The organism is Bradyrhizobium sp. BR 10261 (genome assembly GCF_019455395.1).
Taxonomy (GTDB): domain Bacteria; phylum Pseudomonadota; class Alphaproteobacteria; order Rhizobiales; family Xanthobacteraceae; genus Bradyrhizobium; species Bradyrhizobium manausense.
The window spans coordinates 1-54,104 of sequence record NZ_JACOFQ010000036.1 but is presented as its reverse complement, the minus strand read 5'-3'; the positions used below and the strand labels follow the sequence as shown (position 1 = coordinate 54,104).

The following is a 54,104-nucleotide window of genomic DNA, read 5'->3' as shown; positions in this document are numbered from 1 at the left end:
GCGCGCTGGCAATGGCGTCGTGATCGACGACGGGCTGGTGCTCACGATCGGCTATCTCATCACCGAGGCGGAATCCGTCTGGCTTCATCGCGGCGACGGACACGTGGTGGAGGGACATGTGCTCGGCTTCGACGCCGTCACCGGCTTCGGCCTGGTGCAGGCGCTCGGACGGCTCGACATCGAGCCGCTGCCGCTCGGCTCCTCGGCGGACGTCAGGCTCGGCGACCGCGTCGTGGTCGGCGGCGCCGGAGGGCGGACGCGCTCGGTCGCGAGCCAGATCGTCGCCAAGCAGGAATTCGCCGGATATTGGGAGTATCTGCTCGACGAGGCCTTGTTCACCTATCCCGCCCATCCGAATTGGGGCGGCACGGGATTGATCAACGAGCGCGGCGAATTGATCGGCATCGGCTCGCTCCAGCTCGATCGTGAGCGCGACGGCAAGGCCGAGCACGTCAACATGGTCGTACCGATCGACCTGTTGAAACCGATCCTCGACGACCTGCGCAAGTTTGGCCGCGTCAACAAGCCAGCGCGGCCATGGCTCGGGCTCTATTCGACCGAAATCGACAACCGCGTCGTGGTGATCGGGATCTCCGCCAATGGTCCGGCTGCTCACGCCGAGCTCAAGACCGGTGACGTGATCCTGGCCGTGGATGGCGAGAAGGTCACGAGCCAGACGAGCTTCTACAAGAAGATGTGGTCGCTCGGCCCTGCCGGCGTCGACGTGCCTCTCACCGTGCATCATCAGGGCAGCGCGCATCATGAGGGCGTCACTTTCGACGTTACGGTGACGTCGACTGATCGCTTCAAGCTTCTGAAGGCGCCGAAGCTGCACTAGTCCAGCCAAAGGAAGCAGCAATGACGGAGGCCGTCGTTGACGACATCGTGGCCGTGCTGCCGCCGCTGCTCAACGCGCTGGAAGCGCTCGGCTACTTCGCCCGGCATTTGCATCCGCCGGCCTTCGGCTCGGTCATGAACGCGATCGGCGCGCCCGACGATGCGCTGCAAGGCGCGCACGCTGCGATCGGAGAATGGCCGGAGCAGTTTGCCGGGCGTCGCGAGCGGCTCGATCTCGCCTGCAACGAGACGCTATCAGCCTTTGCCGGCATCCGTGACGTCGAGCGCGGCAATGGCGATCTCGTCTCCGTCTTCCGCGCGCTGCGCCATCTGCCGCGCGCGCAAGAGGCGCTTTATCCGCTGTCAGTGCAATTCCCGCCAGTGAGCAATTTCTTCCTCAACACCGCCAAGCGGGAGAATGAGGAGCTGTTGTCGCGGCTGGAGGTCGGCGCGAGCGAGCGCACCGGCATCTTCCATGATCACAACGAGCCCGGCAGCCGTGGCGGCTTCTCGGTCTATGTACCCGAATATTACACGCCGGACCGCGCTTGGCCGCTGGTGATGGCGCTGCATGGCGGCAGCGGCAATGGTCGCGGCTTCCTGTGGAGCTGGCTGCGCGATGCGCGCAGCTTGGGCGCGATCCTGGTGGCGCCGACGGCGACGGGGCAGACCTGGGCGCTGATGGGCGACGACACCGACACGCCCAACCTGATGCGCATCCTCGAAACCGTACGCAGCCGCTGGACCATCGACGCCTCACGCATGTTGCTGTCAGGCATGAGCGACGGCGGCACCTTCTGCTATGTCAGCGGGCTTGACGGCGCCTCGCCCTTCACCCATCTCGCGCCGGTGTCGGCGACTTTCCATCCGCTGATGGCGGAGATGGCCGACGCTACGCGGCTTCAGGCCCTGCCTGTCTTTATCACTCACGGCAAGCTCGACTGGATGTTTCCGGTGCAGACCGCGCGGCAAACGCAAGCAGCCCTCACGGCCGCGGGCGCCAAGGTCACCTACCGTGAGATCGATGATCTCAGTCACACCTATCCGCGCGAGATCAACGCGGAGCTGCTGCAATGGCTGAACGGGGCGTGAACGAGCCGTCCTTACCCGCGCCCTACTCTCGCGGAACCATTCACTCCGGGCCGACGTTATCGGCCCGACACACCGGAGGGTTCTCCATGCAGACTTTTTTCGGAATGATCCTGGGCGCGCTGCTGCTTGCTTGCAGCGTCTATGTCTATGATTCCATGCAGACGTCGTCAGTCGCCAATGGTGAGGTCGCGATCACCAATCGCACCATCGTGAACTGGGACGTTGCGAAGGCCGATTGGGACCTGCTGCGCGATCGCGCGCACAAGGACTGGGTCAAGATCTCGTCGAAGTAATTCGATCAACCTGATATGAACAAGGCGCCGTCGCGGATCCGCGGCGGCGCCTTTGTCTTGGCTGCGACCAGCACGGCGATATTCAGTTCATCTTGGCTTTGCGGGCGTCGGCGATGACCTGCTCGAATTCGTTCATGCTGAGCACGCCGGGGACGCGATACTTGCCGACGATAAAGGACGGCGTGCCGTTGAAGCCGAAAGCTTCGGCCTGCTCGTTGTTGTGCTTGAGGATCGCGTCGATGTCCTTGGCGTGCGCAGTGAGGTCGCCCTTGAGACGATCCATGTCGACGCCGACCGAGGCGAGCAGCTCGTTGATGCGCGATTCGGTCAGGCGCGAGCTGACGCCCATCATGGCGTCATGGGCCTTGTGATACTTGTCCTGGTATTTCGCGGCGAGTGCGGTACGGGCGGCCGTCACCGAGACCGGCCCGAGGATCGGCCAGTCCTTCAAGACCAGCCTGACCTTGCCGTCGTCCTGGACGACCTGGCGCAGCTCCGGTTCGAGCTTGCGGCAATAGGGGCAATTGTAGTCGGACCATTCGATGATGCTGATGTTGCCATCGGGATTGCCGGCAACGGGAACGTCGGGATCGCGCAGCACCTTGGCTTCCGTCAGCACCTCGTCATCCCCGGCGGCCGCGCGCGCCAAGGTCATCCCGCCAGCCGCAAGGGCGCCCGCGCCCATCAGCGTCAGCGCCGTTCGACGCGTCGGCATAAGTCCCCTATTCCGATATCCAGCCATATCTTGTCCCGTTTCGGTCCCATCGCAGCAAATACGCCTCGGGACCGGGAGTTGTTACAGACCATATAGAGTGTTGCGGAGGCGATGTCATCGCAGCAGCAGAGTCACCACCAAAGGGACCAGAAACGAGGTCACCAGAGCGTTCAGGCTCATGGCGATACCGGAGAACACGCCGGCGATCTCGTCGACCTGGAACGCTCGAGCAGTCCCGATGCCGTGCGCGGCAAGTCCGGCGGCAAAGCCGCGGGCGCGAAAATCGGTCACACCGGTACGATTCATCAGCGGCGTGACGATCATGGCACCCATGATCCCCGTCAGGATCACCGCAACCGCCGTCAGTGATGGGTCCGCATGCAGGGATTCCGCGATGCCCATGGCAACGCCCGCCGTGACCGATTTCGGCGCCAACGACAGCACCACATCGCGCGGCAGGCCAGCGAGCTCCGCCAGCAGCGCGACAGACACCACGGCCGTCACCGAGCCCGCCACCAGCGCCACCAGCATCGGCACGATGGATGAGACCACGCGCCTGCGATTCTCGTAGAGGGGCACGGCGAGCGCGACGGTGGCGGGCCCGAGCAGGAAGTGCACGAACTGCGCGCCGGCGAAATAGGTGGTGTAGGAAGTGCCCGTTACGAGCAGGAACGCTCCGATGATCCACATTGCATGGAGCACGGGATTGGCGAATGGATGGCGCCGCGTCGCCAGCGACACGGCATCCGTGGTGGCATAGACCAGCAGCGTCACCGTCAGCCAGAGCAGCGGTGATTGCGACAGATAGACCCAGAGCGAGAACGGATTGTCCTTCATGGGACGTCCTGCTGTCGCAACAGACGGCTGACCAGGCGGAAGGTCAGGACGGTCACCAGCAAAGTCACCACCACCGAGGCTGCAAGGATCACAATGATGGCAACGCCATGAGAGGCGAGCAGATCGAGCTTCTGCACGACGCCGACGGCGGCGGGCACGAACAGCAGCGAGAGATGCGCCAGCAGCCCCTTGCTCGCGGTCTCCACGCCGTCGTTCCGCAATGGCCCACGCGCGAGCAGTGCAAACCGGTCGCGGGCGAGCAGCAGGATCAGAAGCAGGAGCAGGCCGAGCACAGGCCCGGGCAGCGGCAGGCCGAGGCCGCGGACCACGGCCTCGCCGATCAATTGGCAGAGCAGGATGAGGCTGAGACTCGCGAGCATGACGCATCAGGGGATGCGCTGCAGCGCTTGTCAATTGCCGCTAGGCGTGGGATGGGCGCGGCTCCTGCGAAGCGGTTGCGCGGGGCAGCATTGCCATCAGCGTGCCGGTCATGGTCGCGATCAGTGTGGTCTTGTCCTCGTGTTCGGCAAAAGCCTCGGCTTCGCAGAAGGTAAGCGTACGGCCGGGCTTGACGACCTCGGCCTTGAAGACAAAACGTTCGCCACGGGCAGGTGCGAGCAGCGTGGTCTTGAACTCGACCGTGAGGATATCGGCCTCTGATGGCATCAGCGTGAAGGCGGCGACGCCGCAGGCATTGTCGAGCCCCGCGGTGATGATGCCGGCATGGACAAAGCCGTTCTGCTGCGTGAAGGCGGCCGAATGCAGCATGGCGAGCTCGACCTCGCCTGGCGCGAGGCGGACGATCACGATGCCGAGCGTGTGCATCGCCGGCTGCCGCTCGAACATCGCGATGGCCGCCGCGCGATAGCCGGGGTTCTTCGGCTCGAACGCAGCCATGGCTCAGGCCTCGACCGGTTCGACAAGATGTCTCAGAGCGAGCTCGCGGATCACAGCCTCGAATGGCACCGATTTGCGCTGGCTGCGGTCCATGTGCACACCGATGATCTCGCAAGTTGCGGCGAGTTCGCCGGTCTCGGCATTGGTCAAGTCGTGCCGAAAGCGGATCGACTTGTCGCGAACTTCGAGCAGATGGCTGCGGATCTCGACGATGTCGCCGGCGAGCAACTCGCGCTTGTAGGTGATGTTCTGCTGCACCGCTGCCATGCCGCGGCCGGAGATGCGCAGATAGCTCGGCGTCAGCCCGAGCCGGGCGAACAGATTCCAATTGGCCTCGTCGAACTTGCCGACATACCACATGATGTTCATGTGGCCGACATGATCGCAGTGCCAGGGATAGACCGTGCCGCGATAGGTTGCCTCCTGCTCCATCCTCATTCCCCGCCCTTGCCGTGTCTTGATTTTGATACGCTAGCGTATCAAGCGCCGAACGCGTTAGCAATACGGCACCGTATCAAGAACCGGTGAGGGCTTCATTTATGAACGACGGCAAGGGCGACGTCTGGGTCGAGGCAGGATTCAAGGAGCTTGCCCGTGCAGGCGTCGAGGGTGTCAGGGTCGAGGTGCTCGCCAAGAATCTCGGCGTCACCAAAGGCGGCTTCTACCGCCGCTTCGCCGACCGCGCCGCGCTGCTGGAGGCCATGCTGGTGCACTGGCGCGAAGGCCGCTCGGCCTCGATCGCGCAGCAGACCAGCCTTGACGGCGAAGCACCCCGCGAGCGGCTGAAGACGGTGATCCAACTCTACTCCGAGCGGCTCAATCCGGAAGGCATGGCGATCGAGCTCGCGATCAGGCAATGGGCGCGTTCAGACGAGAGCGCCGCGGCGGCGGTCGCAAGTGTCGATGCGGCGCGGCTGAAGCACGTCGCCGAACTCTATCGCGCGACCGGCCTTGAAGCCGAAGAAGCTGAAGCACAGGCCTTCCTGTTCTACTGCTTCATCTTCGGCCAGAGCCTGTTGTTCGTCGAGCGCGGCCCGCGCAAGCGATCGCAGCTCGTGGCGAAGTCGGCCGAAAAACTGCTGGACTGAAACAAGAGGCCGGAGTCTGGCTCCGGCCTCGACGTGATCTCGAAGCCTCAGGCGGCGCCTTTCAGCTTCTTGTTGCATTCGCTGTAATAGCCGCCGCCCTTTGCGATCCACTTCATGCCGCCATTGCCGTTGGTGGCCTTGTTGGCATTGTACTGGTCGACACAGGTGTGAAGGCGCGCCTTGCCGGCGGTCTCCTTGGCGTATTTCGGATCGACGGCGTTCGGGAAGATCGCGGGACCGGCCGGCAGGGTTGGCGCCGGAGCAACTGCGGGCGCAGCTTCCTTCTTCGCCGTCGTTGTCGCCGCCGGGGCGGACGGAGGTGCGGCGGGGGCAGCTGCGGTCGGCGCAGCCGCAGGCGTCGCGTCGGCGCCGCACTGGGCCTTGCGGAAGTCATTCCACTTCATGGTCCCGAGCGAGCCGTCCTTTTTGGCGGCTTGGTACTTCGCGCTGCACTCCTGCGCGGTCAATGCCTGGGCCGGCGCACTCGCCACCAGCGCGGCAACGCCCGTTGCCGCAATGGCACACAACAATTTAGCTTGAATGGTCATCCTTGGTCTCCCTCAGGGAAGCAAAACGAGGATTGCTATCCTAGCGTGTCGGCGACTTCGGACAAGAAAGCGATGGTGGTCTGGGCCAAAATATAGTGGCCGCGCCGTTCGGGTTATTCATGTGGCGTTCAGCAACGCGGGTCGACGTTCGCGGCCTCCGCAACTCTCGCAAGAAGAGCCACATCATGACCCTTGCCTCCCGCCTTGCCGTCGTCGCGATCGCCTCCCTGTTCGCCACCGGCACCGCCTTTGCCCAGACCGCGGCGCCGGTTGCCAAAACCGAACCTGCTAACACCACTGACAAGAAGGCGCCAAAGGAGCACTCGGCCGAGTCGCTGGAATGCTCCAAGCAGGCGGATGCCAAGGGCCTGCATGGCAAGGAGCGCAAGAAATTCCGCTCCGAATGCATCAAGACCGCGAAGGCCGGTGGCGCTGCCGCGCCAGCGCCGGCCGCTGACAAGAAGTAATTCCGTCACAATCCTCGCCTCGCCTTTGGCGAGAGGCGCACGCATTGCGGCATGACGAGCCTGCAATTGTGCCCCTCTCGCCGATTTGCGATAAGGCGGCGTGAAGCAAATCACCGCCTCCCTTCCGTTCGAATGGCCGAGCCGTGCCAAGGTTTTAGGCACCGCGGAGACACTTATCATCGGCGCGGCCGGTGGTTTGATGTTCCTCGCCCTGGGCTTGCCGGGCGGGTTGATCTCGGGATCGATGATCGCGGTCGGAATCGCCGCGATTGCCGGACGTCAGCTCTCGGTCCCACCGCTCCTGACCCAGACCGTGCTGGTGCTGCTCGGAATTTCGCTGGGCTCGGTCGTATCGCGCCATCTGATCCAGCAGGTCAGCGCCTATCCGCTGACCATCGGGCTTCTGGCGCTCGCCACCTTCTGCTCGACCTTCGGCTCCAGCTATTACCTGCAGCGCGTCCATGGCTGGGACCGCACCTCGGCCTTCCTGGCCGGCAGCCCCGGTGCGCTCTCGCAGATCACCATCCTGGCGGTTGAGCGCGGGGCCGATTTGCCTGGTATCGCGGTGGTGCAGACCATGCGCGTGATCATCCTGACGGCGGCGCTGCCGATGGTGCTGGCGATCGCTGGCGTCGCCCCCTCGGTCTCGCAATCTCTGACGACCGCGATCGCCTCGCCGCTTGATCTTCTGGAACTGGTTGCCGCTTCGCTGGCGGCGTCACTCGTGCTGCGGCTGATGAAATTTCCGGCGAGCTGGATGTTCGGCGCCATGATCGCCTCCAGCGTGCTGCACGGCGCGGGTTGGGTCGACGGCGGCCTGCCGAACTGGGTGCGCGGCGTGTCGCTGGTCGGCATCGGCGCGCTGATCGGCAGCCGCTTTGCCCGGATGCGCATCAAGACGCTGGCCGGCCACATCAACGCCGCGCTCGGCTCGTTTGCGGTGGCCATCGCTGTCTCCGCCATCTTCGTCGGCATCGTCGCACTCACCACGCAGGTTAAATTCTCGGACGTCGTCGTCGCCTACGCGCCCGGCGCGATGGATGCGATGCTGGCGCTGGCGTTGACGTTGCACATCGATCCGATCTTTGTCGGCGCCCATCACCTGTCGCGCTTCGTGTTCGTGACGATCGCGACGCCTGGCATCGTGCACCTGTTCGGCCGCACCCAGGACGACGTGGACGACTAGCCGCCCTCCGCAGCCGCTTGTCCCTTCAGCGCAGCAATTTCCGCCTCGAGCTCCGCAATCCTCTGGTCCCTCGCGGCTAGCGCCACCGCCACATCCGGGGCGTCGAACTTTTGCGGAATGTGCTGGGGGCAGTTGGTGTCCCAGGCCGCGATCTTGAAGAGAATCACCTGCTCGGGCCGGGCGCGATAGCCCTTCGGCATCAGCGCATCCGTCAGCGCATCGTCATCCTCGACAACGCGCGCCTCGCCCCAGATCTTCACGCGACGGCGATGGGCATAGTCCATCACGAAAATGTAGGCCTTGGGGTTCTCGGAGAGATTTCCTTGAGTCAGATATTGCTGATTGCCGGCATAGTCGGCGAAAGCAAGCGTCTGCTTGTCCAACACCTTCAGAAATCCCTTCGGGCCGCCGCGATGCTGGATGTAGGGCTGGCCGTCCGCGGATGCCGTGGCAAAGTAGAAGCTGTTGGCCTCAGCGAGGAAGGCCTCGAGGTTCTCGTCGACCTCGGTGCGCCAGCCGCGCTGCTCGACGCGGTCATAGGCCTCGCGCGAGCCCTTGCGTGCCTGGATCGCCTTCACGGCGGGGGTGAAGGCGACGTCGCTGGCATAGGTATGAACTGCGGTCATCGGAATATCTCCTGAAAATTCCGGCGCATGTCTGCGTCTTTCGCCACCCAAGATGAACCTTCTGCCGCCTAAAACAATCAGGCGAGTTGACACTTCATCATTGCGATATATTCAATAATGTCCATGGACCGCCTTGATGCCATGCGCGTCTTCGTCACCGTCGCCGACCTGCGCGGCTTTGCGCCGGCGGCGCGCAAGCTACGGCTATCGCCTTCGGCCGTGACGCGGCTGATCGCAGCGCTGGAGGAGTATCTTGGCGCTCGGCTGCTGCAACGGACCACGCGACAGGTGCGGCTAACCGATGTCGGCAGGCGCTATCTGGAGCGCGCCCGACGGATCCTCGCCGACGTCGAGGAGGCCGATGGCGCGGCGCGAGAAGAGCGCAACCGGCCGAGCGGGCGGCTGGTGGTCTCGGCCCCGGTGGGTTTCGGCCGGCTCCATGTCGGGCCTGTCATGACCGACTATCTCAAGCGCTATCCCGAGGTCGCGGCCGAGCTCAGGCTGTCTGACAATCTCGTCAACCTTGTCGAGGACGCCGTCGATGCCGCGGTGCGGATCGGTCATCTCGCCGATTCCTCGCTGGTCGCGCGTCAGGTCGGCGAGATGCGGCGGATCACGGTGGCAACGCCAGGCTATCTCAAGCGCCACGGCGAGCCGAGGACGCCGCAGGCGCTGGCTGAGCACCAGACGATCCAATTTGGTCCGTCCGCAACTTGGCACTTCATGCAGGAGGGCCGGGGCATCGAGGTGACGCCATCTCCGCGCTTCATCAGCAACAGTGCCGACGCCGCCCTGCAATATGCCGAAGCCGGCGGCGGCATCACGCGCGTGCTGGCCTATCAGGCCGCCGAGGGCCTGAAGCGCGGACGCCTGAAGGTCTTGCTGGCGAAATACGAGCAGCCGGCGTTGCCGATCCACATCGTCTACCCGACCTCGCGGCTGCTCTCGGCCAAGGTGCGGGCGTTCATCGATCTCGTGGTGGAGACGACGGATTGGAATTTTGGCTAGGCTTCGGCACCACGCGGAACGTGCCGCTGGCCCGCGCGATCACGACGCCGTCGGCCTTGACCAGGCTCTGCGCGAAACAGATCGTCTTGCCGGTCTTGATCACGTCGCTCTCGATCGAGCACCATTGGCCGGTCTCGGCCGAGCCGACGAAATCGATCGACAGCGAGATTGTTACGAATGAGGTGGTCCAGTTCGTCAGCTGGGCGCAGCTGTAGCCCATCGCGTTGTCGGCGAGCGCGGCGATAAGGCCGCCGTGGATCAAGCCACGCCCGTTGGTGTGCGGCCTTGCCAGCCGCAGGCCGATGATGACGGCACGGTCGGTCTTCCTCGCGTAGAGCGGCTCCCACGGTTCGGTCATCGGACTCTTGCGGGCGAGCGGCTCGAAGCCTTCGGGGATGTCGATGGAGGTCATGCGCGTCTCGCGTGGTAGATTGACAGCATTGAACGCGATGGACGTGACGAACGCATCAATTACAAAGTTTTAAACGGGATTTGCGCAGGTGTTTGAAAAACGGTAGCGCCGCAATGGCGGAGCCGTAGGGTGGGTTAGCCGTAGGCGTAACCCGCCACTTCTGTCTCCGCGGAAATCAAAGAGGTGGGTTACGCCAAGCAGATGCGCTTCGCGCACCTGCTTGACTAACCCACCCTACGGCATCGTCCTAGAACGGCAACCCCACATAATTCTCCGACAGTGACGTCATCGCGGCCGGCGACTGCGTGACGTAGTCGAGCTCGGCGAGCTGGATGCGCGCGCCGATGCTGCCATTGTCGGGGAATTTGTGCAGCATCGAGGTCATCCACCAGGAAAAACGCACGGCCTTCCAGACGCGCGCCAGCGCCTTGGCGGAATAGGTATCGATGCCGGCACTCGATTTCTCGTCGTAGAACTCGCGAAGTGCGCCTGACAGATAATGCGCATCGCTGGCGGCGAGGTTCAGCCCCTTGGCGCCGGTCGGCGGCACGATGTGGGCAGCGTCGCCGCACAGGAACATCTTGCCGAAACGCATCGGCTCGGCGACGAAGCTGCGCAAGGGCGCAATGCTCTTCTCGATCGAGGGGCCGGTGATGAGACTGTCGGCCGCCTCCTGGTCGAGCCGGCGCTTCAGCTCGTCCCAGAAGCGATCGTCCGGCCACTGATCGACATGGTCATCGAGCGAGCATTGCACGTAATGCCGGCTGCGCTTCATCGAGCGCATGGTGCAAAGCGCGAAGCCGCGCGCATGGTTGGAATAGATCAGCTCGTGGCTGACCGGCGGCGTCTCGGACAAGATGCCGAGCCAGCCGAACGGATAAATCCGCTCGAACTCCTCGATCGCCGTTTCAGGCACGCTCGCGCGGCTGACGCCGTGGAAGCCGTCGCACCCGGCAATGAAATCGCAATCGAGCGTGTGGGTGACGCCATCCTTGACCCAGGTTACACGCGGGTGACTGCCGTCGAAATCATGCGGCTGCACATCCTTGGCCTCATAGAGGGTGGTGAGACCGGCGGCTTTGCGCGCATTCATCAGGTCGAGCGTGACCTCGGTCTGGCCATAGATCATCACCGTCTTGCCGGTGGCGGCCTTCATGTCGATGCGGTGGCGGCTCCCGGAAAAAGCCAGTTCGATACCCTCGTGCACCAGGCCTTCGGCATGCGCCCGCTTGCCGGCACCGACCTGATCGAGCAGCGCGACGGTGCCCTCCTCCAGCAGGCCGGCGCGGATGCGCCCGAGCACGTAGTCCGGGCTCTGCCGTTCCAGGATGACATTATCGATACCGTAAATGTGCAGCAGTTGCCCGAGCAACAATCCCGCCGGCCCGGCACCGATGATTGCGACTTTTGTCCGCAATACTTGCTCCTCCCGATCCTGTAGGCTTTCGTCGCGGCTCGCTTGTCGCGTTGATCCACGCAGGATAATTATATCATATAACGGTTTGGCAAAAAGGGAGGTTGGTCGCTCGGACGGCGACAAATCCGTGCAACACCGCTGACGTAGATGAAGCAGCAGTTCCGGCTTGAACGCGCCGGCCGATTAGATAACATGTTAATTAACAAGGCCGGGCCATCGAAGCCTGCCGTCACAAAAGGGGAGAGACACGAGATGAGGAAGGCCTGTCTGGCTTTGCTGCTGGCAGCAAGCGTGACGCCTGCGTTCGCGCAAGACAAAACCGTTGACCTGAAGGTCTCGCACTGGGTGCCGGCCTCGCATCCGCTGCAAAAGTCTCTTGAAGACTGGGTGGCCGCAGTGAACAAGGATTCCGGCGGCACCATCACCGGCAAGGTGTTTCCGGCCCAGCAGCTCGGCAAGGCGTTCGACCATTACGACATGGCGCGCGACGGCATCGCTGATGTCACCTATGTCAATCCCGGCTACCAGCCCGGCCGCTTCCCGATCATCGGCGCCGGCGAATTGCCGTTCCTGATCTCTGACGCCAAGGGCGGCTCGATGGGGCTGGACGCCTGGTACCGCAAATACGCCGAGAAGGAGATGAAGGACGTCAAATACTGCCTCGCCTTCGTCCACTCGCCTTCGTCCTTCCACTCGCGCAGCAAGAAGATCGCCATGCCGGAGGACGTGAAAGGCATGAAGATCCGCCCCGCGCATGCGACCATGGCGAACTTCGTCACCGCGCTCGGTGGCACCAATGTGCAGTCCTCAGCCCCTGAAGTGCGCGACATTATCGAGCGCGGCGTCGCCGACGGCGTCACCTTTCCTTGGGGCTCGCTGGTGCTGTTCGGCATCGACAAGGTCACCAAGTTCCACATGGAAGCGCCGCTCTACACCACGACCTTCGTGTTCGTGATCAACAAGGACAAGTACAATGCGATGTCCGACAAGCAGAAGGCCGCGGTGGACAAGAACTGCTCGACCGAGATGGCCGGCGTGGTTGGCCAGCACTGGGGCAAGTTCGAAGATGCCGGCGTCGACAAGGTGAAGGCGGAAGAAGGTCACGAGGTCTACAAGCTATCCCCGGACCAGACCGCCGCCTGGAAGAAGGCCGCCGAACCGCTGGTCAAGACCTGGGGCGATGGCGTCAAGAAGGCCGGCATCGATCCGGACGCTGCGCTGGCGGAATTGAAGGCGTCGTTGAAGAAGTACAACGCACTGGCGGAGTGAGACTACACCTCTCCCGCTTGCTTGCGGGAGAGGTCGGCGCGTTCCGGGCGATGCGAAGCATCGTCCCGAGCGCCGGGTGAGGTCTCTCTGCTCTTGGGCGTTCTCGATTGTGGAGACACCCTCTCCCCACCCCTCCCCCGCAAGCGGGTCGCAAGCGGGGGAGGGAGCGCGGCTCCATCGCGGGGACACCTCGAACTGGTCGAAAGGACTCTCTCCCATGAAGCGCGCCTGGATGGACCGCATCATCGACACGATCGAATGGATCGCCGCCGCGTTCGTCGGTATCGTCGCGCTCGACATTTTTTTGTCGGTGCTGCTGCGCAACACGCTGAATTATTCGATCCCTGACAGTTTCGACATCGGTCGCATGCTGCTCGGCATCCTGATCTTCTGGGGCATCGCGGCAACCTCCTACCGCGGCACGCACATCACGGTCGATCTGGTCTGGGGCAATGTCGGGCCACGCTACCAGCGCTGGATCGACGTGTTCGCGACGCTGGTGCTGCTGTTCGTCGTCACAGTGCAGACCTGGACGCTGTTCGACAAGGTGCGCGGCACCTACAACGACAACGTCCAGACCTTTGACATGCACATGCCGACCTGGCCGTTCTTCGCGATCGCCTGGATCGGCGACGTCTCGGCCGTGCTGCTGATCGCGATCCGCACCTACCGATTGATCTTCCATCCTGAAGAGATGCACGACCCCAAGCTGAAGGCGACGGAATAATCATGAGCACAGATGCCGTCGCCGTAATCGGCTTCATCTCCCTGTTTGCCCTGATGCTGCTGCGCGTGCCCGTCGGCATGGCCATGGGCCTCGTCGGCGTCTCCGGCTTCTCCTATCTGGTCGGCGCGACGCCGGCGCTGAAACTGGTCGGCCAGACCTCGATGCGCACGGTCACCGACTACACCTTCGGCGTCATCCCGATGTTCCTGCTGATGGGCTCGTTCGTCAGCAATTCCGGCATGAGCCGGGAGCTGTTCCGCGCCGCCAACGGTTTTGTCGGACATTTGCGCGGCGGGCTCGGCATCGCGACCGTGGGCGCCTGCGGCGGCTTTGCCGCGATCTGCGGTTCATCGGTGGCGACGGCAGCCACCTTCTCCGCCGTTGCCTATCCCGAGATGCGCCGCTTCGGCTATCCGCAGTCCTTTGCGACAGGGGTGATCGCGGCCGGGGGCACGCTGGGCGCGATGCTGCCGCCCTCCACCGTGCTTGCGGTCTACGGCATCATCACCGAACAGGATATCGGCAAGCTCTTCATCGCCGGCATCATTCCGGGCCTGCTGGCAATGACCATGTACATGATCACGATCTTCCTGATCGGCTATCTGCGCCCCGACTTCCTGCCCAAGGGCAAGATGCTGCCCTGGCGCGAGCGTTTCGCCGGACTGAAGGACATCTGGGCGCCGGTGCTGCTGTTCGTGTTCGTGATCGGCGGTCTCTACGGCCTGCCCTTCCTGCCGCGCTTCACGCCGACGGAAGCTGGCGGCGTCGGCGCCACCGGCGCCTTCATCATCGGCATGGTCACCGGAAGGCTCGACCGCGAGAAGGTGCTGGCCTCGCTGCTGCAGGCGACGCGCACCGCGGCCGCGGTGTTCACCGTGCTGATCGGCGCTTTGATCTTCGGTTATTTCCTCACGGTGACGCAGACGCCGCAGAAGGTGACGGAATTTCTCACCGGCCTCGGCCTCGGCCCTTACGGCGTGCTGGCGCTGATCATGGTGATGTATCTCGTGCTCGGATGCCTGATGGACGCCATGGCGATGATCATCCTGACCGTACCGATCATCTTCCCCGTGATCACGCATCTCGGCTTCGACCCGATCTGGTTTGGCGTCATCATCGTGATGACCGTCGAGCTTGGCCTGATCCATCCGCCTGTCGGCATGAACGTCTTTGTCATCAAGAGCGTGGTGAAGGATGTCTCCTTTTCCACGATCTTCAAGGGCGTAATTCCGTTCGTGGCGACCGACCTCGTGCGCCTGGTGATCCTGATCGCCTTCCCGCTGCTGGCGACATGGCTGCCGATGCGGATGATGGCGCACTAGCGAGGCGAAGCGATGACCGCACCGGGGCTCGAAACCAAATACGTCTTCACCATCACCGCTCGCATTGGCGAGGTCGTCACCGCCGGCGAAACCGGCATCGGCGTCCGCCGCATCATCCCGATCATCGGCGGTGAGGTGACGGGCGCGATATCAGGCAAGGTGCTTCCTTTCGGCGCCGACTTCCAGGCCATCCGCCCCAACGAGCTGATCGACTTGGAGGCCAAATACGCCTTCGAGACCGACGACAGCGCCGTTGTCTATGTCGAGAACAAGGGCATCCGCTTCGGCCCGATCGAACTCCTGCAAAAGCTCAAGCGTGGCGAACCTGTTGATCCGAAGCTGATCTATTTTCGGACCGTGCCGAAATTCGAGACGGGGCACGAGAAATATCGCTGGCTGATGGAGCACATCTTTGTCGGCTCAGCCGCGCGGCACGCCGATCGCGTGGTGATCGACGTGCATCAGGTGGTGTGAGCGCACACTCAACTGTCGTCCCGGCGAAAGCCGCGACCCATACCGCGTGATCGATCCGCTGCAGGCGGTCGGAGTACCGAACGACCAATCTTCGCCAAATTCCACCCTGGGGTTATGGGTCCCGGCCCCCGTGCGCAATTGCGCACTAGGCCGGGACGACACCAAATTGGAGGACGGCTTTTGCCTCCCTGACGGCCCCCTCCTTGACTCCTCCCAAATTCGTTATACAACATAACTATTCTGATAAGGACGCAAATGACACAGGGAAACGCCGAGACCGCTGGCGCGGGCACCTCCGGGTTGCTTCAGATCGAGAGGGTGGACCGGGTTCTGACCGTGGGGCTGAACCGGCCGGCCAAGCGCAATGCGCTCAATGACGGCATCATTCTCGAAATCGGCCAATGCTTTACGTCCCTGCCCGAGGATGTCGGTGCGGTGGTCATTCACGGCATCGGCGACCATTTCTCCAGCGGTCTCGACCTGTCCGAGCTCCAGGACCACGACGCCACCGGCGGCCTTCTCCATTCCCAAATGTGGCATCGGGTGTTCGACCGTATCCAGTACAGCCGCGTCCCCGTCATCGCCGCGCTAAAGGGCGCCGTGATCGGCGGCGGGCTGGAGCTTGCCTGCGCGGCGCATATCCGTGTCGCCGAGCCCTCGACCTATTTTGCCCTGCCGGAGGGGCAGCGCGGCATCTTCGTCGGCGGCGGCGGCTCGGTGCGGCTGCCGCGGCTGATCGGCGTTGCCAGGATGATGGACATGATGCTGACCGGCCGCGTCTATAGCGCGACCGAGGGCGCGTCCTACGGCTTTGCGCAATATGTCACCGAGGCCGGCAACGGCTTGCCCAAGGCGCTGGAGCTTGCGACCAAGATTGCGTCCAACGCGCCGTTGACGAATTTCGCCGTGCTTCAAGCGCTCCCGATGATCGCGGAGGCCAATCCGCAAACGGGCCTTCTGATGGAATCGCTGATGGCCACCGTTGCTCAGAGCGACAAGGAAGCAAAACGCAGGATCCGCGAGTTCCTCGAGCACAAGACCGCCAAGGTAAAGCCGAAGTCATGAGCGCACAGCCGTCCTCTTCCAGCACAGAGCGCGGCGTGAGCAATTCTCCGCTGCGGCCGATCTCGTTCGGAGATCCCGTCGTCGACGTCGAGCGTCGCGCCGATGGAACGATCTATCTGCGGCCGAAGCACCCCCTCGGCGACTATCCCGTCCGCATCACCGATCGTCTGCATCATTGGGCGACGGCGACCCCGGACCGCGTCTTCATGGCCGAGCGCGAGGGTGGCCGGGCCTGGCGCAAGATCACCTATGCCGAGCTGCTCACTTCGAGCCGGCATATCGCCTCAGGGCTGATCCAGCGCGGCCTGTCGGCGGAGCGGCCGGTCGTCATCCTCTCCGGCAATTCGATCGACCACGCTTTGCTCGCCTTCGGCGCCTTCTATGCCGGCATTCCCTTCTGCCCGGTGTCACCGGCCTATTCGCTGGTGTCGAAGGATTACGGCAAGCTCGCATATTTGATGAAGCTGCTGACGCCCGGCCTCGTTTTCGCAGAGGATGCCGACAAGTTCGCGGACGCACTCGCCGCCAATGTCTCCCTCGGTACCGAGATCGCTGCGTCCTATGGCCATGTGCCGGGCCGCGACGTCACCCTGCTCGCCGACCTCATGGCAACCCCGATCCGTAGCGATCTTGACGAGCTCCATGAGAAGATCGGTCCCGACACGATCGCAAAGTTCCTGCTGACCTCGGGCTCGACAGGTAATCCCAAGGCCGTCATCAACACCCAGCGCATGATCTGCGCCAACCAGGTGATGCTGCGCGAGACGCTCGCCTTCCTCAAGGACGAGCCGCCTGTCATCATCGACTGGTTGCCGTGGAACCACACCTTTGGCGGCAACCACAATATCGGGCTGACGCTGTACAATGGCGGCTCGATGTATCTGGACGCCGGCAAGCCGGTGCCCGGCGGCATCGAGGAGACCGTGCGCAATCTCCAGGAGATTTCGCCGACGGTCTATTTCAACGTGCCCAAGGGCTACGAATCGCTGCTGCCCTATTTGCGCGACGACCAGGGCCTGCGCGCAAAGTTCTTCGATCGCCTGCATGCGATGTTCTTCTCCGGCGCTGCGCTGTCGCCGTTCGTCTGGAACAGTCTTGACGAGCTCGCGGTGAAGGAGAAGGGATATCGCGTGCCGATGCTGACCGGCCTCGGCGCCACCGAGACCGCACCGTTCTTCATGTCGGTCAATCCGCGTACCAGCCGCTCCGGCCATGTCGGCCTTCCCGTTTCCGGCAACGAGGCCAAGCTGGTGCCAAACAACGGCAAGCTCGAGGTCCGCGCCAAGGGGCCGAACGTGATGCCCGGCTACTGGCGCCAGCCTGACATCACCGCAAAATCCTTCGATGAGGAAGGATTTTACAAGATGGGCGATGCGCTCAAGCCTGCCGATCCCGACGATCTCAACGCTGGCTTCGATTTCGACGGCCGCGTCAGCGAGGATTTCAAGCTCGCGAGCGGCACCTGGGTCAGCGTCGGTCCCTTGCGCGCGCGACTCATCGCATCCTGCGCGCCGCTGGTGCGCGACGTCGTCATCGCCGGCATCAACCGTGACGAGATCTCCGCACTCATCGTGCTCGATCTCGACGGCTGCCGCCTGATCAACCCGACACTACCGCCGGACGACCTCGTGGTCGCGACGCGCGACCGGCTGGTCCGCGAGGCGTTCCGCGAGCGCTTGACCCAGTTTCTCGGTTCGGCGACCGGCTCCTCGACCCGGATTACCCGTGCGATCCTGATGGACACGCCGCTCTCGATCGACAAGGGCGAGGTCACCGACAAGGGCTCGATCAACCAGCGCGCGGTGCTGGAGCATCGCGGCGCGTTGATTGAAGAGCTCTACGCTGCCAATCCGTCTGACCGCGTCATATCGGTCGGCTAAAGAAACTCATCAAGGGAGAACGCCATGTTGTTGAAGGATCAGGCAGTCATCGTCACCGGCGGCGCATCGGGTCTGGGTGCTGCCACAGCACGAAAACTGGCGGCGCAGGGCGCCAAGGTCGCGGTGTGCGATCTCAATACCAAGCTTGCAGAGGCCGTTGCCGCCGAGATCAAGGGCGTCGCCGTCACCTGCGACGTCTCAGACGCGGCCTCCGCCGAAGCTGCGATCGCACAGGCCGCCAAGGCCCACGGTCCGGCCCGCGTACTGGTCAACTGCGCCGGCATCGGCGTTGCAAAACGCGTGGTCGGCCGCGACGGCCCGATGGCGCTTGCCGATTTCGACAAGGTGATCAAGGTCAACCTGATCGGCACCTTCAACATGCTGCGCCTCGCGGCGACCGAGATGTCCAAGCTCGAGCCGCAGGCATCAGGCGAGCGCGGCGTCATCATCAACACGGCTTCGGTCGCCGCCTATGACGGCCAGATCGGCCAATCGGCCTACTCGGCCTCGAAGGGCGGCATCGTCGGCATGACCTTGCCGATCGCGCGCGAGCTCGCCCAGTTCGGCGTCCGCGTGCTAACCATCGCGCCCGGGCTGTTCCTGACGCCGCTGCTGGCCAATCTGCCGCAGGAAGCGCAGGACTCGCTCGCCGCCGCCATCCCCTTCCCGCGCCGTCTTGGCAATGCCGACGAGTTCGCCGCGCTCGCGCTGCACATGGTCGAGAACTCCTATCTCAACGGCGAAGTGGTGCGCCTCGACGGCTCGCTGCGCATGGCGCCGAAATAAGGCGCTCAACGCATGTTCGTGAACCGGCGCGACGTCCAGATTCAGTGGGGCGACTGCGACCCCGCCAACATCGTCTACTATCCGCGTTATTTCGCGATGTTCGACGATTCGACGTCGACCCTGTTCGAGGTCGCCGGCTTCTCCAAGCAGGACCTGGTTCGCAAATACGGCCTGGTGGGCATCCCCATGGTCGATACGCGGTCCAAGTTCTACATTCCCTCGACCTATGGCGACTGGATCACCATCGAAACGAAGATCGAGAGCATCAAGCGCTCGAGCTTCGAGGTGAAGCACAACGTCTACAAGGGCGAGGCGCTCGCCATCGAAGGCTTCGAGACGCGTGTCCTGGTCGGCCGCGACCCCGACAACCCCGACAGACTGAAATCGGCACCATTCCCTCCGGAAATGGTCGCCAAATTCACAGGGAGCTAATCCGGAGCTAAATCGCCGCATCGCCAAAAGACGGGGCTGAATTCATCCCCGATTTCTGCTTTCAAAGAAAAACGTCAAGGGAGGAATTGATGAAACGCTTTTACCTGACTGCCCTCGCGGCGGCGACGCTGGCCTTGCCGGCCTTGCCCGCGCTCGCCCAGACCAACGAAATCACCATCGGCATCACCACCACCACCACCGGTCCGGGCGCCGCGCTCGGAATTCCCGAGCGCAACGCGCTGGAATTCGTGCCGAAGGAAATCGGCGGCGTTCCGTTGAAGGTGATCGTGCTCGACGACGGCGGCGATCCCACCACCGCGACCACCAACGCCCGCCGCTTTGTGACAGAATCCAAGGCCGATATCATCATGGGCTCGGCGCTGACGCCGCCGACCATCGCAGTCTCCAACGTCGCCAACGAAGCCGGCATTCCGCACTTTGGTCTGGCTCCCTTCCCGATCACGCCGGAACGCATGAAGTGGTCGGTGGCGATGCCGCAGCCGATCCCGATCGTCGGCAAGGTGCTGTACGATCACATGAAGTCGAAGGGCATCAAGACCCTCGGCTATATCGGCTATTCCGACTCCTATGGCGACCTCTGGTTCAACGACCTGAAGGCGCAGGCCGTGCCGATGGGCATGACCATCGTCGACGAGGAGCGCTTCGCCCGTCCGGATACCTCGGTGACCGGCCAGGTGCTGAAGCTCGTGGCCGCCAATCCCGATGCGATCCTGGTCGGCGCCTCCGGCACCGCGGCCGCGCTGCCGCAGACCGAGCTGCGTGAGCGCGGCTATCAGGGCCTGATCTACCAGACCCACGGCGCCGCCAGCATGGACTTCATCCGCATCGCCGGCCAAGCGGCCGAAGGCGTGCTGATGGCATCCGGTCCTGTCATGGACCCCGAGGACCAGCCGGAGGAAGCCGCCACCAAGAAGCCCGGCCTTGCGCTCAACTCAGCCTATGAAGCCAAGTACGGCCCGAACAGCCGCAGCCAGTTCGCCGGCCATTCCTACGACGCCTTCGAGATCCTCAAACGTATCATCCCGGCGGCGCTGAAGACCGCAAAACCCGGCACACCTGAGTTCCGCGAAGCGATCCGCCAGGCGTTGCTGTCCGAGAAGGAGCTGGCCGCCAGCCAGGGCGTCTACAACTTCACCGAAAAGGACCGCTACGGCCTCGACGAGCGCTCGCGCATCCTGCTCACCGTGAAGAACGGCAAGTACACGCTGGTGAGGTAGGCGGCGTCGATCTCCGAAATGACGAGAGCCGGCCCATCAGGCCGGCTCTTTTCTTTTATACGTCCGGCGCGCTTGCCTCACGCCGCCTGGCGCAGCGGCGTCCAGGCGAACTCCGGATAGTAGGTGTCCATCATCCGGTCGACATAGGCGGTGAGGTTCGGAAACCCTTCCGTGCGGTCGCGCACGCTGGACTCGAAGAACGGCGTCAAAATGCCAGCGAGCACGCCGAACGCAGTCGCGTCGACCCCACTGGGCTTGTTGCCCATCAGATAGGATTTGTCACCAAGCTGCACCGACAGCGCAAACAGCGAACGCACTGCGAGATCGACATCATCATCGGGGGCGTGGCGGCCGAGGCCGGAGAGCAGATAGTTCTCGGCGACGCGGAACTGGGCATCCTCGCGCAGTTTCTCCCGATTGTGCTCCGGCGCACCGTCGAAGAAATGCGCAGGTCCCTTGGCGAAATTGACTGGATCAACCCAGCGGGCGCCGATCAGCGCCCAGTAGACGTGATGCTCGATCATGCGCTCGAAGGCCCAGGCCTGTGCACGCTCCTGCAACGAGAGGCCGGCATCGAAGTCGAAGCCGTAGCGGCGCTCGATATGGGCGCGGATGAAGGTCGAATCGGCCACGGCCTCGCCGCCATCGTCGATAAAGGGCAGCTGCCCCTTGGGTGAGGCCGGCGGCATCGCCCGCTCCTTCCGGTAGGGCAGCCCCGCCATCTTGAGCTGCACCTCGGTCTTGGTGACGAAGGGGCTGATTTCCGGCAGGCCGAAACCGGTGCCAAAGCCGTAAAGCGTGATCATGTGAGCTCTCCTGAACCTGCCGAAAGAGTTGACGGAACCTAGTGCCGGGCTGCTGCCACCATGGTGGCAGCAGCCGTGATATCTTCTGCGAAACGGGCCCCCCGCCAGGCGCGGCCCATCACATGGCGGACGAGCGCGTCCGCAGCCTGGATCAACGAACGTGTCACCACGGTTGCGATCGCGAGGCGGAGGTCGACGGCAGTGAGTTCGAGAAACATGAAGCGGCCGAAGACTCTGGCATGCAACGAGGCTTGCGCTCGCCAGAGCGGGCCAGCCAGGCCAAGATGGATCGGAGTGATCATGAACAAACCCTCTTCAGTCGATGTGTTGTCCCGGTATAGAACTCCCCTGCTGCCAACATCCTGTCAGCAGCCGCGCGCCGATTTCTGATCCGCCGTTCGATGAGAGAATTGTCATGAGACGTGCCGACCGGCTGTTTCAGATCATCCAGGTGCTGAGGCGCACCCGTAAGCCGCTGACCGCGGACGCAATTGCAGCCGAGCTCGAGACCTCGAAGCGCACCATCTATCGCGACATCGCAACGCTGATAGGCCAGCGCGTGCCGATCCGCGGCGAAGCCGGCATGGGCTACATCCTGGAAAAGGGATTCGACCTGCCGCCCTTGATGCTGACGCCGGACGAGATCGAGGCGGCGGTGCTGGGCGCGCAATGGGTCGCGGGCCATGCCGATTCCACGCTGGCGCGCGCGGCCGAAGATTTGATGGCCAAGATCGCCGACACTGTGCCCGAGCGGCTGCGGCCCTTCGTGCTGGAGCCGGCGAGCCGGGCGCGGCCGAGCTGGAACAGGGAGCCTGACCGTCTGGACATGGCGCGTACGCGCACGCAGATCCACGAAGGCAAGAAGATCATGCTGCGCTATCGCGACGAACAGGGTCGTCCCAGCGAGCGCATGATCTGGCCGATCTCGGTCGGCTATCTCGAAGCCGTGCGTCTGCTCGCCGCGTGGTGCGAGCTACGCGGAGACTTCCGCAGCTTCCGCACCGACCGCGTCGTGGAGGCGACCTATCTCGACGAGCGATATCCTGAAAGGCGCGACGTGCTGCGCGCGAAGTGGCGGCAGAGCCTGGTCTGGGGACCGCCGAAAGACACATGATGCCGATGGAAGAGATCGATCAATCGCGCTGCTGCCAGAGCTGCGGCGCCTGCTGCGGCTATTCGCAAAACTGGCCGCGCTTCTCGATCGAGAGCGACGAGCAGCTTGCGTTGATCCCTCCGGGCCTCGTCAACGCGCGTCAGTCCGGCATGCGCTGCGAGGGCGATCGCTGTTCGGCGTTGCAGGGAGATATCGGCAAGGCGACCACGTGCGGCATCTATGCGGTGCGGCCGGAGGTGTGCCGCACCTGTATGCCTGGAGATGCCGAATGCACGATGGCGCGGCGGAAGTTCGGGCTGCCTGTGATAGAGACCGCTTAGGCGGGAACGGCTTCGCTGATCTCGTCGTCGATTTCGTCGTCCAGCGGTGCGAGCACCGAGAGCGGCTTGGTCGACAATGTGATCGGCTTGCGGCCTCCCGACAGCGAGGGCGATGATTTGGCCGAGCCTTCGCGCGACAACGCGTAGAGCGTCGAGCCGACACGGCCACCGTTCTCGATCAGGTCGCGCTCGCTACAGCTGCTCGCGATCGCGACGGCCAACGAGTGCAGATGGCTGCGGCGATAGCAAAACAGCGCCAGCCTGGCGCGGACGTCAGGGGAAACACTCTCAACCAGCCTTGGCAGACCGCTTTCATTGGCGCGGTACATCTCGCCAAGAAGCTCGTCACGAACCGGGCAGAAATCGCTTTCAAAAGCGTCGCGGCTTGAAAACATTGCAGTTCTCCCTCGTGTCCGGAAGATGCCGCGCAATTCTCTAATGAAAGGTTAACCACCCTGGGCGGTAGTCACCCGGTGTCCATGCTCTATGCGGCGAATCAGAGCGCAGCCCTACCGGGTTGAATACGGCGTCGGCGGTGGCCTTCGCCAGTCCTTCAAGAGCCCCGCCACCGGCGGGGTCCTCAGAATGGAGGTCCAAGCTCAGTTCGCCGCCATGAAGATGGAGAGGCCGAAGCCGGTCAGATGGTGCAGCGCCTGGTCGACGCCGATCAGGGTCCAGAACCAGGGGTGCTCCTGGTTGACGCCGAAATTGGCCGACACAAATCCCTTGGCGCGATCGATGGTGATGTGGATGACGAAATCGATCAGCGCCACGAACCAGAATTTTGGCGCCACGAACAGGATCAATGGCAACGCAACCGCAAAGTGAATCAGGCAATGCACCAGGAGCGGCAAAGCCCAGCCGTGCTTCTGGTCCTTGCCGTGCGCCATCCACGCCGTTTGCAGGACGAAATCGGCGATGATGTGCTTGAAGGTAAGCAGCAACATCCAGCCAATGAGCGCTTCGACCGGAACCGCCGATGACAGAGGTGGAAACGACAAAGCTGACGCCCTCGTTGACTCGAAAAGAAAAAATGGAGCGTTCAGCGCAACTTCTTCTTGGTCCCGTCAAATCCATCGGGACCGACGATTTATGACATTTCCTGCGCCGGAATGCAGCCGGGGGAACCGGAAAATCGCCAAGTGTGGCTAAACGGTGATAGGATTAACAAGACCAGAGGTCGCCCCGAGTAAGGTTACCTCCGGCGCGGAATTTGCTTTCCGCAACTGGAGCGCTATCATCCTGGAGTAGAGGATTATCGTTCTTTTTTAAGCGGTTACGAAATTTTTGCGCGGGCTGCCGGCGATGATTGGGCCGTTCGCCATTCAAGGAATAAGGCCAGGTGCTGCCATGAGTGCTGAAGGCCCGACCTCGTCGACCGAACCCCCGCCGCCACGGCGTCCCAAAGTGATCAAGACCAATCAGCAGCAGGTGCTGCTGTATGTCGTGCTGACCCTGCTGCTGTCGCTGGCGACCGTCTGGGCGGGGCGCGCCTGGTTGCACAATTCGGAGACGCTGACCTTCGCTGTTGGCGGGCCCGACGGCGACGAAGCCCTGTTCGCGAACAAGCTCGCCACGCTGCTGAAGAACAACGGTTCGCGTTTCCGGATCAAGATCGTCAACAATCCCGACAACGCCAAGGCAATCGCGCAATTCGACCGCAGGCAAGCCGATCTCGCCATCCTGCGCACCGACGCCAAGGTGCCGGCGCGGGCGCGCACTCTGGCGCTGCTGGAGCACGATTTCGTGCTTCTGCTCGGTCCCGGCAATAAGAAGATCAAGTCGCTGGCGGAGCTGAAGAAGAAAAAGGTCGCGGTTCGCGCCGACAGCGAATCCTCGCTCCCCTTCGTCCGCAATCTGCTCGATATCGCCCCCGACAGCCCCGACGCCGCCAAGATCCAGATGGCGCCGCTAGGCATGACCCTGGACAAGCTGTTCGCGCCTGCCAGTGGCTTCAGCGCGGTGATCGCGATCGTCCACGCCTCCAAGGCCGTGCGCGAGAAGGCCTATGAGCAGGTCGCCAAGCGCGGCGGCTTCACGCTGAATGCGATCGATGAGGCCAAGGCGCTGGCGCGCAAATTCCCCGGCATTTCCGACGAGACACTGACGGCCGGCACGTTGTCGGCGTCGCCCGAGATTCCCGACGACGATCTCGATACGATCGGGCTCGAATGGCTCCTGGTCGCTCAATCCAAAATGTCGGGTACCACCGCCGGCGACATCGCGCGCATCGTCTACGAGAACAAATCCGCGCTCGGACTCGACAACGGCTTTGCGACCCACATTGAGCCGGCGTCGGTCGAGAAGGACGCCTACGTGATGGCGCATCAGGGCGCGGCCGACTACATCAACGATGACACCAAGTCGTTCATGGATAAATACAGCGACATGATGTATCTGGGCGCCGCCGCGCTCAGCGTCATCGGCTCGATCTTCGCCGCAATCTACGCCAAGATCACCCGCATCGCGCCGGAAAAGGCAAGTGAGCTCTCCACCGCCATTCTCGACATCGGCGAACGCATCGAACACGCCCATTCACCGGATGAGCTCGAATGCCTCCAGGACGAGCTTGAGAGCATCTTGCGCGGTGCGGTCATCGGCCTGCGCGACGGCACGATCAGTACCGACGGGCTGGATACTTTCAAGCTCGGTTACGAATTTGTCCGCGACGAGATCGGTATGCGCCGCGACTACCTGAAGCGCCATGCCGGCGAGCTCGAGAAGGCCACCCGACAGGCCCTCCCTCCCCCGCATGACGACACCATTGTCGTGGCGGTGAAGACAGCTCAGAGTGCCTGACCTATCGATCGCGCCCCGGGGGGACTCTTTTCCCGGCCAGTCGCGGCCGGTCTCCCGCGGAACCGTCTCACAAAACAACCGTTGGTTAGGGACACAACCGGAGAACGCACCATGCGTATGCTCCTTCTCATCATCTTGCTGGGAATGCTGGTTGCGGTTGGCTACTTCGCCTATTCGGCCATGTCGGTCGGCGGCGAGCCAATCCCGACGGAAGGCTATGTGGCACTGGCGCTCGGAGCAGGGTTCTCCGTGGTCGTCGGCATCGGCTTGATGATGCTGCTGTTCTTGAGCAGCCGCCGCGGCTATGACGAGCCACCCCATTTCAAGTGACGGCTGACCTGCCCGGATTAGCCACCCGCATCGAAGGCCGGCGCCTGTCGTTGACGGCCCTCGTGCGGACGGGCACTTTGGCGCTGAAGTCCCAGCCCCGGGGACCGCAAGAGCCGGACCGAGCCGTCATCCCTCATGTTGAAGCCGATGTTTCCCGCCCTGGCCCAGTTCGTGGCCGCGACCGCCGGCCGCAACATGACCAAAGCGGCCTATGTGGCCGTGACCGTCGGCGTGCTCAGCATGGTGCTGCTGACGCTCAACCCGGCCTATGAAACGGCACACCACTGGGTCGATCTCCTGCTGTGGGCCAGCCTCGCCTATTTCGTGTTCGAATGGCTGGTCCGGCTGCGCCATATGAGCGGGCAAGGGCGGCTGGGACTTTATATGTCCTCCTCCGCTGGGCTGGTCGATACCGTCGGGGCACTGGCCGTACCGATCGCACTGATCCTCGGCGCCGAGCCCAAGACGGCTTGGCTGCTGAGCGTGCTGTGGGTGTTGAAGGTCGTGCCGGGCATTCCCGGCCTGCGCCAGCTCCGCCGCGTGCTCGTGCTGGAATCGGGGCCGCTGCTCAGCGTGCTCGTGATTTTCCTGATGGTGGTCTTTCTCGCCTCCGTCGCCGAGTATTTCCTGGAGCGGGACGTGCAACCGCAAACGTTCGGCAGCGTCCCCGCCGCTCTGTGGTGGGCGGTCGTCACGCTGACCACGACAGGCTATGGCGACGTCGTGCCGGTCACGCCACTCGGCCGCATGGTGGCGGCGCTCGTGATGATCTCCGGCCTCGGCGTGTTCGGACTTTGGACCGGTATCCTGGCGACCGGGTTCGCAGCAGAGACCCGCCGTGACAATTTCCTCAAGACCTGGGAATCCGTCAGCAAGGTGCCGTTCTTCGCGGCCCTGGGGCCTGCGGCCATCGCCGACGTCACCCACATGCTTCGCACGATGGAGCTGCCGGCGCGCACCATGATCATCCGCAAGGGTACGCAGGGCGACTGCATGTATTTCATCGCCGCCGGCGAAGTCGAGGTCGACCTGCCCGGCAAGAAGGTACAGCTCGGGGAAGGCGCCTTCTTCGGCGAGATGGCGCTGCTCGGCAACAACATGCGCGGCGCCAACGTTTCGACCACGAAAGTGTCGCGGCTGCTCGTGCTCGACCTCGTCGACTTCCGCGTGCTGATGGCCCGGCACCCCGATCTGGCCGAGACCATCGACGCCGAAGCCAAACGGCGTGCGCTCGAAAACAGGTAGTGGAGACAAGAATGTCGGAGACAGCCGACGCGGCTTCTAGCCCCCTGCTCGAAATCGACGGGGCCCGTGCGACCGTCCGCCTCAACCGGCCCAAGCATCTCAACCGGCTCCAGGCCGAAGACCTTGGCGAGCTGCTAAAGCTGTTCGACCGGATCGAGGCCAATCCCGATATCCGCGTCCTGGTGCTGACCGGCACGGGACGCGCCTTCTCGGCCGGCTACGATCTCAACTCGGTCGCCGAGCGCGCGGTCAGCGCCAACGAGCAGCAGAGCGCGGGCTCGGCCTTCGAAGTCGTCGTCAACCGGCTCGAGGATCTCGGCGTGCCGACGATCTGCCGACTCAATGGCGGCGTGTATGGCGGCTCGACCGATCTCGCGCTCGCCTGTGATTTCCGTATCGGCGTCGACACCGCCGAGATGTTCATGCCGGCAGCCCGGCTCGGGCTGCATTACTACAGCAGCGGCATCAAACGCTACGTGACCCGGCTCGGCGTCGACAATGCCAAGAAGCTGTTCCTCACCGCGCAAAGGATTACTGCGCCGGAAATGCTGCGGATCGGCTACCTCACCGCCATGGTGGCGGTCGAGTTTCTGGACGAGGAAGTCGACAAGCTCGCCAACATCCTCGCCGGCAACGCACCGAATGCGATGCGCGGCATGAAGCGCGCCATCAATGAATTCGCTCGCGGCGAACTGGACGAGGCGGCCGCAGAGCAGCGCCATCGCGACAGCATGCGCGGCGACGAGATCAAGGAAGGTATCAAGGCGTTCGCCGAGAAGCGGGCACCGAGCTTTTGATTCTCCCCGCTGTTATCCCGGGTCTGCGCTTACACTTACCCGGGACGACAGCGAAGATTGAGGCGCTTCCTCAGCCTCCAACAGCCTTCGCATGTTGCGCGGCCATCTCCTCGTCCGCCGCAGTGATGCGCTGGAACGCGGGCCGCGCGGTCATGCGCTCAGCGTAGCTGACGAAGACGTCCTTTTTCGGCACGATGCCGAACATCATGGTCCAGCTGAACGCGACACCCCACAGCACGTCCGCGGCCGTCATGCGTTCGCCGAGCAGATACGGCCCCTTCGATAGCTGCGCCTCAAGCGCGCCGAGCATGGTGTCGTAATCCGCATAGGGCGACTGCGTGATCGGCGCGGGCTCCCGCTGCATGAACTTGTCGATCAGGGCCGGCTCGAAGGAAGCACCATAATAAGCAATCCAGCGTAGATACGGGCCGCGCAACGGATCGTTGAGCGCGGGCGTGAGCCCGCCCTGCGGGAAGAGATCGGCGAGAAAAATGGTGATGGCGACCTGCTCGGTGACGAGTTCCCCGCGGTAATGAACCGCCGGCACCTTGCCGAGCGGGTTAATGGCGAGATAGGCCGGTTGCCGCTGCTCGCCCGCCTTCATGTTGAGGATATGGAGATCGTAGGGCGCCCCCAGTTCCTCCAGCAGCACCCGTGTGCCGGTGGCCCGGCTCTGCGGCGAATAATACAGCGTGATGCGATTCGGGTCGGTCATGGCGGGTCTCCTCGGGCCGGCTTGCGAAGGGCATCTTGTAGCGAACCATACCTGACATCCTGTGTCAGGTATGGTTTAAGGGATCATGCGCGCGAGCCGAATGTTGTCGATCCTTACTACCCTCCAGGCCAGGGGGCTGGTCACGGCACCCGAGCTCGCAGAGGCCTGCGAAGTTTCGGTGCGTACGATCTACCGCGACATCGACGCGCTCGCGGCGTCCGGCGTCCCTGTCTATGCCGATCGCGGTGCGGAGGGTGGTTACCGCCTGCTCGATGGCTATCGCGTAAAGCTGAACGGGCTGTCTCAGAGCGAAGCGGGCGCGCTCTTCCTCGCAGGGCTCCCGGGGCCCGCAGCGGCGCTGGGGCTGGATGCTGCGATGATCGCTGCGCAGAACAAGCTGATGGCAGCGCTGCCGGCAAATTTGCGCGAAGACGCCGGCCGGATGCAGGAGCGCTTTCATCTGGACGCGCCGGGCTGGTTTGGCGAAACGGAGGAGCCAACGCATCTGCGCACCATTGCCGGTGCCGCTTTGCGCGGAACATTGATCAGGATTCGCTACCAGAGCTGGCGCTCGGAGAAGCAGCGCCGTGTCGCCCCGCTCGGTCTCGTGCTCAAGGGCGGCAGCTGGTATCTCGCGGGCCAAGTCGATGGCAGCGTGCGTACCTATCGCGTCGCGCGCGTGCTTGACTGCAAGGCGCTCGACGACAGCTTCGATCGCCCTGCCGATTTCGACCTCGCGGCCTACTGGCGGGATGCGACGCTGCGGTTAGAGGCCGAGATGCACCCTAACGTCGCGATCGTGCGGCTCTCGCCATTCGGCGTAAAACTGCTCGACGCGCTGAGCCAGCCTTACGTCAGGGCGCGCACGCAGATCGAAGAGGCCGCTGATGCGGACGGCTGGCGTATCGCCAGAGTCCCGACGGGCAAGACATCATGGCATGCCGCGGCGGAATTGTTGCGCCTCGGCGCCGAAGCCGAAGTGCTGGAGCCCGCCGATCTCCGCGAGAAGATGGCCGAGATGACGCGGGCGATGGCCGCGCGCTATCGCGCGGCGCGGAAAGCCTGACCGTGGCGCATTTCACCGCGATCGACGAAACCATTCTGAAACACGATTCTCACCTCGCCGTGTGAACGCAATCACGCTTCGGCTCGACCGAGAAGCAGGGACACAGCAACGGCCTCGCGCCACACCGGAGAATGAGAATGTTTCGTAAGCTTGCACTTGGTCTGATCGCCGCCGGCTCACTCGGCGCCGCCGCTCTCATGCCCACCGCCGCCTCTGCTCACGGCTTCCACCACCACTGGGGTCCCGGTTGGGGCTTTGGCTATGGCGGCCTCTACGTCAACACCGGCATCGACAATTGCTACCAGGAGCGCGTCGTCCAGACCCGTCACGGCCTGCGCGTCCGCGTCGTGAATGTCTGCGGCTACACTGTCTACTGATAGCGTGCATTCACAACAAAGCTCCGGTCGCGCTGCGACCGGAGTTTTGCGTTAGGTTCAAGGGCTCTTCAGCTGGCGGCGAAACCAGGCCCATGTCTCACGTGTCGTCCTGATGTAGCCGCGACCGCGATAGACGATCTCGTCATCGACGATCTCGTTCAGCTTCGGCAACGCGTGAAACGGAATCGATGGGTAGGCGTGGTGCTCGACATGATAGGGCATGTTCCACGCAATCCATTTGACGATTGCGCCGGTGTAGGTGGTGCGGGTGTTCTGGAAGGCGCTGCGGGTGCGCTCGCAGCCGGTGTGCTCGGCCAGGAGATAGGGCCGCAGGAAGAATTGCCCGATGACCAGCGGAGCGATCCAGACCTTGAGCAGCAGGGTCGAGGAGAACCACACAGAGAGCGCGAACAGCAGGACATAAACGGCCGCATAGACGCGCGCTTCGGTCACGATGACGGCGCGCTTGTTCTCGGGGATCCAGGGTACCGTGACCTTGCCGGTGACGGCATGACCGAGCATCAGCCGCAGCCGGCCCGCAACCTGGAGCAGACCGCTATAGGCAAGCGCGATCTGGGTGTCGGATTTCGGCTTCACGCCGACGATCAGCTCCGGGTCCTTCTCGGGATCCTGGGTGTAGCGATGATGGTCCCAATGGAACAGGCAGTAATATTCGTAAGGCTGCCCGATGATGAAGGCCGAGAGATAGCCGACCGCGAGGTTGAGGCCGCGGCTCCTGAACGCGGTCTTGTGCGCGGTCTCGTGCAGCGCCATGAACAGGAAGGCGACAAAATAGCCCTGTATCACCATCAGCGGCAACGCCCAGAGGACGCCATAGCGCGAGCTCACCTTCAAGATCAACGATCCGACCAGCACGATCATTGCGTAGTGGCAGAGGCTGCGCACCGCACCCTTGAGATCGGAGCGAACCGACAATTGGCGCAGCATCGCCGGCGTCAACGGCTTCAGGCGGTGGCCCGGTTCTGAAACGGAAACGGTCGCGTCAGTCATGATCAGGGACCTGCGTTACTTGTTGAGAAGCTCTGCGACCTCGGCCTTCAGGAAGGCCCGGTCGCGCGGATTGCTGACGGGATTGCCGGCGCGATGGCCGTGCAGCGACGGGATCGGATGCAGCGTAGCTGATTTTGCGTTGACGAGGCGGCCGAGCTCGTCCTCATTGTCGCGCACGTCAAAGTAACGATCAGTGGCGCCCGGCATCAGCAGCATGTGCGCCTTGATCGCCCCGAGCGCGCGATCTAAATCGCCGCCGAAGGCAGCACACCGGCTGATATCGCCAGTCTGCCAGATACTGATCTGCGCCAGCAGATCGTTGGCATCGCGCCGGGCGAAGGTCGCGTCCCAGGCGCGGACGAGATAGTCCTCGAGCGAAGTGAAGCCGGCCTCACGCCAGAGCTCGTCGCGATAGAAGCCGTGAGACATCGCCCAGCCGGCATAGACGCGCCCCATGGCGCGATAGCCGGCAACGGGCCTTTCGACAAAGCGGCCGTCGCGGAAGGCGGGATCGCCTGATAGCGCAGCCTTCACGGCTTCCAGAAACACGTAATTGTAGGGCGCGCATCGCGCGCTACCGCAGACGACCGCTGCTCGTTCGACCATGTCCGGGTGAAGCGCGGCCCAGTGATACGCCTGCATGCCGCCCATCGACCAGCCATAGACCAGCGCCAGCTTCGTGATGCCGAAGCGCTCGGTCAGCAGGCGATGCTGGACCGCGACGGCGTCGTGATAGGTGAGCTGCGGGAATGGTCCGTTGCCGGAGTTCGATGGCGACGACGACAGACCGTTGCCAAACAGGTTCGGGATGATGATGAAATAGCTGTTGGGATCGAGCACGCCATCGGACCCGATCAGCCACTCGGTGTCGAAATGCTGCGCGCTGAATGAGGTCGGATAGAGGATGACGTTGTCTTTGGCCGAATTCAGCGCGCCATAAGTCTTGTAGGCGAGGTTCATCGCGGGGAAGACAGCGCCGGACTGAAGCACGAAATTGCCGGCCTCAAAGATCTCGTAGTCGCGCCGCCCGGTCATGCGTCCTATTCCCGCTCGCACGGCGACAACACGCGCCCGCCAAAGCCACGATGCATTGATCGTGCCGGAGCAGCAAACGCATCGTTGCGTCGCGCCGAATATCTGTACTTATAGTCCAGTTAATGGCGTTAGGCAATGGCATTCCGGCCGGCTCAGGCGATGGCTCTCATGTACCGCTCGACCGAGGCCGCGAAGGCGGCCTTGGCACCGCCAGCGATGTTGCGACCCCACCAGGCGCCGTAGATGCGGTCGAACGCGAGCGGCGCGACCGCAGCCGCAATCCGCCGTACCGCGGCGGCGTTGAGCGGCATGTAATTGGGATAAGAGTACATGAAGCTGACGAAGCGGCGATCCATCGTCACTTGCGCGATATCGCCGGTCAGAAGTGCGCCCTTGCCACCGGCGCCGCGCGCATCATGCAACATGGTGGCACCGGCGAAATGGCCGCCGGTCCGCAACAGCAGCACATTGTCAGAGATGCGGTGCTGATCGCCGGTCCAGTGCACGATGGACGGATGCGGCCGAGTCACCCATTGGCGGTCGTCGGCATGCAGATAGACCGGCACCCCGCCGAACGCTTCGCTCCAGTCCGCAAGCGCACCATAATAATGTGGGTGCGAGATCGCGATCCCTGTCAGGCCGCCGCGCGATTTGACATGGGCGACCGCCTCCGGCGTTGCCAGCGGAATGCAGTCCCACATCACGTACCCACCGCCATCTTGGACCAGCAGCGCGCGCTGGCCGATCGCAAAGCTCGGCTCGAGCGCGATGCCGGTCAGGCCGAGATCGTCGCGCCAGACGAGGCGGTGACGCTCTGCCAGCGTATCCCGCGTGAGGAAGGCCTGACCTTTCCAGTTCACATATTGACGCTCATCTTCGCAGATCCGGCAGGACGCGGGCGGCTTTCCGGTGTCCGGAAATTGCGCACCGCAGGTTTCGCAGGTCCAAAGGGGCATGGCGTGGATCCGGAACGAGAGTGGACACCGATGAGGTGACGTTGCGTCCCGCCAATTGCAAGTCCGGAGGAACCAACGCGGTTAGCGCATGTTACTTTTTGGACCGCTCCGGCACAAACAGTCGGCCATTTCCACCTGCGCGAGACCTCATGCGATCGGCAGCATCACGTTCAGCGTTTCGATGACATCGCGTCCCTCGCGCATCTGGCCCCTGTTCGCCGTCAATTTCTTCATGGCGGACATGCAGTCCGGCATCGGCCCATTCGTCGGCGTATTCCTGCAAGAGCGCGGCTGGACCACCGGCTTGATCGGCACCGCGCTGACGATCGGCAATGTCGCGGGCATGCTGGTGACGACCCCGATCGGCGGCTTTATCGATTCCAGCCACAACAAGCGGCTGTGGGTGGTCATTCCCGGAATCTTCGTGGTCCTTGCCTCCGCCATCATCCTGATCTCGCAGAATTTCTGGGCGGTGACGTTTTCGCAAGTCGCGCAATCGCTGGCGAGCGCTGCGATCGTGCCGGCGGTGACTGGCATCACCCTCGGCATGGCCAAGCAAAAGGGTTTCAATGCGCTGAACGGGCGCAACCAGGCCTTCAACCATGCCGGCAACATGGTCGGCGCGGCGCTGTCGGGCTATCTCGGCTACACCTTCGGCTACGTCGCCGTGTTCGTGCTGGCGGCCGTGTTCGGTGCCATCGCGATCGCCTGCGTGCTGATGATTCCCGCCAAGGCGATCGACGACCGTCAGGCCCGCGGCAGCAAGGAGGATGAGAGCAAGAATCCGCCGGATGCCATGTCCGTCCTCCTCAAGCACAAGCCACTCCTCGTGCTGGCGCTCGCGCTTGCCATCTTCCATCTCGGCAATGCAGCCATCGTCCCGCTCTATGGCCTTGCGGCGGTGGCCGAACGTCAGGCCAACGGTCCGAGCTTCGTCGCGACCACCGTCGTCATCGCGCAGGGCGTCATGGTCGTGACGTCGCTGGTTGCCATGCACGTCGCGGGAAAGCGCAACTACTGGCCGGTGATCCTGGTCTCCTTCATGTTCTTACCCGTCCGGGGCGTGCTTGCGTTCTTCGTGACGGGATGGTGGGGCGTGGTCCCGATGCAGATATTGGACGGGATGGGCACCGGATTACAGACGGTCGCCGTTCCCGGCATGGTCGCGCGCTCGCTGGACGGCACCGGTCGCATCAATCTCGGTCAAGGTGCCGTCATCACCGTGCAAGGCGTCGGCGCGAGCCTGAGCCCCGCGCTCGGCGGCTGGATCGCGCAATGGATCGGCTACGGCCCGACGTTTTTGCTGCTCGGCGGTTTCGGCCTTGCGTCGACGGCGCTGTGGCTGGCCTTCGGCGCGCACGTGAAGAAGTATTGAGCTGGCGTCCTCTTCTCCGAAAAGAAACGCCTCACGCCCCAAAGTTCTTCTGGATCGCCTTGTCGAGCGACTCGCCCCCGACGAAGCGCTGGCGCAACTCGCGCTTGAGCAGCTTGCCGCTCGGGTTCTTCGGCAGGCTATCCACGAAGATCACGCGCTTCGGCACCTTGAAAGACGCCATCTGGCCGGCGCAATGCTGGATGACGCTGTCCTCATCCAGCCTCTCACCACTCTTGACCACCACGATGGCCGTGACCGCCTCGATCCAGCGCGGATCAGGCAGCCCGACGACGGCAACCTCGGAGACCGCGGGAATACGATAGATCATCTCCTCGACCTCGCGGCTGGCGACGTTCTCGCCGCCGGTCTTGATCATGTCCTTGACGCGATCGACCACCGTGATGTGGCCCTCTTCATCGACGGTGGCGAGATCGCCGGAATGAAACCAGCCACCGGTAAACGCCGCCGCGGTCTTCGCGGGATCATTGTAATAGCCCGACAGCAAATGCGGCGAGCGGTGCACGATCTCGCCGACCTCGCCAACCCCGACGTCCTCCATCGACGTGTTGACCACCCGCGTCTCGACATTGAGCACGGGCTTGCCGGCCGAGCCGGCCTTGCGCAACTGGTCCTCCGGCCGCAGCACGGTCGCGAGCGGCGCGATCTCGGTCTGGCCGTAGAAATTCCAGAATTTTACCGCGGGCAGGCGGCGCTGGAGCTCAAGCAGCACCTCCACCGGCATGATCGAGGCGCCGTAATAGCCCTTTTGCAGCGTCGACAAATCGGTCTTGTCGAAGTTCGGCGAGCGCAGCATCGCGATCCAGATCGTCGGCGGCGCGAAGAACGATGTGATCTTGTGTGCCTGGATCAGCGCCAGGATGTTGTCGGCGGTCGGCTTGCCCGTGATCACGCCGGAGGCGCCGAGATAGATTTGCGGACCCAAGAACACGTCGAGCTGGGCGCAGTGATAGAGCGGCAGGGCGTGTAAGAACTTGTCGTCCACGCTCATGCCGCCGTCGATGATACAGCTGACATACTGCCACATCACCGCTTCATGGGTCAGCATCGCGCCCTTGGGCAGGGATTCGGTGCCACTGGTGTAAACGATCTGTGCGACATCGCGGCTATCGACGGAGGCCTCGAGGCCCGAGCCGTCAGCAAGAAGCAGACCGTCGAAGGTGGCGAGGTCCGCAGGCGCCGTGGCGGGATCCTCACCCGGCAGCCAGATCATTTTTTCGACCGCGCAATCCTTGGCTGAAGCGGCGCGGGCCGGCTCGACGAAATCAGGGCCAGTGGCCAGCAGCTTGGCGCCGGAGCTCTTGAGGATGAAATTGATCTCGTCCGGATGAAGCATGAAGTTGATCGGCACCAGCACCGCACCGATCCGCGCCACGGCAAAGCGCAGCGCGGCAAAGGCGTGGGAATTCCGTGACAGCACGGCAACGCGATCGCCCTTCTTCACGCCAAGCCCGAGCAGGCCGCGGCCGAGCCGGTTGCAGACCGCGTCCATCTCCGCGAAGGTCCAGCTCACGCTGCCGCAGCTCACCGCGAGCTTGCTCGGCTCGCGGGCCGCCGATCGGCGGAGGAGATCGCCGATCGAATGCTCGCGCGCTTTCGCGATGGTGGCTCCGATGTCGTTCGACATGTTCGTTCCCCCGCAATCCGTTATCCGCGTAGATGCCAGCCTTGACCGCCGCCAGACTCTTGCGTTTACGCGCTTTTTCGAGTTCGCAAGAAAACTATTCGGCGTAACTGGCCACGTCAAATCGGACGGTGATTGCACCGGCCGGAAAAAGCGAGCGAGCGCTCTCTCGGAAAATTCTGGCGTGCCCCCTTTCCGGACTGCCACTCTCTGCGCTAGGAATAACGATAAGGGTGCAAAGCCCACGCCTGGGTCAATAACAACGTCAAAGGTCCGGGAAGACATAAGGGGAGGCAGCGTGAACCTCGCGCGCCGACGACCTTGGACGAATGCGTTCTCGACAGAAGCGCTGTGCACGCGCATTCTGGAACGTCATCGCGACTCCATTCGCGTGCAGAAGCCGCGGCTCGCCATCGCAAATTTGACACGCATCATCGGCGCCACCCTCGCGCTCTCCAACAAGCAGGGCTTCCACGCCACCACGCTGCGCCAGCTTGCGGAGGCGTCCGGCCTCAGCATGGGCGGCCTCTATACCTATATCGACAGCAAGCCCAGGCTGCTCTCGATGATCCTCGGCGAGGTCGCGGCAACGGCGACCGAGGTTCTGACGGCGCCTCCCGACGACGTCAGGAATGACGCCAACAAGCACCTCGGCTGGATCATCGCGACTCACATCCGCATGAGCGAGGCGATGCAGCCCTGGTTCGTGTTCGCTTTCATGGAAGCGAAGTCCTTCCCGCCGGCAGAACGCCAGCGCGCGATCGACATGGAAGCCACCACCGAGAAGATCATCGCCGATGTGCTCCGGCAAGGCGTCGCCAGCGGCGCCTTCACGATCGAACATGTCGGGCTTACGGCGTCGTTGATCAAGCCGCTGCTGCAGGACTGGTACGTCAAACGCGCCAAATACCGCAAACGCGGCACGTCGATCGACGGATATATCGACGGCGTCGGCAATTTCGTAAGCGCCGCCTTGTCGCGCGGAAACCGCAGCAGCGGACGAATGTCCGCCGGGGTTCGCCCGAGGCCAAAGCAAATGGCGCAGCCATAGAACGCAGGAAGGACCGGACGATGAAGCGCTTCCGATTCAGCCAGCAAGAGATCGTCTTTGCGGTCTTTGCATTGCTGTTCCTGGTGTTCTCGATCTTCCTGAACGGCTTCCTGACGGCCGACAACATGCTGACGCTGCTCCAGAACGTGGCAGTGCTCGGCATCCTCGGCCTCGCCATGGCGATCGTCGTGATCGGCCGCGGCATCGACATCTCGCTGATCGCAGCGCTCGCGGTGCCCCCCGGGCTCGTGCTGCAAATGGTGCAGAACGGCCATTCACTCCCCTTCTCGTTACTGACGGCCGTCCTGATCACGATCGCCTTCGGCCTCGTCAATGGCTGGCTGATCGCCTATGCCGAGGTGCCATCGCTGTTTGCGACGCTCGCAACGGGCCTGTTGCTCGCAGGCCTTGGGCAAGCCGTGCTGTTTCAGCTCGACGTCGTGCAATGGAGTTCGGGCATGGACGGCTTCGAACGGCTCGGACAGGGCACTATTCTCGGCATTCCCACCTCGATCGTGATGTTCGCGATCGCCTGCATGGTGGTCGCATTCCTGCTGCGCCAGACGCGCTGGGGGGCCTACATCTACGCGATCGGCGATAATCCTTACGCCGCACGTGTCACCGGCATTCCGTCCCGCCCGATCATCGTGCTGCAATACGTGATCGCGGCCCTGATCGGCTGTTTCGCAGGTCTCGTGATGGCCGCATCGGTCAATTCGATGCCGACGCGCGTTTTCAACTCGACACTGATCTACGACGTGATCCTGGTGGTCGTGCTGGGCGGCATCGGCCTCTCCGGCGGCCGCGGCGGCGTGCTGAACGTCATCATCGGCACGCTGCTGATCGGCACCATGCTCAATGGCATGACCATCATGGATATCTCCTACGCCGGGCAAAATCTCATCAAGGGCGTTGTGCTGTTGCTCGCCGTCATCACGGACTCCTTCCTGAATCCACGCAACGAAGAAACGGCACAGCAGGGCGACATCTGAACGATCAACAGCAACGACAACTACAACCAAGGAGGAAGCAATGAAGATCTTTGGCAACTCAACCAGGGTACCCCTCGCCGCACTGGCTCTCACCGCGCTCACCGGGCCGGCGCTCGCCCAGCAGGGCCTCGACGAGCCGTTCCAGAAGCCGTTCAAGGAGGCGCTCGCCGGCAAGACCGTGGCCTATGTGCCGGTCGCGATGAACTTCGACCTCACCGAGGGCTGGTATGCCGGCCTGAAGAAGGAGCTCGAGCCCTATGGCGTCAAGTTCGTGATCCGCGACGCCAATTGGAACACCAACGCCGGCGCGCAGGCCGTGACCTCGCTGATCTCCGAGAAGCCGGCGGTGATGGTGGTGCATAATCCTGACGTCCAGACCTACGCAAAACTGCTCCAGCGCGCAGAGAACGAGGGCATCTACGTCATCCAGATCAACATGGGCTCGGCCTATCGTAGCTCCGCCTTCGTCGGTGCCAACTGGGTCGAGATCGGCGAACGCCAGACCGAAGGCGTGGTCAAGGCCTGCGAGGGCAAGTCGAACAAGATCGCGATCATCCAGGGTGCGCTGTCGGCCGCCGCGAGCGCCTATACTCTCAAGGGCGTCGAGAACGTTCTCGCCAAGCATCCCGAGATCAAGGTGGTATCGAGCCAGGCCGCCGATTGGGATGCCGCCAAGGCCAAGGCGATCACGCAAACGGTGCTGAAGCAGAATCCCGATCTCTGCGGCATCGTCGGCTTCTGGGACGGCATGGACATCGGCACCGCAGCGGCCGTGAAGGAAGCAGGGCTCACCGGCAAGGTGTTCTTGGCGACATCGGGCGGCGGCGAACGCAAGGGCGCCTGCGAGCTGGTGAAGTCGGGCGCGTTCGACCTCAACTTGAGCTACGACGTTCCGACCCAGGCCACGCAAATGGCCGGCACGATCAAGTGGCTGCTGTCCTCGGGCGCCAAGCCCGGCTCGATCAAGGGTTCGGAATACACCACGCTGATTCCGATCACCAAGGAGAACGCCGACAGCCAGACCGCCTGCTGGAATCTCAGCGACCTCAAGAAATAGTCCGCGCCAGGGCTCGCGGTCCCCGGGATCCATGCCCGGGGACCGTGCCTCCCGATAGTTTCCATGTCCTGCTGGAATGCCGATGCGCGACACAATCACAAGCCTGCGTTACCGCTACTGGCCTGATCATCTTCTCGGCGAAATCCTGTCCAAACGATGGACCGAGACAGCCATCCCGGTCATCCTGCTCCTGATCGTCGGCTTTGCGTTCAGCCGGTCCATCGACAACTTCCTGTCGCCGGCGAGCCTCGTCGACACCGCGCGCCAGGCCGGCGAGATCGGCTTCATTGCGCTCGGGCTTGCCCTGGTGGTCATCGTCGGCGGCATCGATCTCTCCGTCGGATCGATCTTCGCACTGACCGATTTCTGCGCGCTCTATCTGCTCGACGTCGCGGGCTGGCCGGTTCCGGCGGTTGTGATCGCTACGCTGCTGTGTGGCGCGCTGCTTGGCGCCGTCAACGGCATTCTGGTCGGATATCTGCGACTCCGCGCCTTCATCACCACGCTGATCACGCTGATCATCTACCGCTCGGCCTATGACCTTTTGATCCAGCGCTATTCCAACGCGATCGCCTCTGCCTTCCCCGACATCCCGTCCTGGGACTTCATCGGCTCCGGCTCTGTCTTGGGCATTCCCACCGTGGCGCTCGCCTATATCGCCATCGCGATCTTCGGCCACATCTTCATGACCCGGCTGCGCCCGGGCTGGCATATCACCGCGATCGGCGGCTCGCGCCGTTCGGCCTACAATTCGGGCATTCCCGTTCGCCGCACCATCGCGCTCTGCTACGTCGCAAGCGGCGCGCTGACCAGCGTCGGCGCGCTTTTCTTCGCCTCCCGGCTCGGCACCGTCGGCGGCGACATCGGCGTCGGCCTGGAGGTGATCGTTCTGACCGCGACCGTGCTCGGCGGCATCACGCTCGGCGGCGGCAAGGGCTCGGTCGCCAAATCGGCAGTCGGCGTGCTGATCGTGCTGCTGATCACAAATGGTCTGACGACGATGAACGCACGCGGCGGCGTCAACCGCATGGCGCTCGCGGGCATCCTGCTGGTCGCCGCCATGGTGGACATCCGCTGGCAGAAGAACCGGACCCGCATCATCAGCAAGGTCTATGTCGCCCCGACCTATCACGAATTGCCGCCTCCACCACCGACCGAGATCGGGCAAGGCGGCCCATTTGAGCAGAACGACAAGCTCCGTGATGTCGAGGCGATCGGCCTTGGCCGCATCGAGGCGCCGGAAGACGTCATCCTCGATCGCCATGACAATCTCTATGCCGGCTCCCGCCACGGCGACATCATGCGCTTCCTCGCGCCCGACTACCAAAAGATGGAAGTGTTCGCTCATATCGGCGGCCAGCCGCTCGGCATGGCCTTCGACCGCGAGGACAATCTCTATGTCTGCATCGGCGGCATGGGGCTCTATCGCATCAAGCCTGACGGCACCGTGGAAAAGGCGACCGACGAGACCAACCGCAGCCTACGCTCGGTCAACGACGACAGCCGCCTGCGCCTTGCCGACGACCTCGACATCACCGACGATGGCCTGATCTTCTTCTCCGAAGCGACGGTCCGTTACGAGATGGACGAATGGCCCATCGATGGCTTAGAGGCGCGCGGCAATGGCCGCATCATCTGCTACGATACCAAGACCGGCACAACGCGTACCGAGCTGCGCGGACTCAAATTCCCCAACGGCATCTGCGTCGCCAGCGACGGCCAGTCGATCCTGTTCGCCGAGACCTTCGGCTGCTCGATCAAGCGTTACTGGTTCGCCGGGCCGAAGAAAGGCGCGGTCGAGGTCGTCATGGACAACCTGCCTGGATACCCCGACAACATCAACCTCGCCTCGGACGGCAATTACTGGCTGGCGCTGGTCGGCATGCGCAGCCCCTCGCTCGACCTCGCCTGGAAGATGCCGGGCTTCCGCCGCCGCATGGCCAAGCGCGTACCAGTCGATGAGTGGCTATTTCCCAACATCAACACCGGCTGCGTGGTTAAATTCAATGAGCAGGGCAAGATCCTCGAATCGTTCTGGGATCTGCACGGCGAGAACCATCCGATGATCACCTCGATGCGCGAGCATCGCGGCTACCTCTATCTCGGCGGGATCCTCAATAATCGGATCGGCCGTTACAAGCTCGACAACGCCGATCCGAACTTCGTTCAGTATGACAAGAGGTGGGGGAAGCAGTCGTGATCGCGGCCGTCAGAGACTTCGCCAACCGTTTTCTCGGACGCGGCGACGCCACCATCACCGTGCCGTCCTTCGACGGCGCGTTGAAGCCGAACCAGAAGCTGGAATCGGCCGAAACTTTGCTGACCTGCGAGCTACCTGCGGATCTTGCCACTGACGGCAACAAGCTCTTTATTGCAGACGGGCGAAGGCTGTTGTCGCTGGACGGCGGCTCGGCCTCGGAATTGCGCCGCTTCGAGCAGCCAATCTCCGCACTCTGTGCCCTCCCCGGCGGCGGCCTCGCCGCCGCGCTCAGTGGGCGCGAGGTGCGTGTCTACGAAAGCCCCTCGGCCGAGCAGCCGAGCGTAACCTTTGCCGACGCGGCGTTCAATGCGATCAATGCACTGGGGCTGGCGGAGGACAATGCGCTGATTGCGACGGACGGCTCTGCAACATGCAGTGTCGACGATTGGGCACGCGACCTGCTTGAGCTCAACCGGAGCGGCCGTGTGTACCGGCTCGATCCCGGCAGCAGGACCGTGACGCGCTTGGCCCAAGGCCTCGGCTATGCCTTCGGTGCCTGCGCGCATGGTAACGCCATGCTGGTCAGCGAGAGCTGGCGCCACCGCCTCGTTCTTGTCTCGCAAGGTGCATCGCCGAAGATCGTGCTCGCTCACCTGCCCGTCTATCCATCACGGCTGTCGAAAGCCTCGGGCGGAGGCTACTGGCTCACCGCCTTCACCGCGCGGACCCAGCTTGTCGAGTTCGTGCTGCGCGAACCCGGCTATCGGCGCCGCATGATGGCCGAGATCGCGCCCGAGCATTGGGTTGCACCGCGGCTGCGTTCCGGGCGCTCGTTCAAGGAGCCGATGCAGGGCGCGCACATCAAGACCATGGGCGTCATCAAGCCGTGGGCGCCGCCGCGTTCATATGGCCTCGTCATCCGTCTCGATGCCGACGGCCAGCCGCTCTATTCGCTGCACAGCCGGGTCGACGGCATCAATCACGGCGTCGTCGCGGCCGTCGAGATGGGCAGCGATCTCGTGCTGATCGCCAAGGGACCGGGCCGCATTTTGAGGCTGCCGCTTGCCGGCCTTGCCGAGGAGTTTCGGACATGAGCGACATCGCACTCTCGCTGCGCAAGGCAACAAAGCTCTATGCCGGCGTGCCCGCCATCGACGGAGTCGACTTCGATCTGCGCCGCGGTGAGATCCATGCGCTTGTCGGCGAGAACGGTGCCGGCAAGTCGACCCTCACCAAGGTGATGGCGGGCGTGGTGACGCTGACCTCGGGGACCATGACAGTCGATGGCGCCGAGGTCGCGCCGAAGACACCGCTTGAGGCGCGCAATCTCGGCATCGCCATGGTGTTCCAGGAGAACAGCCTGGTACCAACCATGACGGTGGCGCAAAACCTGTTTCTCGGGCAGGAGAAGTTTTACAACCGCCTGCGGGGGATCTACATCGCCGCGCAGCAGTTCCTGCAATCGCTCAATTTCGACGTGACGCCGACCGCCACCGTCAGCGGCCTTGGCGCGGCGAAGAAGCAGATGGTCGAGATTGCGCGCGCGGTGCTGCACCGTGCCAAGGTCATCATCTTCGATGAGCCGACCGCATCGCTGACCCCGGAAGAAAAGAAATATTTCTTCGACCTCGTCCGCGATCTCAAGAAGCGCGGCGTCTCGATCGTCTTCATTTCGCATGCGCTTGAAGAAGCGCTGCTGCTCGCCGACCGCATCACGGTGCTGCGCGACGGCAAGCATGTGGTCACCGACGATGTCGCCAAGTTCGATCGCGCGGCCATCGTGCAAGCCATGGTCGGGCGCGACCTCTCCAACACCCTCTACGGCGCGCGCAAGAACAGCGTGCGTCCGGCCGGCGTGCGGGTGCTCACGGTGCAGAATTTAAAGATGGCACCGATGGTGAAGAACAATTCGCTATCGGTGTTCGCTGGGCAAATTACCGGCGTGTTCGGCCTCGTCGGTGCGGGCCGCACCGAAACCTTCAAGATCGTCGCCGGCGTCCTCAAGCGCGACTTCTTCCATGGCGGCGAGATCCTGCTGCACGATCAGCCGGTGCGCTACCGCGTGCCGGCGCCGGCGGTGAAGGCCGGCATCGCCTATGTCACGGAGGACCGCAAGGTCGAGGGCTTCTTCGAGACGTCTTCGATCGCGCGCAACATCTATCTCGGCCTGTTGTCGAAGTTTCCGCGGGGCCGGATGATGCTGTCGCGGCGGGAGACGGATGCGGTCGGCAAGACCTGGATCGAGAAGCTCAAGGTTCGCGCCATCGGCGATCAGGTCAAGGTGGTCGAACTGTCGGGCGGCAATCAGCAGAAGGTGGTGATCGCGAAGTCGCTGGTGCAGGAGCCCGACTTGATCGTCTTCGACGAGCCGACCCGCGGCGTCGATGTCGGCGCCATCGTCGAGATCCACGAGTTGATCAACCGGCTCGCTGACGAGGGCAAGGCAGTGGTCGTGATCTCGTCCTATCTGCCCGAGATCATGGCGCTGTCCGACCGCATCCTGGTGTCGCGCCAGGGCAAGGTGGTGGAAGAGTTCTCCGCGCTGGAAGCGACGGAGGAGAAGATCATGTACGCGGCGATCCACTGAGGGCGCTTACAGCTTGTGTCCCTTCTGGCGCAGCGCCTCGATCAGGCGCTGCTTCAATTGGTCGCCGGCCTTCTGGCTGACATCCTGGGCGATCTGCGTGCTCGCCTGCGCCAGCGCATCGGACTGCGCCAGGAATTTTTGTCCGGCCGGCTGGGCGTAGAATGCCTCGATCTGGCGCAACTCGTCCAGGGTGAAGCTTGCGGCATAGATGGCGGCGATCTGGTCGATCATCGCGTTGAAGAGCGGGGGGAAGATCTCGGCCCCCGGCGCCGTCATCGCGTCATAGTCGCGCTCGATCTCCGGCCTTTCCTGCGTCACCACCGGCCGCAGCTTGAGCAGCAGCTGCGGCAGCTGCGCGCGGTATTGATCGGCGATCTTCAGCGTGACCACGAGCTTGCGCGCCGCATTCATCGCCTCGGGCGACGGCGCTTGCGCGGAAGCGCGGCCAACGAGGAGCAGGAGGACACCGATGACCGTCAACAAACGTCTGGACATGGATACCTCTCCCCTCAGCGGCGCGCCGGCGCGGCGGCGGTTGCGGCAGGCACGATCTCGACGGCGGCGGTTTGGGGCTCTTCGACTTCCGACACTTTCACGAAGAGGTTCGGCACACGCTCGGCCCGATCGAGCAGCCAGGCGACGACGATCATGATGATGATGCCGAGGAAGGAGACCGCGAGCTGCTCCCAGACGCCCTTGGTGTATTGCGTCAGGATCCAGTGCGCGGAGAACGACAGGAACACGCCGAGACAGAAGATCGGCAGTGAGTGCTGGCCGCAGAGGATGATCGGACGCAGCCAGGAGGTATGCAGCGCTTTCCAATGGCGCGGCAGGAAATGTGTCACCCAGATCGCCAGCGCCAGGAAATGCGTGAAGCGCAGCATGTCGAGGTCGGTCTTGTCGATCGGGTAGATCGCCTTGATCATCCATTTCGGGATCATGGCCTCGAGCGCGGGGATGTGCCAGGTCATCACGATGATAAAGGCGAAGACGAGCCAAGCCGCGGCCAGCGTCATTGCGGCCCTCGACCATACAAACCGGCTGATCTTCTCGATCTGGCCGATGCCGCACCAGGCGGCGAACACGAACATCAGCTGCCAGCAGAACGGATTGAAATACCAGGTCGTGCCCGGCGGGTAGGAAGCAACGTTCCAGTCGAACCAGCGCGACAGCACGTAGAGCACCACGGACCCCGCAAGCGTCAGGTTCGGCAGGCGCACCAGGCACCAGACGATGAAGGGCGAGGCAAATATCAGCGTGATGTAGAGCGGCAGCACGTCGAGATTGACCGGCTTGTATTTGAGCAGGATCGCCTGCCCGATCAACTCGTCCGGATGCGCCAGGAAATTGAAGACGTTGAACTCGTGCTCGTACATCGGATTGTCGAAGCGGCGGGCGGTGCGGGCGATCTGCGCCGTGAACAAGAGGAACAGCATGATGTGGGCGACATACATTTCCGCCGTCCGCCGCCACAGCCGCTTCAGTGCGGCAAGGAACCAGCCGCCGGCGATGATCGGCCCGTAGATCCAGCCGACCAGATAGCCTGATATGAAGACGAAGAACTCCGCGGCGTCGCTGAAGCCGTAATTGCGCAGCGTCAGCCAGGCCACGACGTCGTGCGGGATGTGATCGAGGAAGATCATCCACAGGCCGATTCCGCGGAACACGTCGAGCCGCAAGTCGCGCTCGATCGGAGCCAACAGTGCTGCCTGATCCCGTATGCTCATGGCCCCCGCCTCGTCGGGTAGGCGTAGCGCCATCGCGGCGCCGGCAAAATCGGATGCTAAAAAAGATCAATCAAAAGGTCACCTAACCCTGCGGTTAGAGCGCCAACGGTAACCGACCTTGGCGTCCGCGCAAGGGACTTTGTCGTCACAGTGCGTCGGCAGCGCGGGCAAAGCTCGAAACAACCCCATGCACAGTAGCTAAACCATTGCATACCTTACAAAAATCGCTCGACCCGTCGGGCAAACCGGCGGCAAGCGCGTTTGTCCGCCTCCAGGCGAGCCGATCACCCCCAGCGAGCATGCGATGCAGCATCGCCTCAGCCTTCTCCCGCAGCGGCTTCGCGATTTCGATCGGGGTTTGGCGCGAGTCCTCGATGACATCAAGGCACGGGCCGGCATTTTGCCGGCCCGCTTTTCCGTCCGTCAGGCGATGGGTTTCGCAAGAGCTCACCCCCTCCAGCCAGCTCGCTAGCGAAGGCCGCCGGTGACGTGAAGTGTCTCGCCGGTGACGTAGGACGCATCGTCCGATGCGAAGAAGGCCACCGCGGCGGCGATCTCCCCGACCTTGCCGATGCGGCCAAGCGGGGTGGCGGATTCGATCCAGTTGCGCATGTCGCCCTCGTGCAGGCCCGCCGACACGACGCCTTCGGTTGCGATCATGCCGGGATTGACGGCGTTGACGCGAATCTTGCGCGGCGCGAGCTCCTTCGACAGCACGGCGGTGATCGCATCCACCGAGGCTTTGGTCGCGGTGTAAACGGCGGTGTTTGGCGGTGCGATGGTCGATACGCCGGAGGAGATGTTGATGATGCTTCCGCCATTGGCGTTGAAGTGCTTCGCCGCTTCACCCGAGACCAGCAGCAGGCCAAGCACGTTGAGGTCGAAATGCTTGTGGAAATGCTCGGGCGTGATGGCCTCGAGCGGGGCGAACTCGTAGATCCCCGCGTTGTTGACGAGGATGTCGATCGCCCCGAACGCCTTCACGGTCTCCGCGACAACGTTCTTCACGTCCTTGGCGTCGGCCAGATTGCCCTGGACCGCGACGGCTTTGCCACCCTTGGCGATGATGCCGGCGACCACGCGGTCGGCGGCCTGCTTGCTGGAGCTGTAATTGACGGCAACCGCCGCGCCCTCGGCCGCAAGCCGGGCGGAGATTTCGGCACCTATGCCTTTGGATGCGCCGGTCACCAGCGCAACTTTACCTTCGAGTCTCTTGGTCATCGCATGTGTTCCATTGTTCGGCGGGATGCCGATATTCCATCGTTCAATACTAGTGAACTATTGAACTCGTTCAAGGGGCCTGCTATATTTTTCGGCATGGCACAGTTCGTTCATCCGGCGCGGGAGGAGATCACACTGGCGGGGGTGCTCGGCGCGCTCGCGGATCCCATGCGGCTGCGTATCGTCAAGAGTCTGGCCGCGCAGAAGGATTGCATGTCGTGCACCGAGGCGGCCCCTTGCCCCGATATGGCGAAGTCGACCCTGTCGAACCATTTTCGCATTCTGCGGGAGGCCGGCCTGGTCCGGACGTCAAAGCAAGGCGTCCAGCACCGCAACGTCCTGCGCGAGGAAGACATCAACGCGCGATTTCCGAAGCTGCTCAAGATGATCCTGAGCTTTCCGGACTGAGAGCATTCGCACAGAAGGCGGAGGCGTGGTCGCGCGCAGGATGGGCTGAACTCTCGCGAGACCGTCCTGCGCCGTCGCATGTGGAGTGCGCCACCCTGAACGTCGCGCTGATGAATGCAACGATGATGAGCGCCGTGAAAATTGCAGAGGGGATCCCGCAGAATAGTGCGCGGTTTAGCAGAACCGCCCTGCGTTGCAGACGCGAGAGGTCTGCTTTGAGGTAAGATTTGGAGTCGTCCCCGTCACTGACAACGTGCAGAAACTGCGCCCGGTCGACGACGCGATTGATCCCGGAAACAAGCACCGAAATGAAGGCCGCGACCGCACCCAACAGAAAAGCCGGCGCGGCAACAGCGGCTATGATGCCGTTGAGCTGGTTTACCGAAGGCGTCACTATCGGCAACATTTTCGACCACCCCTTGTCGGTAAGTTGACCGCCTGACTCTCGTCACACACAATCAACCCGGATCATTGCGCGGGACTCGTGCTCCAACTTCATCGTAGCGCGCGAGAAAGGACTTCACTTGCTGGTCCGCACCGTAGAGGCGCATGAGACCAGAGCGGTAAGCCTCGCCAATCGTCAACGCGTTGTTGGCGATCGCTCGGATCACCTCCTCGCCGGATATGATCACCAGCTCGCCAGCCTGTGGAGCCGACACGTGGACCCGCGCTTGCAAGTCGCCTTGATCGGGCACGAACCGCGTCCACAACATCGGCTCGATCAGGAGGAGGGAGAATTCCGGCCCCGGCATCTCGCCCGCAATCTCGTGCAATTGACGTCCAAGTCGCTCGATGCTGCGGACGGTGGCGTGATAGCCGAACAGGTCCGGTCCGCGGCGAACGGAAGCTCCCGCGGGTAGCCGCCTGTCGGCGACTGCCGTCGAGATCGCCCCGATCACGTGCAGTGCATCTGGGTAGATCCAGTTCAGAGCGCCGCGCGCGAGCGAAACATCGTCGTGGTAACCGCAGGCCGCAGTTTGGGATGGCGCCCAGGCAGCGCAGCCCAGCAGCAGAACGAAGACGCCGAGCCGGTGCTTCTGCATGACACTCATCATCTCGCACCTCGCGCTACTTTGCCGGGCTGTACCAGATCGGTGACGTAAAGGCGCGCTCCGTGACCTTCATGGCGGTCCCGGGCAGCGGCGTGACGCCATAGCGCTTCGCGTCGTAGGCGGTCCAGCGCGGGGTCGGGATCTCGATCACCCGGCCATAGTAGAAGGCCGGCTGGGTGGGATCGAACTCGGGGTCCTTCCACACCGTGATCAGCTCGGGCGCACCAATCGTGTTCGTCCACGTTGCGTTCGCCACGTCCACCGTATCGCCCACCGGCGGCAGCTTGCCGTCGCTGCCGGGCTTGCGATCTCCGGACCAAGCGACGTCGTAGACCTTCTCACGCACGCTGCCGTCCTTGTCGAGCCAGCCCTTGATAATCTGATAACGGTCAAGGTTGGCGCCGATCGGGTCCTTGAGCGCGGCGACCAGGAACGTCGGCGCCTTTCCTGCCGGGGCTCCGCGCAAGTCACCGCCCATCGGCACGCCCTTGGTATAGCCGACCTGGGCAGGCAAACGATTGTCCGCGTCCTGAGGCACGAAATCCCAGCCGCCGAACAAGCGCACGATCATGCGGGTGCCCGTTGTAGAGTACGTCTCCTTGCGTTGCATGGCATCCCAAATGGAGGTGCGGGTGTTCTCCTTCGCCCACACGGCGGCATAGCCGGCGGCGCCGACCTCCCAATCCATGATCTTCACGCCGGTTGCATTGTTGTCCACGAAGACACCGCCGATCCGATGCGGGCTCGGCTCCTGCGGAACGGTCTTGCCGAAGAAGTTGTTCTCCTCCATCGCGGTGAGGGAGGTGTGGGCATCGCTGCCGCTGACGAGGCCGAACTTGTAAGGGTTGACGCCGAGCCGCTGCTCGAGCTTAAGGCCGTTCTTGTAGGCTGAACGCACATACTCGAACTCGAGCATCTCCTTCTTCTTGGCGACGCTGCCGTCGAGGTTACCCTTGTCCCAGATCTCGAAGGCGGCGAACTCGTCGTTGGGCGACAAATACGGATGGGACTCTCCGGTGCCTTTGGTCTGCGTGGCCTCATAGAGCCGCTCCCACTTTGCGCGCTGCTAACTGGCGCCCCTTCTCATGGTAGGCGGCTTGCTGAGCTGGCGAGAGGTTCGGAGGCATCTGAAAATTGCCGTAAGCGTAGAGTTGCAGGCACGCGATGTAGTCCTTGTTTGACAACCAGCTCCAGTCGGTTGCGGACGCGGGAGCCGCCAAGGCGAGGCTGGCGGTGGCGGCCAAAGCAAGCAGGGTGATGCGAGAGACTTTCATGTTGCGTCCTCCAAAAGATATGACCGCGCACCGTGCCGGTCATCCGGGAAGCACGCTAAGGGAAGTCCAAACGGCAGACCGTGACCCTGCTCACGCGGGAGCGAGGCGATGGCTTCGCTGTTTCGAACGGATCCCGCCAACGAGTGCTGGTACCGGCTCCCCCGTCAGGCTATCGGTTTCGCAAGAGCTACGAGCCGAGGTTCGACATGAGCGCTGCCATCTTCGAAAGACACGATGGTATCTGGCTGAACGAGCCGAAACGCTGGACCGCGCAGGGCGACAGCCTCGAGCTCGTCACCGACAAGGCCACCGATTTCTGGCAGAAAACGCATTACGGCTTCCGCCGCGACAGCGGCCACTTTCTGGGCTTTCCGACCGTGGAGGCATTTACGGCCGAGCTGCGCATCCAGAGCGATTTTCGGGAACTCTACGATCAAGCCGGCATCATGGTGCGCGCGGATGCGGAGCATTGGATCAAAGCCGGAATCGAATTTTCGGACGGGCGCGCGATGCTCTCGAGCGTCTTGACCATTGGGCAGTCGGATTGGGCAACAGCGCCCTATGAGCACGAGGCCGGCGATTTCTGGATGCGCGTCACCGTCGCCGGCGGCGTTCTGCGATTGCAGGCGTCCGCTGACGGCAAGACCTGGCCGCTCGTCCGACTGGCTCCGTTCGCCGCGGCGCGATCCTACCTCGTCGGGCCCATGGCTTGCACACCGGAACGCGAGGGATTGCCGGTCAGATTCAGCGGATTTTCGCTGAAGCCGCCGCTCGGCAAGGACCTGCACGATCTCAGCTAGCGGTTGCTCGCGGCGACAGCCGTCGTAACGATGACGATGGACCCGTGAAATCTGTTCGAGAAACAAGCCGTCGCAGCTTCCGCCGCAAAAACAAAAATGGCCCGCATCAAGCGGGCCATTTTCGTATCGGAACCGGTGAAGTCCGAATTTGGTTGCGGGGATAGGATTTGAACCTATGACCTTCAGGTTATGAGCCTGACGAGCTACCGGGCTGCTCCACCCCGCGTTAAACCGTTGCGCGCCTTCGCAAGTCTGCCGGGGACGGTGGATTGAGGGCCAACGCGGTGCGCGTGGCTTGCTTCTCCCGTCCCGAAGGCTTCCCTGGAAGGCAACCCCGGGGCCAAGCCCGTCGGGTGCGGGCGGTATGTACCAACCCGGACCAGCTTTGGAAAGGGCTGTGGGGACGTTTTTTTCGACTTTATGACAGCTAACGGGCGCGGATTCCGGCCGATTTGCCGCACACTTGCCAGAAGTTCCACAAACCGCCAGCTTGCCGCAACAAAACGGCGGCGAAACGCCGGAGGAGGAGATTCCGGGTTCGATGCTACGCATCGCCCCGGAATGACAAAAGGGGGGAATCAATGACTGACGCATTCGATTTCATCGTGGTGGGCGCGGGCTCCGGCGGCTGTGCGGTGGCGGGGCGGCTGTCGGAGGATGCGGCGACGTCAGTGGCGCTGCTCGATGCCGGCGGGCGCAACGACAGCTGGCGGATCACCACGCCATTCGGGCTCGCCCTGCCGTACAAGACGGCCAATTGGGCCTTCGATACGGTGCCCCAGAAGGGCTTGAACGGCCGCATCGGCTATCAGCCGCGGGGCAAGGGCCTCGGCGGCTCCTCGGCGATCAATGCCATGGTCTATATCCGCGGCCACAAATCGGACTACGACCACTGGGCCTCGCTCGGCAATCAAGGCTGGTCGTATGCGGACGTGCTGCCCTATTTCAAGCGCTCGGAGAACAATTCCGACTTCGACGGCGAATATCACGGCAGGGGCGGCCCGCTGCATGTCAACAGGCTTCGCTCGGACAATCCGATCCATGAGATCTTTCATCAGGCCGCGCGCGAAGCGCAGTTCCGCATCCGCGAGGACTTCAACGCAGAGGATCAGGAAGGCCTCGGCAGCTATCAGGTGACGCAGCACAGGGGCGAGCGCTGGAGCGCGGCGCGGGCCTATGTGAATCCCCATCTGGGCAAGCGCAGCAATCTGCGCGTCGAGACCGGGGCGCACGCAACGCGCATTCTGTTCGAAGGTGGGCGCGCGGTCGGCGTCGAATATGTGCAGGGCAAGCAAAAGAAGCAGCTGCGCGCGCGCCGCGAGGTCATCCTCGCCTCCGGCGCGTTCCAATCGCCGCAACTCTTGATGCTGTCGGGTATTGGCGATGGCGATGCGCTGGGCAAGCACGGCATCGGCGTCATCAGTCATCTGCCGGGCGTCGGGCGCAATCTGCAGGACCATCCGGATTTCGTGTTCGTCTACGCCTCCGACTACCCGCATTTCGTTCACGCCTCGCTCGGTCGGTTGCCATCCCTGCTCCGCGGCATCCAGCAGTACCGCAAGGAGAGACGTGGCCTGATGACCACCAATTTCGCCGAATGCGGCGGCTTCCTGAAGACGCAGGCCCACCTCGAGGTGCCTGACATTCAGCTCCACCTCGTCATCGCGATGCTCGACGATCACGGCCGCAAGAAGCACAAGGAGCCAGGTTTCTCATGCCACGTCTGCCTGCTCAGGCCGAAGAGCCGCGGCAGCGTGTGGCTGAAAAGCGCCGATCCGCTCGCTGCACCGATGATCGATCCGAATTTTCTGGGCGAAGCGGAGGATCTCGAGGCGATGGTCGCGGGCTTCAAGACCACGCGGCGCCTGATGGAGACGCCCGCGCTGCGCGCACTGCAGAAGAAGGACATGTTCACGTCGGATGTCCGCACCGACGACGACATCCGCAACGTTTTGCGCAATCGCGTCGACACCGTCTATCACCCGGTCGGCAGCTGCAAGATGGGCACGGATGCGATGGCCGTGGTCGATCCGAAGCTGAAGGTGCATGGCGTGGACGGTTTGCGCATCGTCGATGCCTCGATCATGCCGACGCTGATCGGCGGCAACACCAATGCGCCAACCATTATGATCGGGGAGAAAGCGGCGGATATGATCAAGGGAGAGATGCGGTAGAGCGAAGCCCGCGATCTCCGCCGGCGTCCCGGCCCCCGTGCGCAATTGCGCGCCAGGCCGGGACGACGCCTAAGACATTTTCTTTACTGACCTCAAATAAACCTGAAACGAACAACACCCCTCAGCCGCCGGAGCCACAAAAAATACGGACGATTTTAGCGATCTGAAACCGGAACGATCGGTTTGGCGTTCATACGCTCCATTGGCAGGGCTTCGCTCATGAACAGTTTCGATCTCGCCGTCTATGCGGCGCTCGCAATTGCCATCGGCTTCGGCTTCAGGACCGGCCTGATCGGCAGCGCCATGACCATCCTCGCTTATCTGCTCGCCGCCCCCATCGCTGTCGCACTGATGCCGCTGATCGTGCCGCAGGTCGCCGGCAATCCGAACGCGCCGCTCGTTCAAAACTGGATCTGCTTCTTCGGCATCTTCATCGTCGTCGGCATGCTGTTCGGCTATATCGGCCGCCTCGCGCTGAGCGACACCATCCGCGAGGCCGGGATCGGCGACCGCGTTGGCGGGGCCGCGCTCGGCGCCGTCAGGGTCGGGCTGGTCGCCACCACGCTGGTGCTGGTGTTCGACCAGGTCGTGCCAGCCAACCACCAGCCGCCCTTCCTCGCCGGCTCGCATCTGCGGCCGCTGTTCTCGGCGGTCGGGCAGATGGGGTTCAAGTCGCTGCCGCCGGAGGCCGCCGAGACGATCGACCGCCTCAAGCAGGAGCGGCGCATCTAGTGCATCGCCGCAGCCGGCGCCATGCATTTTGACGCCGGCATTTCCCTTATCAGCGGCACTGATGTTGGCTAGAGTGCCGGCCATCCAAAACCTGCTTGCTATTTCGGGAGTGAAACAGTGGATCTTGGGATCAAAGGTCGCCGCGCCATCGTCTGCGCATCCAGCAAGGGCCTGGGGCGCGCTTGCGCCTTCTCGCTGGCCGAAGCCGGCGTCGACGTCACGCTGACCGCGCGCGGCGCGGAGGCGCTGAAGAAGACGGCCGACGAGATCCGGAAGGCCTATCCAGATGTGAAGGTGACCGAGATCGTCGGCGACATCACGACGCCTGCGGGGCGCGAAGCCGTGCTCAAGGCCTGCCCCGAGCCTGATATCCTGATCAACAATGCCGGCGGCCCGCCGCCCGGCGATTTCCGCAATTGGACCCGCGACGACTGGATCAAGGCAATCGACGCCAACATGCTGACGCCGATCGAGCTGATCAAGGCGACCGTCGACGGCATGATGGCGCGCAAGTTCGGCCGCATCGTCAACATCACCTCGGCCGCAGTGAAGGCGCCGATCGACATTCTCGGCCTCTCCAACGGCGCGCGTGCCGGCCTCACCGGCTTCATCGCCGGCCTGTCGC

The 54,104-nt window shown here is 63.2% G+C and carries 60 protein-coding genes, 1 tRNA gene and 1 pseudogene (1 of these 62 running past the window's edge); 36 read left to right on the top strand and 26 right to left on the bottom strand.

All coding sequences use genetic code 11. The features are described from left to right. The 3 genes from HYH07_RS31300 to HYH07_RS31290 all read left to right on the top strand — a co-directional run. Positions 1-838: the 3' portion of a S1C family serine protease gene (locus tag HYH07_RS31300; protein WP_220006080.1), read on the top strand. It extends 152 nt beyond the left edge of the window; 838 of the gene's 990 nt are visible here — the last part of the coding sequence; its start codon lies beyond the left edge, outside the window; it ends in the stop codon at positions 836-838. A gap of 20 nt (positions 839-858) precedes the next feature. Continuing rightward, a complete protein-coding gene (locus HYH07_RS31295; RefSeq protein WP_220006079.1) occupies positions 859-1,929 on the top strand; it encodes a phospholipase in 1,071 nt (356 codons plus the stop codon). An 86-nt stretch (positions 1,930-2,015) separates the two neighbouring features. After that, a complete protein-coding gene (locus HYH07_RS31290) occupies positions 2,016-2,222 on the top strand; it encodes a hypothetical protein (RefSeq protein ID WP_057746439.1) in 207 nt (68 codons plus the stop codon). Between the two features lie 82 nt (positions 2,223-2,304). Here HYH07_RS31290 and HYH07_RS31285 read toward each other — a convergent pair whose 3' ends face one another. The 5 genes from HYH07_RS31285 to HYH07_RS31265 form a co-directional block, all read right to left on the bottom strand. Next, on the bottom strand, positions 2,305-2,964 hold the full coding sequence (locus HYH07_RS31285) for a DsbA family protein (RefSeq protein WP_220006078.1): 660 nt from the start codon (positions 2,962-2,964) through the stop codon (positions 2,305-2,307). An 87-nt stretch (positions 2,965-3,051) separates the two neighbouring features. Continuing rightward, complete coding sequence (locus HYH07_RS31280; protein ID WP_220006077.1) at positions 3,052-3,774, bottom strand: LrgB family protein; 723 nt, start codon at positions 3,772-3,774, stop codon at positions 3,052-3,054. Further along, positions 3,771-4,154, bottom strand: a complete 384-nt coding sequence (locus tag HYH07_RS31275) for a CidA/LrgA family protein (protein ID WP_220006076.1) — start codon at positions 4,152-4,154, stop codon at positions 3,771-3,773. Before HYH07_RS31275 ends, HYH07_RS31280 begins: the two co-directional genes overlap by 4 nt. 40 nt (positions 4,155-4,194) lie before the next feature. After that, positions 4,195-4,671 carry a PaaI family thioesterase gene (locus HYH07_RS31270; protein WP_220006075.1) on the bottom strand — a complete coding sequence of 159 codons (477 nt, stop codon included), beginning with the start codon at positions 4,669-4,671 and terminating at the stop codon, positions 4,195-4,197. A 3-nt stretch (positions 4,672-4,674) separates the two neighbouring features. Next, a complete protein-coding gene (locus HYH07_RS31265; protein ID WP_220006074.1) occupies positions 4,675-5,103 on the bottom strand; it encodes a thioesterase family protein in 429 nt (142 codons plus the stop codon). Between the two features lie 107 nt (positions 5,104-5,210). Between HYH07_RS31265 and HYH07_RS31260 the strand changes: the two genes are divergently transcribed. After that, entirely contained in the window at positions 5,211-5,759 is a 549-nt protein-coding gene (locus tag HYH07_RS31260; protein WP_220006073.1) for a TetR/AcrR family transcriptional regulator, read from the top strand. A 47-nt stretch (positions 5,760-5,806) separates the two neighbouring features. Here HYH07_RS31260 and HYH07_RS31255 read toward each other — a convergent pair whose 3' ends face one another. After that, positions 5,807-6,307: a hypothetical protein gene (locus HYH07_RS31255; protein ID WP_220006072.1), complete on the bottom strand. Its 501-nt coding sequence runs from the start codon at positions 6,305-6,307 to the stop codon at positions 5,807-5,809. Between the two features lie 185 nt (positions 6,308-6,492). Here HYH07_RS31255 and HYH07_RS31250 point away from each other — a divergent pair, with 185 nt between their 5' ends. Together HYH07_RS31250 and HYH07_RS31245 are read left to right on the top strand one after the other, a co-directional pair. Continuing rightward, positions 6,493-6,774, top strand: coding sequence for a PsiF family protein (locus HYH07_RS31250; protein ID WP_220006071.1), 282 nt, complete (start codon positions 6,493-6,495; stop codon positions 6,772-6,774). A gap of 100 nt (positions 6,775-6,874) precedes the next feature. Continuing rightward, positions 6,875-7,960, top strand: a complete 1,086-nt coding sequence (locus HYH07_RS31245; protein WP_220006070.1) for an AbrB family transcriptional regulator — start codon at positions 6,875-6,877, stop codon at positions 7,958-7,960. Here the strand turns inward: HYH07_RS31245 and HYH07_RS31240 are convergent. Continuing rightward, positions 7,957-8,586, bottom strand: a complete 630-nt coding sequence (locus HYH07_RS31240) for a pyridoxamine 5'-phosphate oxidase family protein (RefSeq protein ID WP_220006069.1) — start codon at positions 8,584-8,586, stop codon at positions 7,957-7,959. The two genes, HYH07_RS31245 and HYH07_RS31240, sit on opposite strands and share 4 nt — an antisense overlap. A 123-nt stretch (positions 8,587-8,709) precedes the next feature. Here HYH07_RS31240 and HYH07_RS31235 point away from each other — a divergent pair, with 123 nt between their 5' ends. Continuing rightward, positions 8,710-9,594, top strand: coding sequence for a LysR family transcriptional regulator (locus tag HYH07_RS31235; protein ID WP_220006068.1), 885 nt, complete (start codon positions 8,710-8,712; stop codon positions 9,592-9,594). Here the strand turns inward: HYH07_RS31235 and HYH07_RS31230 are convergent. Then, entirely contained in the window at positions 9,551-10,006 is a 456-nt protein-coding gene (locus HYH07_RS31230; protein WP_220006067.1) for a PaaI family thioesterase, read from the bottom strand. The genes HYH07_RS31235 and HYH07_RS31230 overlap by 44 nt on opposite strands. A 247-nt stretch (positions 10,007-10,253) precedes the next feature. Beyond that, complete coding sequence (gene pobA, locus HYH07_RS31225) at positions 10,254-11,423, bottom strand: 4-hydroxybenzoate 3-monooxygenase (protein WP_220006066.1); 1,170 nt, start codon at positions 11,421-11,423, stop codon at positions 10,254-10,256. A 252-nt stretch (positions 11,424-11,675) separates the two neighbouring features. Here pobA and HYH07_RS31220 point away from each other — a divergent pair, with 252 nt between their 5' ends. From HYH07_RS31220 to HYH07_RS31180, 9 genes are all read left to right on the top strand, one after another. Then, positions 11,676-12,692: a TRAP transporter substrate-binding protein gene (locus HYH07_RS31220; protein WP_220006065.1), complete on the top strand. Its 1,017-nt coding sequence runs from the start codon at positions 11,676-11,678 to the stop codon at positions 12,690-12,692. 217 nt (positions 12,693-12,909) lie between these two features. Next, positions 12,910-13,419, top strand: coding sequence for a TRAP transporter small permease (locus HYH07_RS31215; RefSeq protein ID WP_057746393.1), 510 nt, complete (start codon positions 12,910-12,912; stop codon positions 13,417-13,419). 2 nt (positions 13,420-13,421) lie between these two features. Beyond that, the gene (locus tag HYH07_RS31210) at positions 13,422-14,741 is read left to right on the top strand and encodes a TRAP transporter large permease (RefSeq protein WP_220006064.1); all 1,320 of its coding nucleotides are present in this window, start codon (positions 13,422-13,424) and stop codon (positions 14,739-14,741) included. Positions 14,742-14,753: 12 nt separating this feature from the next. Then, positions 14,754-15,215, top strand: a complete 462-nt coding sequence (locus HYH07_RS31205; protein ID WP_220006063.1) for a DUF3237 domain-containing protein — start codon at positions 14,754-14,756, stop codon at positions 15,213-15,215. Between the two features lie 255 nt (positions 15,216-15,470). Continuing rightward, a complete protein-coding gene (locus tag HYH07_RS31200) occupies positions 15,471-16,280 on the top strand; it encodes a crotonase/enoyl-CoA hydratase family protein (RefSeq protein ID WP_220006062.1) in 810 nt (269 codons plus the stop codon). Continuing rightward, positions 16,277-18,160, top strand: coding sequence for a feruloyl-CoA synthase (locus tag HYH07_RS31195; RefSeq protein ID WP_220006061.1), 1,884 nt, complete (start codon positions 16,277-16,279; stop codon positions 18,158-18,160). Before HYH07_RS31200 ends, HYH07_RS31195 begins: the two co-directional genes overlap by 4 nt. 24 nt (positions 18,161-18,184) lie before the next feature. Continuing rightward, on the top strand, positions 18,185-18,946 hold the full coding sequence (locus HYH07_RS31190) for an SDR family NAD(P)-dependent oxidoreductase (protein WP_220006060.1): 762 nt from the start codon (positions 18,185-18,187) through the stop codon (positions 18,944-18,946). Positions 18,947-18,958: 12 nt separating this feature from the next. Then, positions 18,959-19,378, top strand: coding sequence for a thioesterase family protein (locus HYH07_RS31185; RefSeq protein WP_092230816.1), 420 nt, complete (start codon positions 18,959-18,961; stop codon positions 19,376-19,378). A gap of 89 nt (positions 19,379-19,467) precedes the next feature. Beyond that, entirely contained in the window at positions 19,468-20,616 is a 1,149-nt protein-coding gene (locus HYH07_RS31180) for an ABC transporter substrate-binding protein (protein WP_220006059.1), read from the top strand. A 77-nt stretch (positions 20,617-20,693) separates the two neighbouring features. Here the strand turns inward: HYH07_RS31180 and HYH07_RS31175 are convergent, their stop codons facing one another. Beyond that, positions 20,694-21,422, bottom strand: a complete 729-nt coding sequence (locus HYH07_RS31175; protein ID WP_220006058.1) for a glutathione S-transferase family protein — start codon at positions 21,420-21,422, stop codon at positions 20,694-20,696. A gap of 38 nt (positions 21,423-21,460) precedes the next feature. Beyond that, on the bottom strand, positions 21,461-21,724 hold the full coding sequence (locus HYH07_RS31170; RefSeq protein ID WP_220006057.1) for a hypothetical protein: 264 nt from the start codon (positions 21,722-21,724) through the stop codon (positions 21,461-21,463). A gap of 113 nt (positions 21,725-21,837) precedes the next feature. Between HYH07_RS31170 and HYH07_RS31165 the strand changes: the two genes are divergently transcribed. Together HYH07_RS31165 and HYH07_RS31160 are read left to right on the top strand one after the other, a co-directional pair. Further along, the gene (locus HYH07_RS31165; RefSeq protein WP_057746364.1) at positions 21,838-22,536 is read left to right on the top strand and encodes a YafY family protein; all 699 of its coding nucleotides are present in this window, start codon (positions 21,838-21,840) and stop codon (positions 22,534-22,536) included. A gap of 5 nt (positions 22,537-22,541) precedes the next feature. Continuing rightward, positions 22,542-22,856: a YkgJ family cysteine cluster protein gene (locus tag HYH07_RS31160; RefSeq protein WP_220006101.1), complete on the top strand. Its 315-nt coding sequence runs from the start codon at positions 22,542-22,544 to the stop codon at positions 22,854-22,856. Here the strand turns inward: HYH07_RS31160 and HYH07_RS31155 are convergent. Both HYH07_RS31155 and HYH07_RS31150 read right to left on the bottom strand, forming a co-directional pair. Continuing rightward, positions 22,853-23,251, bottom strand: a complete 399-nt coding sequence (locus tag HYH07_RS31155) for a hypothetical protein (RefSeq protein ID WP_128954234.1) — start codon at positions 23,249-23,251, stop codon at positions 22,853-22,855. The two genes, HYH07_RS31160 and HYH07_RS31155, sit on opposite strands and share 4 nt — an antisense overlap. A 204-nt stretch (positions 23,252-23,455) precedes the next feature. After that, positions 23,456-23,803 (bottom strand): DUF3307 domain-containing protein, encoded by a 348-nt coding sequence (locus HYH07_RS31150; RefSeq protein ID WP_228749874.1) that lies wholly within the window; start codon positions 23,801-23,803, stop codon positions 23,456-23,458. 403 nt (positions 23,804-24,206) lie between these two features. On the opposite strand from HYH07_RS31150, the gene HYH07_RS31145 reads away from it, so the two are divergent. From HYH07_RS31145 to HYH07_RS31130, 4 genes are all read left to right on the top strand, one after another. After that, the gene (locus HYH07_RS31145; protein WP_220006055.1) at positions 24,207-25,655 is read left to right on the top strand and encodes a TAXI family TRAP transporter solute-binding subunit; all 1,449 of its coding nucleotides are present in this window, start codon (positions 24,207-24,209) and stop codon (positions 25,653-25,655) included. Between the two features lie 111 nt (positions 25,656-25,766). Continuing rightward, positions 25,767-25,985: a hypothetical protein gene (locus HYH07_RS31140; RefSeq protein ID WP_220006054.1), complete on the top strand. Its 219-nt coding sequence runs from the start codon at positions 25,767-25,769 to the stop codon at positions 25,983-25,985. Positions 25,986-26,120: 135 nt separating this feature from the next. After that, complete coding sequence (locus tag HYH07_RS31135) at positions 26,121-27,230, top strand: cyclic nucleotide-gated ion channel (RefSeq protein WP_220006053.1); 1,110 nt, start codon at positions 26,121-26,123, stop codon at positions 27,228-27,230. Positions 27,231-27,241: 11 nt separating this feature from the next. After that, entirely contained in the window at positions 27,242-28,027 is a 786-nt protein-coding gene (locus HYH07_RS31130) for an enoyl-CoA hydratase/isomerase family protein (RefSeq protein WP_220006052.1), read from the top strand. A gap of 70 nt (positions 28,028-28,097) precedes the next feature. On the opposite strand, the gene HYH07_RS31125 is transcribed toward HYH07_RS31130, so the two are convergent. Continuing rightward, complete coding sequence (locus HYH07_RS31125; RefSeq protein WP_220006051.1) at positions 28,098-28,742, bottom strand: glutathione S-transferase family protein; 645 nt, start codon at positions 28,740-28,742, stop codon at positions 28,098-28,100. Positions 28,743-28,827: 85 nt separating this feature from the next. On the opposite strand from HYH07_RS31125, the gene HYH07_RS31120 reads away from it, so the two are divergent. Both HYH07_RS31120 and HYH07_RS31115 read left to right on the top strand, forming a co-directional pair. Beyond that, positions 28,828-29,808, top strand: coding sequence for a YafY family protein (locus HYH07_RS31120; RefSeq protein WP_220006050.1), 981 nt, complete (start codon positions 28,828-28,830; stop codon positions 29,806-29,808). 137 nt (positions 29,809-29,945) lie between these two features. Then, a complete protein-coding gene (locus HYH07_RS31115) occupies positions 29,946-30,185 on the top strand; it encodes a hypothetical protein (protein WP_057746342.1) in 240 nt (79 codons plus the stop codon). Positions 30,186-30,242: 57 nt separating this feature from the next. Here the strand turns inward: HYH07_RS31115 and HYH07_RS31110 are convergent, their stop codons facing one another. The 3 genes from HYH07_RS31110 to HYH07_RS31100 form a co-directional block, all read right to left on the bottom strand. Continuing rightward, complete coding sequence (locus HYH07_RS31110; RefSeq protein WP_220006049.1) at positions 30,243-31,196, bottom strand: fatty acid desaturase; 954 nt, start codon at positions 31,194-31,196, stop codon at positions 30,243-30,245. A gap of 15 nt (positions 31,197-31,211) precedes the next feature. Next, the gene (locus HYH07_RS31105) at positions 31,212-32,231 is read right to left on the bottom strand and encodes an alpha/beta fold hydrolase (protein ID WP_220006048.1); all 1,020 of its coding nucleotides are present in this window, start codon (positions 32,229-32,231) and stop codon (positions 31,212-31,214) included. A gap of 152 nt (positions 32,232-32,383) precedes the next feature. Further along, positions 32,384-33,187, bottom strand: a complete 804-nt coding sequence (locus tag HYH07_RS31100; protein ID WP_220006047.1) for an MBL fold metallo-hydrolase — start codon at positions 33,185-33,187, stop codon at positions 32,384-32,386. Positions 33,188-33,368: 181 nt separating this feature from the next. Here HYH07_RS31100 and HYH07_RS31095 point away from each other — a divergent pair, with 181 nt between their 5' ends. Further along, positions 33,369-34,562: an MFS transporter gene (locus HYH07_RS31095; protein ID WP_220006046.1), complete on the top strand. Its 1,194-nt coding sequence runs from the start codon at positions 33,369-33,371 to the stop codon at positions 34,560-34,562. Positions 34,563-34,593: 31 nt separating this feature from the next. On the opposite strand, the gene HYH07_RS31090 is transcribed toward HYH07_RS31095, so the two are convergent. Continuing rightward, complete coding sequence (locus tag HYH07_RS31090) at positions 34,594-36,207, bottom strand: acyl-CoA synthetase (protein ID WP_220006045.1); 1,614 nt, start codon at positions 36,205-36,207, stop codon at positions 34,594-34,596. Here HYH07_RS31090 and HYH07_RS31085 point away from each other — a divergent pair. The 6 genes from HYH07_RS31085 to HYH07_RS31060 all read left to right on the top strand — a co-directional run bounded on the left by HYH07_RS31085 (position 36,194) and on the right by HYH07_RS31060 (position 44,091). After that, positions 36,194-37,255, top strand: coding sequence for a TetR/AcrR family transcriptional regulator (locus HYH07_RS31085; RefSeq protein WP_312016710.1), 1,062 nt, complete (start codon positions 36,194-36,196; stop codon positions 37,253-37,255). The two genes, HYH07_RS31090 and HYH07_RS31085, sit on opposite strands and share 14 nt — an antisense overlap. Before the next feature lie 20 nt (positions 37,256-37,275). Next, complete coding sequence (locus HYH07_RS31080) at positions 37,276-38,247, top strand: ABC transporter permease (protein ID WP_057746325.1); 972 nt, start codon at positions 37,276-37,278, stop codon at positions 38,245-38,247. A gap of 40 nt (positions 38,248-38,287) precedes the next feature. Next, the gene (locus HYH07_RS31075; protein WP_057746322.1) at positions 38,288-39,304 is read left to right on the top strand and encodes a sugar ABC transporter substrate-binding protein; all 1,017 of its coding nucleotides are present in this window, start codon (positions 38,288-38,290) and stop codon (positions 39,302-39,304) included. Between the two features lie 76 nt (positions 39,305-39,380). Then, complete coding sequence (locus HYH07_RS31070; RefSeq protein WP_220006044.1) at positions 39,381-41,504, top strand: ABC transporter permease subunit; 2,124 nt, start codon at positions 39,381-39,383, stop codon at positions 41,502-41,504. Beyond that, a complete protein-coding gene (locus tag HYH07_RS31065) occupies positions 41,501-42,598 on the top strand; it encodes a hypothetical protein (protein WP_220006043.1) in 1,098 nt (365 codons plus the stop codon). Before HYH07_RS31070 ends, HYH07_RS31065 begins: the two co-directional genes overlap by 4 nt. Next, positions 42,595-44,091: a sugar ABC transporter ATP-binding protein gene (locus HYH07_RS31060; protein ID WP_220006042.1), complete on the top strand. Its 1,497-nt coding sequence runs from the start codon at positions 42,595-42,597 to the stop codon at positions 44,089-44,091. The genes HYH07_RS31065 and HYH07_RS31060 overlap by 4 nt, the downstream gene beginning before the upstream one ends. Positions 44,092-44,097: 6 nt before the next feature. Here the strand turns inward: HYH07_RS31060 and HYH07_RS31055 are convergent, their stop codons facing one another. The 3 genes from HYH07_RS31055 to HYH07_RS31045 all read right to left on the bottom strand — a co-directional run bounded on the left by HYH07_RS31055 (position 44,098) and on the right by HYH07_RS31045 (position 47,039). Further along, entirely contained in the window at positions 44,098-44,586 is a 489-nt protein-coding gene (locus HYH07_RS31055; RefSeq protein ID WP_220006041.1) for a DUF2059 domain-containing protein, read from the bottom strand. 14 nt (positions 44,587-44,600) lie between these two features. Then, positions 44,601-45,818 carry an OpgC domain-containing protein gene (locus HYH07_RS31050; RefSeq protein ID WP_220006040.1) on the bottom strand — a complete coding sequence of 406 codons (1,218 nt, stop codon included), beginning with the start codon at positions 45,816-45,818 and terminating at the stop codon, positions 44,601-44,603. A gap of 468 nt (positions 45,819-46,286) precedes the next feature. Further along, entirely contained in the window at positions 46,287-47,039 is a 753-nt protein-coding gene (locus tag HYH07_RS31045) for an SDR family NAD(P)-dependent oxidoreductase (RefSeq protein ID WP_220006039.1), read from the bottom strand. Between the two features lie 96 nt (positions 47,040-47,135). On the opposite strand from HYH07_RS31045, the gene HYH07_RS31040 reads away from it, so the two are divergent. Next, entirely contained in the window at positions 47,136-47,447 is a 312-nt protein-coding gene (locus HYH07_RS31040) for a helix-turn-helix transcriptional regulator (protein ID WP_057746303.1), read from the top strand. Here HYH07_RS31040 and HYH07_RS31035 read toward each other — a convergent pair. The 4 genes and pseudogenes from HYH07_RS31035 to HYH07_RS31020 form a co-directional block, all read right to left on the bottom strand. Then, positions 47,419-47,853 (bottom strand): DUF2721 domain-containing protein, encoded by a 435-nt coding sequence (locus HYH07_RS31035; RefSeq protein WP_220006038.1) that lies wholly within the window; start codon positions 47,851-47,853, stop codon positions 47,419-47,421. The two genes, HYH07_RS31040 and HYH07_RS31035, sit on opposite strands and share 29 nt — an antisense overlap. Before the next feature lie 52 nt (positions 47,854-47,905). After that, positions 47,906-48,502, bottom strand: coding sequence for a hypothetical protein (locus HYH07_RS31030; RefSeq protein WP_220006037.1), 597 nt, complete (start codon positions 48,500-48,502; stop codon positions 47,906-47,908). Between the two features lie 13 nt (positions 48,503-48,515). After that, positions 48,516-49,562: pseudogene (locus HYH07_RS31025) on the bottom strand (DUF3604 domain-containing protein); the annotation flags it as partial. Then, the gene (locus tag HYH07_RS31020) at positions 49,537-49,773 is read right to left on the bottom strand and encodes a hypothetical protein (RefSeq protein WP_220006036.1); all 237 of its coding nucleotides are present in this window, start codon (positions 49,771-49,773) and stop codon (positions 49,537-49,539) included. The pseudogene HYH07_RS31025 and the gene HYH07_RS31020, both read right to left, overlap by 26 nt. 206 nt (positions 49,774-49,979) lie before the next feature. Between HYH07_RS31020 and HYH07_RS31015 the strand changes: the two genes are divergently transcribed. Then, positions 49,980-50,573: a DUF1349 domain-containing protein gene (locus HYH07_RS31015; RefSeq protein WP_220006035.1), complete on the top strand. Its 594-nt coding sequence runs from the start codon at positions 49,980-49,982 to the stop codon at positions 50,571-50,573. 149 nt (positions 50,574-50,722) lie between these two features. On the opposite strand, the gene HYH07_RS31010 is transcribed toward HYH07_RS31015, so the two are convergent. Beyond that, a tRNA-Met gene (locus HYH07_RS31010) sits at positions 50,723-50,799 on the bottom strand. 355 nt (positions 50,800-51,154) lie between these two features. Between HYH07_RS31010 and HYH07_RS31005 the strand changes: the two genes are divergently transcribed. The 3 genes from HYH07_RS31005 to HYH07_RS30995 all read left to right on the top strand — a co-directional run. Continuing rightward, a complete protein-coding gene (locus HYH07_RS31005; protein WP_220006034.1) occupies positions 51,155-52,747 on the top strand; it encodes a GMC family oxidoreductase in 1,593 nt (530 codons plus the stop codon). 219 nt (positions 52,748-52,966) lie between these two features. Beyond that, positions 52,967-53,479 carry a CvpA family protein gene (locus HYH07_RS31000; RefSeq protein ID WP_220006033.1) on the top strand — a complete coding sequence of 171 codons (513 nt, stop codon included), beginning with the start codon at positions 52,967-52,969 and terminating at the stop codon, positions 53,477-53,479. Between the two features lie 117 nt (positions 53,480-53,596). Beyond that, positions 53,597-54,104 (top strand): SDR family NAD(P)-dependent oxidoreductase (locus HYH07_RS30995; protein WP_220006032.1); only part of this gene is annotated, 508 nt, incomplete at its 3' end.

Coding starts and splice junctions, on each gene's coding strand:
- HYH07_RS31085 (WP_312016710.1), top strand. CDS start 36,194: ATGTCGTTCGACATGTTCGTTCCCCCGCAATCCGTTATCCGCGTAGAT.
- HYH07_RS31045 (WP_220006039.1), bottom strand. CDS start 47,039: ATGACCAAGAGACTCGAAGGTAAAGTTGCGCTGGTGACCGGCGCATCC.
- HYH07_RS31115 (WP_057746342.1), top strand. CDS start 29,946: ATGTTTCGTAAGCTTGCACTTGGTCTGATCGCCGCCGGCTCACTCGGC.
- HYH07_RS31180 (WP_220006059.1), top strand. CDS start 19,468: ATGAAACGCTTTTACCTGACTGCCCTCGCGGCGGCGACGCTGGCCTTG.
- HYH07_RS31030 (WP_220006037.1), bottom strand. CDS start 48,502: ATGATGAGTGTCATGCAGAAGCACCGGCTCGGCGTCTTCGTTCTGCTG.
- HYH07_RS31230 (WP_220006067.1), bottom strand. CDS start 10,006: ATGACCTCCATCGACATCCCCGAAGGCTTCGAGCCGCTCGCCCGCAAG.
- HYH07_RS31075 (WP_057746322.1), top strand. CDS start 38,288: ATGAAGATCTTTGGCAACTCAACCAGGGTACCCCTCGCCGCACTGGCT.
- HYH07_RS31255 (WP_220006072.1), bottom strand. CDS start 6,307: ATGACCATTCAAGCTAAATTGTTGTGTGCCATTGCGGCAACGGGCGTT.
- HYH07_RS31295 (WP_220006079.1), top strand. CDS start 859: ATGACGGAGGCCGTCGTTGACGACATCGTGGCCGTGCTGCCGCCGCTG.
- HYH07_RS31145 (WP_220006055.1), top strand. CDS start 24,207: ATGAGTGCTGAAGGCCCGACCTCGTCGACCGAACCCCCGCCGCCACGG.
- HYH07_RS31280 (WP_220006077.1), bottom strand. CDS start 3,774: ATGAAGGACAATCCGTTCTCGCTCTGGGTCTATCTGTCGCAATCACCG.
- HYH07_RS31220 (WP_220006065.1), top strand. CDS start 11,676: ATGAGGAAGGCCTGTCTGGCTTTGCTGCTGGCAGCAAGCGTGACGCCT.
- HYH07_RS31055 (WP_220006041.1), bottom strand. CDS start 44,586: ATGTCCAGACGTTTGTTGACGGTCATCGGTGTCCTCCTGCTCCTCGTT.
- HYH07_RS31125 (WP_220006051.1), bottom strand. CDS start 28,742: ATGACCGACCCGAATCGCATCACGCTGTATTATTCGCCGCAGAGCCGG.
- HYH07_RS31205 (WP_220006063.1), top strand. CDS start 14,754: ATGACCGCACCGGGGCTCGAAACCAAATACGTCTTCACCATCACCGCT.
- HYH07_RS31060 (WP_220006042.1), top strand. CDS start 42,595: ATGAGCGACATCGCACTCTCGCTGCGCAAGGCAACAAAGCTCTATGCC.
- HYH07_RS31015 (WP_220006035.1), top strand. CDS start 49,980: ATGAGCGCTGCCATCTTCGAAAGACACGATGGTATCTGGCTGAACGAG.
- HYH07_RS31190 (WP_220006060.1), top strand. CDS start 18,185: ATGTTGTTGAAGGATCAGGCAGTCATCGTCACCGGCGGCGCATCGGGT.
- HYH07_RS31260 (WP_220006073.1), top strand. CDS start 5,211: ATGAACGACGGCAAGGGCGACGTCTGGGTCGAGGCAGGATTCAAGGAG.
- HYH07_RS31090 (WP_220006045.1), bottom strand. CDS start 36,207: ATGTCGAACGACATCGGAGCCACCATCGCGAAAGCGCGCGAGCATTCG.
- HYH07_RS31035 (WP_220006038.1), bottom strand. CDS start 47,853: ATGTTGCCGATAGTGACGCCTTCGGTAAACCAGCTCAACGGCATCATA.
- HYH07_RS31130 (WP_220006052.1), top strand. CDS start 27,242: ATGTCGGAGACAGCCGACGCGGCTTCTAGCCCCCTGCTCGAAATCGAC.
- HYH07_RS31110 (WP_220006049.1), bottom strand. CDS start 31,196: ATGACTGACGCGACCGTTTCCGTTTCAGAACCGGGCCACCGCCTGAAG.
- HYH07_RS31275 (WP_220006076.1), bottom strand. CDS start 4,154: ATGCTCGCGAGTCTCAGCCTCATCCTGCTCTGCCAATTGATCGGCGAG.
- HYH07_RS31020 (WP_220006036.1), bottom strand. CDS start 49,773: ATGAAAGTCTCTCGCATCACCCTGCTTGCTTTGGCCGCCACCGCCAGC.
- HYH07_RS31290 (WP_057746439.1), top strand. CDS start 2,016: ATGCAGACTTTTTTCGGAATGATCCTGGGCGCGCTGCTGCTTGCTTGC.
- HYH07_RS31070 (WP_220006044.1), top strand. CDS start 39,381: ATGCCGATGCGCGACACAATCACAAGCCTGCGTTACCGCTACTGGCCT.
- HYH07_RS31270 (WP_220006075.1), bottom strand. CDS start 4,671: ATGGCTGCGTTCGAGCCGAAGAACCCCGGCTATCGCGCGGCGGCCATC.
- HYH07_RS31165 (WP_057746364.1), top strand. CDS start 21,838: ATGAGACGTGCCGACCGGCTGTTTCAGATCATCCAGGTGCTGAGGCGC.
- HYH07_RS31265 (WP_220006074.1), bottom strand. CDS start 5,103: ATGGAGCAGGAGGCAACCTATCGCGGCACGGTCTATCCCTGGCACTGC.
- HYH07_RS31200 (WP_220006062.1), top strand. CDS start 15,471: ATGACACAGGGAAACGCCGAGACCGCTGGCGCGGGCACCTCCGGGTTG.
- HYH07_RS31215 (WP_057746393.1), top strand. CDS start 12,910: ATGAAGCGCGCCTGGATGGACCGCATCATCGACACGATCGAATGGATC.
- HYH07_RS31100 (WP_220006047.1), bottom strand. CDS start 33,187: ATGCCCCTTTGGACCTGCGAAACCTGCGGTGCGCAATTTCCGGACACC.
- HYH07_RS31235 (WP_220006068.1), top strand. CDS start 8,710: ATGGACCGCCTTGATGCCATGCGCGTCTTCGTCACCGTCGCCGACCTG.
- HYH07_RS31210 (WP_220006064.1), top strand. CDS start 13,422: ATGAGCACAGATGCCGTCGCCGTAATCGGCTTCATCTCCCTGTTTGCC.
- HYH07_RS31120 (WP_220006050.1), top strand. CDS start 28,828: ATGCGCGCGAGCCGAATGTTGTCGATCCTTACTACCCTCCAGGCCAGG.
- HYH07_RS31240 (WP_220006069.1), bottom strand. CDS start 8,586: ATGACCGCAGTTCATACCTATGCCAGCGACGTCGCCTTCACCCCCGCC.
- HYH07_RS31050 (WP_220006040.1), bottom strand. CDS start 45,818: ATGAGCATACGGGATCAGGCAGCACTGTTGGCTCCGATCGAGCGCGAC.
- HYH07_RS31170 (WP_220006057.1), bottom strand. CDS start 21,724: ATGATCACTCCGATCCATCTTGGCCTGGCTGGCCCGCTCTGGCGAGCG.
- HYH07_RS31095 (WP_220006046.1), top strand. CDS start 33,369: ATGACATCGCGTCCCTCGCGCATCTGGCCCCTGTTCGCCGTCAATTTC.
- HYH07_RS31040 (WP_057746303.1), top strand. CDS start 47,136: ATGGCACAGTTCGTTCATCCGGCGCGGGAGGAGATCACACTGGCGGGG.
- HYH07_RS31105 (WP_220006048.1), bottom strand. CDS start 32,231: ATGACCGGGCGGCGCGACTACGAGATCTTTGAGGCCGGCAATTTCGTG.
- HYH07_RS31005 (WP_220006034.1), top strand. CDS start 51,155: ATGACTGACGCATTCGATTTCATCGTGGTGGGCGCGGGCTCCGGCGGC.
- HYH07_RS31195 (WP_220006061.1), top strand. CDS start 16,277: ATGAGCGCACAGCCGTCCTCTTCCAGCACAGAGCGCGGCGTGAGCAAT.
- HYH07_RS31160 (WP_220006101.1), top strand. CDS start 22,542: ATGGAAGAGATCGATCAATCGCGCTGCTGCCAGAGCTGCGGCGCCTGC.
- HYH07_RS31185 (WP_092230816.1), top strand. CDS start 18,959: ATGTTCGTGAACCGGCGCGACGTCCAGATTCAGTGGGGCGACTGCGAC.
- HYH07_RS31250 (WP_220006071.1), top strand. CDS start 6,493: ATGACCCTTGCCTCCCGCCTTGCCGTCGTCGCGATCGCCTCCCTGTTC.
- HYH07_RS31000 (WP_220006033.1), top strand. CDS start 52,967: ATGAACAGTTTCGATCTCGCCGTCTATGCGGCGCTCGCAATTGCCATC.
- HYH07_RS31080 (WP_057746325.1), top strand. CDS start 37,276: ATGAAGCGCTTCCGATTCAGCCAGCAAGAGATCGTCTTTGCGGTCTTT.
- HYH07_RS31155 (WP_128954234.1), bottom strand. CDS start 23,251: ATGTTTTCAAGCCGCGACGCTTTTGAAAGCGATTTCTGCCCGGTTCGT.
- HYH07_RS31285 (WP_220006078.1), bottom strand. CDS start 2,964: ATGGCTGGATATCGGAATAGGGGACTTATGCCGACGCGTCGAACGGCG.
- HYH07_RS31150 (WP_228749874.1), bottom strand. CDS start 23,803: ATGTTGCTGCTTACCTTCAAGCACATCATCGCCGATTTCGTCCTGCAA.
- HYH07_RS31135 (WP_220006053.1), top strand. CDS start 26,121: ATGTTGAAGCCGATGTTTCCCGCCCTGGCCCAGTTCGTGGCCGCGACC.
- HYH07_RS31140 (WP_220006054.1), top strand. CDS start 25,767: ATGCGTATGCTCCTTCTCATCATCTTGCTGGGAATGCTGGTTGCGGTT.
- HYH07_RS31175 (WP_220006058.1), bottom strand. CDS start 21,422: ATGATCACGCTTTACGGCTTTGGCACCGGTTTCGGCCTGCCGGAAATC.